45 protein-coding genes, 1 tRNA gene and 1 pseudogene are annotated in these 51,845 nt (G+C 73.2%); 26 read left to right on the top strand and 21 right to left on the bottom strand.

Annotation, left to right across the window (positions count from 1 at the left end):
- The first annotated feature begins 200 nt into the window (after positions 1–200).
- The 14 genes from ACZ60B_RS35200 (at position 201) to ACZ60B_RS35135 (ending at position 19,156) form a co-directional block, all read left to right on the top strand.
- Complete coding sequence (locus ACZ60B_RS35200) at positions 201–1,028, top strand: hypothetical protein (RefSeq protein ID WP_469394406.1); 828 nt, start codon at positions 201–203, stop codon at positions 1,026–1,028.
- Positions 1,029–1,285: 257 nt separating this feature from the next.
- A complete protein-coding gene (locus tag ACZ60B_RS35195; RefSeq protein WP_469394404.1) occupies positions 1,286–2,494 on the top strand; it encodes an ROK family transcriptional regulator in 1,209 nt (402 codons plus the stop codon).
- Between the two features lie 120 nt (positions 2,495–2,614).
- Positions 2,615–3,946, top strand: a complete 1,332-nt coding sequence (locus ACZ60B_RS35190) for an ABC transporter substrate-binding protein (RefSeq protein ID WP_469394413.1) — start codon at positions 2,615–2,617, stop codon at positions 3,944–3,946.
- A 7-nt stretch (positions 3,947–3,953) separates the two neighbouring features.
- Positions 3,954–4,895, top strand: a complete 942-nt coding sequence (locus ACZ60B_RS35185) for a carbohydrate ABC transporter permease (RefSeq protein WP_469394402.1) — start codon at positions 3,954–3,956, stop codon at positions 4,893–4,895.
- Positions 4,896–4,897: 2 nt separating this feature from the next.
- Positions 4,898–5,791: a carbohydrate ABC transporter permease gene (locus ACZ60B_RS35180; protein ID WP_469394400.1), complete on the top strand. Its 894-nt coding sequence runs from the start codon at positions 4,898–4,900 to the stop codon at positions 5,789–5,791.
- A 7-nt stretch (positions 5,792–5,798) separates the two neighbouring features.
- The gene (locus ACZ60B_RS35175) at positions 5,799–7,064 is read left to right on the top strand and encodes a 6-phospho-beta-glucosidase (RefSeq protein WP_469394399.1); all 1,266 of its coding nucleotides are present in this window, start codon (positions 5,799–5,801) and stop codon (positions 7,062–7,064) included.
- Positions 7,055–8,026 carry an N-acetylglucosamine kinase gene (locus ACZ60B_RS35170; protein WP_469394396.1) on the top strand — a complete coding sequence of 324 codons (972 nt, stop codon included), beginning with the start codon at positions 7,055–7,057 and terminating at the stop codon, positions 8,024–8,026. Before ACZ60B_RS35175 ends, ACZ60B_RS35170 begins: the two co-directional genes overlap by 10 nt.
- Before the next feature lie 348 nt (positions 8,027–8,374).
- Positions 8,375–9,817 (top strand): hypothetical protein, encoded by a 1,443-nt coding sequence (locus tag ACZ60B_RS35165; RefSeq protein ID WP_469394394.1) that lies wholly within the window; start codon positions 8,375–8,377, stop codon positions 9,815–9,817.
- A gap of 14 nt (positions 9,818–9,831) precedes the next feature.
- On the top strand, positions 9,832–10,860 hold the full coding sequence (locus ACZ60B_RS35160; RefSeq protein WP_469394410.1) for a glutamate ABC transporter substrate-binding protein: 1,029 nt from the start codon (positions 9,832–9,834) through the stop codon (positions 10,858–10,860).
- A gap of 75 nt (positions 10,861–10,935) precedes the next feature.
- The gene (locus ACZ60B_RS35155; protein ID WP_469394392.1) at positions 10,936–12,261 is read left to right on the top strand and encodes a coiled-coil domain-containing protein; all 1,326 of its coding nucleotides are present in this window, start codon (positions 10,936–10,938) and stop codon (positions 12,259–12,261) included.
- A 2-nt stretch (positions 12,262–12,263) separates the two neighbouring features.
- Positions 12,264–14,780: a serine/threonine-protein kinase gene (locus tag ACZ60B_RS35150; protein WP_469394390.1), complete on the top strand. Its 2,517-nt coding sequence runs from the start codon at positions 12,264–12,266 to the stop codon at positions 14,778–14,780.
- Between the two features lie 3 nt (positions 14,781–14,783).
- The gene (locus ACZ60B_RS35145; RefSeq protein ID WP_469394388.1) at positions 14,784–16,118 is read left to right on the top strand and encodes a PP2C family serine/threonine-protein phosphatase; all 1,335 of its coding nucleotides are present in this window, start codon (positions 14,784–14,786) and stop codon (positions 16,116–16,118) included.
- 111 nt (positions 16,119–16,229) lie between these two features.
- On the top strand, positions 16,230–17,579 hold the full coding sequence (locus ACZ60B_RS35140) for a vWA domain-containing protein (protein ID WP_469394386.1): 1,350 nt from the start codon (positions 16,230–16,232) through the stop codon (positions 17,577–17,579).
- 95 nt (positions 17,580–17,674) lie between these two features.
- A complete protein-coding gene (locus tag ACZ60B_RS35135; protein WP_469394384.1) occupies positions 17,675–19,156 on the top strand; it encodes an FHA domain-containing protein in 1,482 nt (493 codons plus the stop codon).
- 41 nt (positions 19,157–19,197) lie between these two features.
- On the opposite strand, the gene ACZ60B_RS35130 is transcribed toward ACZ60B_RS35135, so the two are convergent.
- Positions 19,198–20,184 (bottom strand): methyltransferase domain-containing protein, encoded by a 987-nt coding sequence (locus tag ACZ60B_RS35130; protein ID WP_469394382.1) that lies wholly within the window; start codon positions 20,182–20,184, stop codon positions 19,198–19,200.
- 101 nt (positions 20,185–20,285) lie between these two features.
- Here ACZ60B_RS35130 and ACZ60B_RS35125 point away from each other — a divergent pair, with 101 nt between their 5' ends.
- Positions 20,286–20,690, top strand: coding sequence for a globin (locus tag ACZ60B_RS35125; protein WP_469394380.1), 405 nt, complete (start codon positions 20,286–20,288; stop codon positions 20,688–20,690).
- A 66-nt stretch (positions 20,691–20,756) separates the two neighbouring features.
- Here the strand turns inward: ACZ60B_RS35125 and ACZ60B_RS35120 are convergent, their stop codons facing one another.
- The 7 genes from ACZ60B_RS35120 to ACZ60B_RS35090 all read right to left on the bottom strand — a co-directional run bounded on the left by ACZ60B_RS35120 (position 20,757) and on the right by ACZ60B_RS35090 (position 29,851).
- Positions 20,757–21,440, bottom strand: a complete 684-nt coding sequence (locus ACZ60B_RS35120; protein WP_469394378.1) for a DUF8010 domain-containing protein — start codon at positions 21,438–21,440, stop codon at positions 20,757–20,759.
- A complete protein-coding gene (locus tag ACZ60B_RS35115) occupies positions 21,437–21,862 on the bottom strand; it encodes an acyl-CoA thioesterase (protein ID WP_469394376.1) in 426 nt (141 codons plus the stop codon). The genes ACZ60B_RS35120 and ACZ60B_RS35115 overlap by 4 nt, the downstream gene beginning before the upstream one ends.
- 6 nt (positions 21,863–21,868) lie before the next feature.
- Positions 21,869–23,533: an energy-dependent translational throttle protein EttA gene (ettA, locus tag ACZ60B_RS35110; RefSeq protein ID WP_152890183.1), complete on the bottom strand. Its 1,665-nt coding sequence runs from the start codon at positions 23,531–23,533 to the stop codon at positions 21,869–21,871.
- A 155-nt stretch (positions 23,534–23,688) separates the two neighbouring features.
- A complete protein-coding gene (locus tag ACZ60B_RS35105) occupies positions 23,689–25,101 on the bottom strand; it encodes a Cys-Gln thioester bond-forming surface protein (protein ID WP_469394374.1) in 1,413 nt (470 codons plus the stop codon).
- A gap of 272 nt (positions 25,102–25,373) precedes the next feature.
- Entirely contained in the window at positions 25,374–25,847 is a 474-nt protein-coding gene (locus tag ACZ60B_RS35100) for a single-stranded DNA-binding protein (RefSeq protein WP_469394372.1), read from the bottom strand.
- 260 nt (positions 25,848–26,107) lie between these two features.
- Entirely contained in the window at positions 26,108–28,078 is a 1,971-nt protein-coding gene (locus ACZ60B_RS35095; protein WP_469394369.1) for a YfjP family GTPase, read from the bottom strand.
- A gap of 165 nt (positions 28,079–28,243) precedes the next feature.
- Positions 28,244–29,851: a dynamin family protein gene (locus ACZ60B_RS35090; protein WP_469394366.1), complete on the bottom strand. Its 1,608-nt coding sequence runs from the start codon at positions 29,849–29,851 to the stop codon at positions 28,244–28,246.
- Between the two features lie 321 nt (positions 29,852–30,172).
- On the opposite strand from ACZ60B_RS35090, the gene ACZ60B_RS35085 reads away from it, so the two are divergent.
- A tRNA-Arg gene (locus tag ACZ60B_RS35085) sits at positions 30,173–30,248 on the top strand.
- Between the two features lie 227 nt (positions 30,249–30,475).
- Here ACZ60B_RS35085 and ACZ60B_RS35080 read toward each other — a convergent pair.
- From ACZ60B_RS35080 to ACZ60B_RS35060, 5 genes are all read right to left on the bottom strand, one after another.
- Complete coding sequence (locus ACZ60B_RS35080) at positions 30,476–30,994, bottom strand: hypothetical protein (RefSeq protein ID WP_469394362.1); 519 nt, start codon at positions 30,992–30,994, stop codon at positions 30,476–30,478.
- A gap of 186 nt (positions 30,995–31,180) precedes the next feature.
- Positions 31,181–31,477 (bottom strand): hypothetical protein, encoded by a 297-nt coding sequence (locus ACZ60B_RS35075; protein ID WP_469394360.1) that lies wholly within the window; start codon positions 31,475–31,477, stop codon positions 31,181–31,183.
- Positions 31,474–31,854 carry a DUF3592 domain-containing protein gene (locus ACZ60B_RS35070; RefSeq protein ID WP_469394358.1) on the bottom strand — a complete coding sequence of 127 codons (381 nt, stop codon included), beginning with the start codon at positions 31,852–31,854 and terminating at the stop codon, positions 31,474–31,476. The genes ACZ60B_RS35075 and ACZ60B_RS35070 overlap by 4 nt, the downstream gene beginning before the upstream one ends.
- A 261-nt stretch (positions 31,855–32,115) precedes the next feature.
- The gene (locus tag ACZ60B_RS35065; RefSeq protein ID WP_469394356.1) at positions 32,116–33,576 is read right to left on the bottom strand and encodes a hypothetical protein; all 1,461 of its coding nucleotides are present in this window, start codon (positions 33,574–33,576) and stop codon (positions 32,116–32,118) included.
- Positions 33,573–33,920, bottom strand: a complete 348-nt coding sequence (locus ACZ60B_RS35060) for an SAV_915 family protein (protein WP_469394354.1) — start codon at positions 33,918–33,920, stop codon at positions 33,573–33,575. Before ACZ60B_RS35060 ends, ACZ60B_RS35065 begins: the two co-directional genes overlap by 4 nt.
- Before the next feature lie 243 nt (positions 33,921–34,163).
- Here ACZ60B_RS35060 and ACZ60B_RS35055 point away from each other — a divergent pair, with 243 nt between their 5' ends.
- A complete protein-coding gene (locus ACZ60B_RS35055) occupies positions 34,164–34,499 on the top strand; it encodes a chaplin (RefSeq protein ID WP_469394352.1) in 336 nt (111 codons plus the stop codon).
- Positions 34,500–34,580: 81 nt separating this feature from the next.
- On the opposite strand, the gene ACZ60B_RS35050 is transcribed toward ACZ60B_RS35055, so the two are convergent.
- The 6 genes from ACZ60B_RS35050 to ACZ60B_RS35025 all read right to left on the bottom strand — a co-directional run bounded on the left by ACZ60B_RS35050 (position 34,581) and on the right by ACZ60B_RS35025 (position 38,309).
- The gene (locus ACZ60B_RS35050; RefSeq protein ID WP_469394350.1) at positions 34,581–35,447 is read right to left on the bottom strand and encodes a tyrosinase family protein; all 867 of its coding nucleotides are present in this window, start codon (positions 35,445–35,447) and stop codon (positions 34,581–34,583) included.
- Positions 35,431–35,982, bottom strand: coding sequence for a tyrosinase cofactor (locus ACZ60B_RS35045; RefSeq protein WP_469394348.1), 552 nt, complete (start codon positions 35,980–35,982; stop codon positions 35,431–35,433). Before ACZ60B_RS35045 ends, ACZ60B_RS35050 begins: the two co-directional genes overlap by 17 nt.
- A 176-nt stretch (positions 35,983–36,158) precedes the next feature.
- Entirely contained in the window at positions 36,159–36,746 is a 588-nt protein-coding gene (locus tag ACZ60B_RS35040) for a vitamin K epoxide reductase family protein (RefSeq protein WP_469394346.1), read from the bottom strand.
- The gene (locus tag ACZ60B_RS35035) at positions 36,743–37,246 is read right to left on the bottom strand and encodes a DUF5949 family protein (RefSeq protein ID WP_469394344.1); all 504 of its coding nucleotides are present in this window, start codon (positions 37,244–37,246) and stop codon (positions 36,743–36,745) included. The genes ACZ60B_RS35040 and ACZ60B_RS35035 overlap by 4 nt, the downstream gene beginning before the upstream one ends.
- Before the next feature lie 213 nt (positions 37,247–37,459).
- On the bottom strand, positions 37,460–37,750 hold the full coding sequence (locus tag ACZ60B_RS35030) for a hypothetical protein (RefSeq protein WP_469394341.1): 291 nt from the start codon (positions 37,748–37,750) through the stop codon (positions 37,460–37,462).
- 319 nt (positions 37,751–38,069) lie between these two features.
- On the bottom strand, positions 38,070–38,309 hold the full coding sequence (locus ACZ60B_RS35025; protein ID WP_469394339.1) for a chaplin: 240 nt from the start codon (positions 38,307–38,309) through the stop codon (positions 38,070–38,072).
- Between the two features lie 568 nt (positions 38,310–38,877).
- Here ACZ60B_RS35025 and ACZ60B_RS35020 point away from each other — a divergent pair.
- Genes ACZ60B_RS35020 through ACZ60B_RS34985 form a run of 8 tightly spaced genes read left to right on the top strand, consistent with a single transcriptional unit; the run spans position 38,878 to position 48,499 of the window.
- Complete coding sequence (locus ACZ60B_RS35020) at positions 38,878–40,062, top strand: glycosyltransferase (RefSeq protein WP_469394337.1); 1,185 nt, start codon at positions 38,878–38,880, stop codon at positions 40,060–40,062.
- Positions 40,059–41,492 carry an exopolysaccharide biosynthesis polyprenyl glycosylphosphotransferase gene (locus ACZ60B_RS35015; protein ID WP_469394335.1) on the top strand — a complete coding sequence of 478 codons (1,434 nt, stop codon included), beginning with the start codon at positions 40,059–40,061 and terminating at the stop codon, positions 41,490–41,492. The genes ACZ60B_RS35020 and ACZ60B_RS35015 overlap by 4 nt, the downstream gene beginning before the upstream one ends.
- A gap of 5 nt (positions 41,493–41,497) precedes the next feature.
- Entirely contained in the window at positions 41,498–42,880 is a 1,383-nt protein-coding gene (locus ACZ60B_RS35010) for an O-antigen ligase family protein (protein WP_469394332.1), read from the top strand.
- Positions 42,877–44,733: a murein biosynthesis integral membrane protein MurJ gene (gene murJ, locus ACZ60B_RS35005; protein ID WP_469394330.1), complete on the top strand. Its 1,857-nt coding sequence runs from the start codon at positions 42,877–42,879 to the stop codon at positions 44,731–44,733. The genes ACZ60B_RS35010 and murJ overlap by 4 nt, the downstream gene beginning before the upstream one ends.
- Positions 44,717–45,511: a polysaccharide deacetylase family protein gene (locus ACZ60B_RS35000; protein ID WP_469394328.1), complete on the top strand. Its 795-nt coding sequence runs from the start codon at positions 44,717–44,719 to the stop codon at positions 45,509–45,511. The genes murJ and ACZ60B_RS35000 overlap by 17 nt, the downstream gene beginning before the upstream one ends.
- Positions 45,511–46,725, top strand: coding sequence for a glycosyltransferase (locus ACZ60B_RS34995; protein WP_469394325.1), 1,215 nt, complete (start codon positions 45,511–45,513; stop codon positions 46,723–46,725). The genes ACZ60B_RS35000 and ACZ60B_RS34995 overlap by 1 nt, the downstream gene beginning before the upstream one ends.
- Positions 46,722–47,378 (top strand): YveK family protein, encoded by a 657-nt coding sequence (locus tag ACZ60B_RS34990; RefSeq protein ID WP_469394323.1) that lies wholly within the window; start codon positions 46,722–46,724, stop codon positions 47,376–47,378. The genes ACZ60B_RS34995 and ACZ60B_RS34990 overlap by 4 nt, the downstream gene beginning before the upstream one ends.
- A complete protein-coding gene (locus ACZ60B_RS34985) occupies positions 47,375–48,499 on the top strand; it encodes a GNAT family N-acetyltransferase (protein ID WP_469394321.1) in 1,125 nt (374 codons plus the stop codon). Before ACZ60B_RS34990 ends, ACZ60B_RS34985 begins: the two co-directional genes overlap by 4 nt.
- A 31-nt stretch (positions 48,500–48,530) precedes the next feature.
- Here ACZ60B_RS34985 and ACZ60B_RS34980 read toward each other — a convergent pair whose 3' ends face one another.
- Positions 48,531–49,805, bottom strand: coding sequence for a glycoside hydrolase family 26 protein (locus ACZ60B_RS34980; RefSeq protein WP_469394408.1), 1,275 nt, complete (start codon positions 49,803–49,805; stop codon positions 48,531–48,533).
- Positions 49,806–49,996: 191 nt separating this feature from the next.
- On the opposite strand from ACZ60B_RS34980, the gene ACZ60B_RS34975 reads away from it, so the two are divergent.
- On the top strand, positions 49,997–51,355 hold the full coding sequence (locus tag ACZ60B_RS34975) for a carboxylate--amine ligase (RefSeq protein WP_469394319.1): 1,359 nt from the start codon (positions 49,997–49,999) through the stop codon (positions 51,353–51,355).
- A 91-nt stretch (positions 51,356–51,446) separates the two neighbouring features.
- Here the strand turns inward: ACZ60B_RS34975 and ACZ60B_RS34970 are convergent.
- A pseudogene (locus ACZ60B_RS34970) lies at positions 51,447–51,845 on the bottom strand (chaplin); the annotation flags it as partial.

Below are 51,845 nucleotides of genomic sequence, written 5' to 3'. Positions count from 1 at the left end.
CTCCCCCTCCCGGCCCCCTACCCCGCCCTGGACACGGCCCCCTTCCTCACCGACTGAGCGGAAGCGGACCGCAGTTCAAAGGGCCTTCACAGGGGGGCCGCACCATCTCCGCATCCGAAGATCACCTAGTGTGCCCCTCGTGGCGGGCCTTGTTCTGGAGCGCGAAGCCGCCCGGGGCCCGCTGCCGAATGTGGGGACAGATGAAGAGACTCGCCATAGGCGCCGCCCTGACCGGCGCCCTGGCCCTGACCGGCCTGGCCGCACCCGTGGCGTCCGCCGCCACGCCGAACCTGGTCTTCTCCGGCGTGACCGTCAACAAGGGGAAGGCGATCGTCGTCGGCACCACCGCGACGGTCAACGTGCCGGTGACGTACAACCTGACCCGGCCCGCCGACCTGGTCATCGACAACAAGAAGACGTTCGCCGCGGTGGTTCTCTACCGCGGCTCGCTGAAGTCCGTCGACAACGAGCTGGGCCCGGAAGTCATGCCCACGTGCACGACGACCGCCACCACGGCGACGACGGTCATCGAGCGCTGCACGGAGACGATCCCCGTCTCCCCGCGCGACTACCTCTACGAGGCCGCGGACGCGGGCACGTGGAAGGCGGCCGGCGTGTACGCGCACATGGACGGCACCGTCTCGGACGACTTCCTCAGCTCCGAGACCAACATGGCGATGTGGGGCAACCTGGCGACCGCCAAGGTGCAGCGCGCGGCCAAGCTCACCACGGACGCCACACCTGAGCCGGTGAGGAAGGGCAAGACCCTCACCGTCAAGGGCGCGCTGACCCGGGCCAACTGGGCCAACGGCAAGTACTCGGGCTACGTGGGCCAGACGGCGACCCTCCAGTTCCGGGCCAAGGGCAGCAGCACGTACAAGAACGTGAAGACGGTGAAGTCCGGTACGGCCGGCGCGCTGTCGACCACGGTCAAGGCCAACGCCGACGGCTACTACCGGTACACGTTCGCCGGTACGTCCACCACCGCCGCGGCGACCGCCGCGGGCGACTACGTCGACGTGAAGTGACGAACGCCGTGCAGTGACGGCCGTACGGGGAGACGCCACGGCGTCTCCGGGCCGCCCCGCCGCCCCCGCAGGTGACGACTCCGTCGCCTGCGGGGGCGGTTTCCGTTGCGCCTCGGGGCCGTTTCCCTTGACGCCCGCTTCTCCCCGGGCTTAGGTTCCTGCCACCGAATAGGAAACCTTCCTAACAGTGATCACCGGATGGACTTCCCCACCCGGTCGCTGAGAGGCTGGGCGGCCGAGAGGCAGGTGTCGACCCCATGGCAGGAACCACCGGTACGCCGGGCACCCCGCGCGTCCTGCGCGCCATGAACGACCGGGCCGCGCTCGACCTCCTGCTGGAGCACGGGCCGCTGTCCCGCACCCGCATCGGCAAGCTCACCGGCCTGTCCAAGCCCACCGCCTCCCAACTGCTGGCCCGGCTGGAGGCGGCGGGACTCGTCCTGGCCACCGGCATCAGCGAGGGCCGCCCCGGCCCCAGCGCGCAGCTGTACGAGGTCAATGCGGCCGCCGCGTACGCGGCCGGACTCGACGTCACCCCCGAACGCATCCGGGCCGCCGTCGCCGACATCACCGGCCGTACGGTCGGCGCGTACGAACTGCCCACCCCCGGCAGGAAGTCGGCGTCGGTCGTCCAGCAGGTCACCGACGCGCTCGACGGCGCGGTGAAGGCGGCCGGGCTCGCCCGCGACGACGTCCACCGCGTCGTCATCGGCACCCCTGGCGCCTTCGACCCCAACACCGGCCGTCTGCGCTACGCCTCCCACCTGCCCGGCTGGCACACCCCGGCCCTCCTCGACGAACTCGCCGCCGCCCTGCCGATGCCGGTCGAGTACGAGAACGACGTCAACCTCGTCGCCGTCGCCGAGCAGCGGCTGGGCGCGGCCCGCGGCCACGCGGACTTCGTCCTGCTGTGGAACGAGGGCGGCCTCGGCGCCGCGCTCGTGCTCGGCGGCCGCCTGCACCGCGGCTGGACCGGCGGCGCCGGCGAGGTCGGCTTCCTGCCGGTGCCCGGCACGCCCCTGGTCCGCCAGGTGACCAGGACGGGCAGCGGCGGCTACCAGGAGCTGGCCGGTTCGCAGGCGCTGCCCCGGCTGGCCCGGGAACTGGGCGTGACACGGATCCCGTCCGGCCCGTACACCGAGGTCGCCGCCGCCCTGGTGGCCCGCGCGGCCGCGGCGGGCGACGGCCCCGAGCGGCAGTTGCTCCAGACCTACGCGACCCGGCTGGCCACCGGTCTGGCCTCGCTCGTCTCCGTCCTCGACCCCGAACTCGTCGTCCTCAGCGGCGCCTCGCTCACCTCCGGCGGCGAGCCGTTGCGCGCGCTGGTCCAGGCCGAACTGGCCGAACTGGCCGCCGCCCGGCCCCGGCTGCTGGTCGGCGGCGTCACCGAACACCCCGTGCTGCGCGGCGCGTTGGAGAGCGCGCTGGCGGCCACCCGCGACGAGGTCTTCGACACCTCGCGCTGACCCCGGCAGCCACCACCTCCTCCCGCCTCACTCCACCATCTCCTCCTTCCGCCCCACCTCCACCGCCTCCCCTTCCTCTCACCCCGCCCGTCCCAGGGAGATTCCGTCATGCCCGAAGTCATGCCCACAGCGGTACGCAAGGCAGCGCTCGTCCTGACCGCGTCGGCGATCCTCCTCACCACCGCCTGCACCGGCCAGAGCGGCTCCGGCGCGAGCGACGACGCGTCGAAGGAGACGACCATCAACTTCTGGCACGCCTGGAGCGCGCCCTCCGAGGTCAAGGCCGTCCAGGCACTGGTCGACGGCTTCGAGAAGAAGCACCCCAACATCCACGTCGACGTCGTCGGCAACGTGACCGACGACAAGATCAACCAGGCGCTGCGGGCGGGCGGCGCCAAGGCGCCCGACGTCATCTCGTCCTTCACCACGAACAACGTGGGCAAGTTCTGCTCCTCGGGCGCCCTGACCGACCTCGACCCGTTCTTCGAGAAGTCCGGCATCGACCCCGCGACGACCTTCCCGAAGGCGATGAACGAGTACACCCGGTTCGACGGCGACCGCTGCGCGGCACCGCTGCTGGGCGACGCCTACGGCCTCTACTACAACAAGACGGCGTTCGCGAAGGCCGGCATCAAGAACCCGCCGCGCACCTGGTCCGAGTTCGAGGCCGACGCCAAGAAGCTGACGATCGCCAAGGGCGACTCGTACACGCAGCTGGGGTTCATGCCGAACTACCACGGCTGGGAGTCCACGACCGAGCACTACTTCGGGCAGTTCTCCCCGACGTACTTCGACGCCGACGGCAAGTCCAACCTCGCCAAGGACCCGGCGTTCAAGGCCGGTTTCACGCTCCAGAAGCGGCTCGTCGACGAACTCGGCGGATTCCGGCGGCTGGAGAAGTTCCGCTCCACCCTGGGCGACGAGTGGGGTCCCAAGCACCCCTTCCAGACCGGCCAGGTCGCGATGCAGCTGGACGGCGAGTGGCGCCTGGGCATGGCGACGGAGGCGAAGCCGGACTTCGAGATCGGCGTCGCCCCGCTGCCCGTGCCCGACGACCAGGCGGCCCAGTACGGCAAGGGCTACATCACCGGCACGATCGCGGGTATCGCCGCCAACAGCCGCAAGCAGAACGCGGCCTGGGAGCTGGTGAAGTACATGACCACCGACACGGACGCGGTCGTGGACTTCTCCAACGCCATCCACAACGTGCCCTCCACGCTGGCCGCCCTGAAGTCGCCGAAGCTGAAGTACGACCCGCGCTTCAAGACGTTCCTCGACATCGCCGCGAACCCGGCCTCGACCACGACGCCCGCCTCGATCAACGGCGGGGTGTACCTCGTGACGATCCAGCAGCTCGGCTACGACTACGAGAGCGGCAAGGTGAAGGACCTGGCGTCCGGCCTGGCCGCGACGGCCGCGCAGATCGACACGGACATCGCGCAGGCGAAGTAGGCCGGCCATGAGCACTGTCACCCTGGCGTCGAAGCGCCGCCGCGCGGCCCTTCGCAACCTCGCCTTCCTCTCCCCCTGGCTGATCGGCTTCGCGGTCTTCTTCGCGTACCCGCTGGTCTCGACGGTCTACTTCTCGTTCATGCACTACGACGGCTTCCGGCCGCCGACCTGGAGCGGGACGAAGAACTGGACGTACGTCTTCGAGCACTACCCCCTGTTCTGGCCCGCCCTGCGCAACACCCTGTGGCTGGTCGTGGTGACGGTCTCCCTGCGGGTCGTCTTCGGGCTCGGCGTGGGCCTGCTGATCACCAGGATCAAGACGGGTACGGGCGTCTTCCGCACGCTGTTCTACCTGCCCTACCTCGCTCCCCCGGTGGCCGCGACGATGGCGTTCGCGTTCCTGCTCAACCCCGGTACCGGGCCGGTCGATTCGATCCTGGAGAAGGCCGGGATCGACGCGCCCGGCTGGTTCAACGACCCGTCCTGGTCCAAACCGGCGCTCACCCTGCTCGCGCTGTGGGGCATCGGCGACCTGATGGTCATCTTCATGGCGGCGCTGCTGGACGTGCCGAAGGAGCAGTACGAGGCGGCCGAGCTGGACGGCGCCTCGGCGTGGCAGCGGTTCCGCTACGTCACGCTGCCGAACATCTCCCCCATCGTGATGTTCGCCGTGGTCACCGGTGTCATCCAGACCATGCAGTACTACACCCAGCCGCTGATCGCGGGGAAGGTCGCCTCGGGCGTCATCCAGGGCGCGGGCACCCAGTTCGAACCCGGCTACCCGGACAAGTCGACCCTCACCCTCCCCCAGCTCGTCTACAACCTCGGCTTCCAGCGCTTCGACTACGGCTCCGCCTGTGTGGTCGCGCTCGTGCTGTTCGCCCTGTCGACGGTGTTCACCGCGTTCCTGATGCGGCGCCGCGGCGGTCTCCTCCAGGCAGGTGACTGACCTTGACCCACGTACTCGACCAGCCCGCCGGGTCGACGGCCGCCGTCACGCCGGCCGGGCGCGCCGCCCGGCGCCGGGCGGCCCTGGAGTGGATCGCCGTGCACTCCCTCGGTCTCGCGGCCGCCCTCTTCTTCGTCCTGCCCTTCGTGTTCGTGTTCCTGACCTCGCTGATGAGCGACACCCAGGCGCTGAGCCGGGACCTGGTCCCGCACACCTGGGAATGGGCCAACTACCGTAAGGTCTTCGACACTCCCGGCTTCCTGACCTGGTGGCGCAACACCCTGCTCTACGCCGGGGCCGGCACCGTCCTGACGGTCGTGTCGTCGCTCCCGGTGGCGTACGCGCTCGCCAAGTTCCGCTTCCGCGGCCGGAATCCGGCGCTGATGCTGGTGATCTCGATGATGATGCTGCCCCCGCAGGTCGTCATCATCCCGATGTACCTCTTCTGGGCGAAACAGCTCGGGCTCTCGGGCACGCTGTGGCCGCTCGTCATCCCGATGGCGTTCGGCGACGCGTTCTCCATCTTCCTGCTGCGCCAGTTCCTGACCACGATCCCCGACGAGTACGTGGACGCGGCCAGGGTGGACGGCTGCGGCGACCTGCGCACCCTGCTGAAAGTCGTCGTCCCGATGGCGAAGCCGGGGATCGCCGCCGTGGCGCTGTTCCAGTTCTTCTACGCCTGGAACGACTACTTCGGCCCGCAGATCTACGCGTCCGAGAACCCCGGCGCCTGGACCCTGTCCTACGGCCTGGAGTCCTTCAAGGGCGCCCACCACACCGACTGGAACCTCACCATGGCCGCCACCGTGCTGGTCATGGCCCCCGTGATCCTTGTGTTCTTCTTCGCCCAGAAGGCGTTCGTCGAGGGCGTCACCCTCACCGGAGTGAAGGGCTGAACTACTCGTGAAACTCACCGTGGTCGGCGGCGGCTCGACCTACACCCCCGAACTCGTCGACGGCTTCGCCCGTCTGCGCGACACCCTGCCCGTCGAGGAGTTGGTGCTGGTCGACCCGGCGGCGGACCGGCTGGAGCCGGTCGGCGCCCTGGCCCGGCGCATCTTCGCCAGGCAGGGCCACCCGGGCCGGATCGTCACCACCTCCGACCTGGACGCCGGCGTCGACGGCGCCGACGCGGTCCTCCTCCAGCTGCGCGTCGGCGGACAGGCGGCCCGCGAGCAGGACGAGACCTGGCCGCTGGAGTGCGGCTGCGTCGGCCAGGAGACCACGGGCGCGGGCGGCCTGGCCAAGGCGCTGCGCACGGTGCCGGTGGTCCTGGACATCGCCGAACGGATCCGCAGGACCAACCCCGGCGCCTGGATCATCGACTTCACCAACCCGGTCGGCATCGTCACCAGGGCCCTGCTCCAGACCGGGCACAAGGCGATCGGTCTGTGCAACGTGGCGATCGGCCTCCAGCGGAAGTTCGCGGCGCTGCTCGGTGTCGCCCCCGCCGACCTGCACCTCGACCACGTCGGCCTCAACCACCTCACCTGGGAGACCGCCGTCCGGCGCGGCGGCCCGGACGGCGCGGACGCGCTGCCCGCGCTGCTGGCCGAGCACGGCGAGGCGATCGCCGCCGACCTGCGGCTGCCCCGCCCGCTCCTCGACCGGCTGGGCGTCGTCCCGTCGTACTACCTGCGCTACTTCTACGCGCACGACGAGGTCGTACGGGAGCTGCGGACGAAGCCGTCGCGGGCGGCCGAAGTGGCCGCGATGGAACGGGAGCTGCTGGCGATGTACGCCGATCCGGCCCTGGACGAGAAGCCCGAGCTGCTCGCGAAGCGGGGCGGCGCCTTCTACTCCGAGGCGGCGGTGGACCTCGCGGCGGCGCTGCTGGGCGGGGCGGGCAGCCCGTACCAGGTGGTCAACACCCGCAACGACGGCACGCTGCCGTTCCTCCCGGCGGACGCGGTAATCGAGGTGCAGGCCGCGGTCGGCCCGAAGGGCGCGGCCCCGCTGCCGGTCGCGCCGGTGGACCCGCTGTACGCGGGCCTGGTCGCGAACGTGACGGCGTACGAGGACCTGGCCCTGGCGGCCGCCCTGCACGGCGGCCGGGACCGGGTCTTCCGGGCCCTGCTGGCCCATCCCCTCGTCGGCCAGTACGCGTACGCCGAGACCCTCACCGACCGGCTGATCGCGCACAACCGGGAGCACCTCGCGTGGGCCTGACCGCGAGCGTCCTCGCCATCGACGCGGGCAACAGCAAGACCGACGTGGCGGTCGTGGCGGCCGACGGGACCGTCCTGGCCACCGCCCGCGGCGGCGGGTTCCGGCCGCCTGTCGTGGGCGTGACGGCGGCGGTGGACGTCCTGGCGGAGGCGGTCGGCCGAGCGTACGCGGCGGCGGGCGTCGACGAGGTGCGGCAGGTGTCGGCCTGCCTGGCCAACGCCGACCTGCCGGTGGAGGAGGAGCAGTTGGCCGCCGCGCTGCGCACGCGCGCGTGGGGCACGTCCGTGGACGTCCGCAACGACACCTTCGCGATCCTGCGGGCGGGCGTGGCCGAGCCGCGGGGCGTCGCCGTGGTGTGCGGCGCCGGCATCAACTGCGTCGGTATGCACCCCGACGGCCGCACCGCCCGCTTCCCTGCGCTCGGCCGGATCTCCGGCGACTGGGGCGGCGGCTGGCATCTGGCCGAGGAGGCCCTGTGGCACGCGGCGCGGGCCGAGGACGGGCGCGGCGTCCCCACCGCGCTGGCCCGGACCCTGCCCGCGCACTTCGGCCTCGACTCCATGTACGCGCTGATCGAGGCACTGCACCTGGAGCGGGTCGCCGCGCACCGGCGCCACGAGCTGACCCCGGTGCTGTTCGCCACGGCCGCCGGGGGCGATCCGGTGGCCCGCTCGGTCGTGGACCGGCTGGCCGAGGAGATCGTGGCCATGGCCACCGTCGCGCTGACCCGCCTCGGCCTGCTGGAGGAGGAGACTCCGGTCCTGCTGGGCGGCGGGGTCCTCGCCGCGGGCCACACCCTGCTCGACGACGCCGTACGGGATCTGCTCGCCGTCCGGGCGCCCGAGGCGGTGGCGCGGGTGGTGACGGCGCCACCGGTGCTGGGGGCGGCGCTGCTGGGGCTGGACCGGGTGGACGCGCCGGCCGGGGCGCGGGAGCGGCTGCGGGCCCACTACGCGCCGTGAGGCGGGCGGTGCCCCCCGCCGGTCCGCGGGTCGGGAGGGGTGCGCGCCCCCGCCTGAACGCGGGCCGGGAGGGGGCGTTACCCGCGCCGGTGCGCGGGCCGGGAGGGGCGGGCGCCCTCGCCGGGCCGCGTTCCGAAGGGGGCGGGTGCCCCCACCGGTCCGCGGGCCGGGAACCGAACAGATTCCCGCGGCGTATTCATGGGCAGAGGGTGCAGATGGTTCGGACGGGCCGCGACCCGCGACCCCGGCCTTGCGCTGCGATCCGATCAAGATCCAGCGAAGCCCGGTGCGGATGTCGGTCCCGGCAGTGATACTGGCGTCGACGGATGACCACGGGGGAGGTCAGCAGTGACTCAGGCACCGAAGAGCAGCGCGGCACCGCCGAGTTCGGGCGTGCCCACGATGCCGGTGATCCCGCCGCAGGCCGGAGCCCGCCCCGGGGCCGCCGACCGGTCCGCGGCCGCCGCGCCGCCGCCGCGCGCCACCGCGTTCGCGGAGGGCGCCGACCGGCTGCGCGCCGCCGCGACCACCGAACCGGGCCGGCTGCGCATCATCGGTGCCCTCCTCGCCGTCCTCGTCGTCGCGTTCGGCGCCGTCACCGCCTGGCAGATGACCGACCGCTCGGCCGCGGCCGACGACGTCCTGCACAAGAGCCAGCCGCTCACCTCCGCCGCCGCCGACATCTACCGCTCGCTCGCCGACGCCAACACCGCGGCCTCCAGCGGCTTCCTGGCCGGCGGCCAGGAGACGGCCGCCTCCCGCAAGCGGTACGAGCAGGACATCGACACCGCCGCCGCGGGACTGGTCGAGGCGGCCGGCAACTCCGACCCCGGCTCCCCCGCCGCGGCGACCATCACCAAGCTGAACATCCTGCTGCCGGAGTACAAGGGCCTGGTCGAGCGCGCCCGTACGTACAACCGGCAGGGCTTCCCGGTCGGCGGCGCCTATCTGCGGTACGCCAACGAGAAGATGCAGGGCGAGATGCTCCCGGCGGCGCAGGACCTCTACACCAAGGAGAACCGCCGCCTCGGCGACGACTACGCGCGTGCCACGCCCTACCCCTGGGCGGCGATCGCCCTCGGCGTCCTCGCGCTGGCCGCGCTCGGCTGGATCCAGCACCGCAACTACCGCCGCACCAACCGGGTGCTGAACCACGGTCTGGTGGCGGCCTCGGTCACCGCGGCGGTCGTGCTGCTCTGGCTCGTCGTCGGCCACAGCGTGGCCCGCGCGCAGCTGAACGAGTCCTACGACCACGGCGTCCGCTCGCTGAACGTGCTGCACGACGCCCGGATCGCCTCCCTCAAGGCCCGGGGCAACGAGAACCTCACCCTGGTGGCCCGCGGCGCCGAGACGATCAAGGTGGGGGACACCACGGTCGACGTCTACGACCACGACTTCACCGAGGACATGACCGCCCTCGGCAAGGGTCTGGCGCTGGCCGGGACGCTCGCCGACGACCACAAGGGCGCCGAGCCGGTCACCGCGGCCGTCGCCAACATGACGGAGTGGAAGAAGCGGCACGCCGCCGCCCGCGAGCAGGACGAGAACGGCAACTACCAGCAGGCGCTGGACCGGGTGATCGGCGACGAGGGCGCGACCGGCGAGTGCTTCGACAGTGTCGACGCCAACCTCGCCCGCGCCCTCGACCACGAGCAGAGCGAGTTCCGGCAGGCGGCGGGCGACGGCCTGGGCGCGATGACCGGACTGCCGCTGGGCGCCGCCGTACTGGCCGTGCTGGGCGCGGCGGGCGCGGTGCTCGGCATCGGGCGCAGGCTGTCGGAGTACCGGTGAGAGGGGGCGTGACGATGCATGTGCGACGGGTGCGGGCCGGCCTGAGGGGCTGGGGCGGAGTGGGCGCGATGGCGGTCGTCTGCGCCCTGGCCCTGGCCTTCGTCCTGCTGCTGCCGCTGGTCCGGCCGCACCACGACGACGACGCGGGCCTGGGCGGGCCCGGCCTCGCCACCGGCGACCAGATGCGGGCCGGGAACTGCACGGCCCCGGAGAAGCAGACGCTGCCGCCGTCGGCCGCGGACGGCGCCACCATAGAGGCCATCAAGAACCGCACCGGCGAGAAGCGCAAGCTGATCGTCGGCGTCGACCAGAACAGCTACCGCTGGGGCTACCGGGACCCGAACAACCAGGGCTCCGAACTGGAGGGCTTCGACATCGACCTGGTCCACCGGATAGCCCAGGACATCCTCGGCGACCCGGACGCGGTCCAGTTCAAGGCCATCCCCACCAACGAGCGCATACCGGCCATCAAGGACGGCCGGGTCGACATGATCGTGCGCACGATGACCATCAACTGCGACCGGCTGAAGGACGTGGCGTTCTCCGCGCCCTACTTCAAGACCGGCCAGCAGGTCCTGGCGCCCAAGTCGTCGACGATCACGGGCTACAACAGCACACTGGCGGGGAAGAGGATCTGCACGGCGGCGTCCTCCACCGCGTACACCAAGCTCGACGAGGACAGGAAGGCGGGCCGGCTCGCCTCCTCCGTCGACATCTCCACCACCGTCCCCAACCAGCTCGACTGTCTGGTCCGGCTCCAGCTCGGCGAGGTCGACGCGGTGGTCACCGACGGCGCGCTCGCCGCGAGCCAGGCCGCCCAGGACCCCACGGTCGAACTGAAGGGCGCCCCCTTCACCACCGAGTACTACGGCGTGGCGATGCGGCAGAACGCCGACGACCTGGTGCGCCGGGTCAACCGGATCCTGGTCGGCTACAGCGCCGACGGCTGGCAGGCCTCGTACGACACCTGGCTGTCGGCGACACTGGGCAAGGACGCGACGGGGTCGAGGCCGCCCGCACCGCAGTACCTGCGCACGAGCTGACCGCACGCCGACGGACACCACGAGGACCACGAAGGCAGCAGACCCGAAACCCTATTCAGCAGCGAGAGGTGATCGATGGGCGTCACGGACCCCGCCGGGCCGGTGATGGACCGGGACGAGGTGGACCGTGCGCTGGCGCGGCTCGGCGCCGAGCACGAGGCGATCGAGACCTCGCTGCTCGCCCTCCAGGACCACGCGGGCCGCAGGCTCCTCGAAGGCGCCGCGCTCACCGGGACCACCCGGGAGCGCTGGACCTCCGCGGAGGCGTCGATCACGCTGCTGTGGGCGTACTTCGACGCCTACGCCGACGCGCTGCGCTCGGCCCGGGAGATCCGCTCCCGCCGCCGCTGGTCCAGCCGCGAGGACCTGGTGGAGCTGACCGAACTGCTGCGCGGCGAGTCCGTCACGATCGCCGGCAGCGCGACGGCCACGGCGAACGCGCCCACGCTGTCCGGTCCGGGCCGGCTCAGCCAGAGCTTCTCGCTCGTCACGCTCGTGGAGCGGATGAACGACCTGTACGCGTCCTCGCTGGACATGGTCGTCGCCGCCGACGCGGTCTGGTCGGCGCTGCCCGCCCGGATCGATTTACTGGCCGCGGAGCTCCAGCGCACCCGCAAGCTCGCGCACTCCGTGGGCGTGCGCCCCGGCGAGCACCCGGCGGGCGACGACCTGGAGGGGATCACCCGCACCCTGACCGCCCTGCGCGAACAGGTGGTGTCCGACCCGCTCGCCTTCTGGCTGCCGACGCGGGGCAGTTCGGCCCCGGGCGGCGGCCGGCCCGACACGACCGTGTACGACCGGGAGGCGCGCGCGCTGGAGGACGTGCGCCGGGAGATCGACGCCGTGCTGACGGTCCGCCAGGACGCCGAGCAGCGGCTGGTCAGGGTGCGCGACGTGCTCTCCCGCGCGGACCGTACGCTGGCCGAGGCGCGCACCGCGCGCGGCGAGGTCCTCGCGAAGATCGCCGCCACCGAGGTGCCGGTGGTCGGCGGACCGCCGACCGCGCTCCAGGAGCAGCTGGCGACGGCCGCCGAGTACCGCAGGCAGGGCCAGTGGCACCGGCTGTCGCCGCTGCTGGAGTCCCTGGAGCAGCGGGCGGAGGACGAGCTGCTGCGCGCCCGTGAGTCGCTGACGGCGGTCACCGCGCCCCTGGCGGTCCGCGCGGAGCTGCGCGGCCGCCTCGACGCCTACCGGGCGAAGGTCGCCCGGCACGGCCTCGCGGAGGACCCGTTCCTGATCGAGCGGTACGACGCGGCCCGCCGCATGCTGTGGAGCGCGCCCTGCGACCTGCGCGTCGCCGAGCAGACCGTCCTGCGCTACCAGCACGCGGTCGTCGAGCTGCTCGGCGTCCAGGGCGCGGCGCAGCAGCGTGGACCGCAGGACCACAGGGGGGAGCAGTAGCCATGAGTCAGGCGGGTCAGGCGTGTCAGCGGCCGGACTGCGACGGGTCGTACGAGGACATGGGCGGCGGCGAGCTGTACTGCGGCACCTGCGGTCTCGCCCCGGTCGTCCCGGCGGCGTCCGCGTCCGGCGCGATCGGCGGCAAGGGCTCGGCGGGCAGCGGCGGTTCGGGCTCCAGCGCACGCGTCGGCCGCAGTACGCGGACGTCGTCGCAGTCGTCGAAGTCGCGGCGCTCGGTCTCCGGGCGGCTCTCGCGTTCGGTGTCGGGCCGGACCTCGGGCCGCTCGGTGTCGGTGCGCAGTTCCGGTACCGGCACCGGGAGTTCGGCGCGCAGCCGGCTCGGCGCCGGGCTGGTCTCGGTCCCGCAGGTGCCGCGGCCCGACCCGCGGGCGATGGTCCTGGAGAACCCGGAGGTGCCCGAGCGCAAGCGGTTCTGCTCGCGCTCCGACTGCGGTGCGCCGGTGGGGCGTTCGCGCGGCGACCGGGCCGGGCGCACGGAGGGCTTCTGCACCAAGTGCGGGCACCCCTACTCGTTCGTCCCGAAGCTGCACACCGGTGACATCGTGCACGGCCAGTACGAGGTCATGGGCTGTCTGGCGCACGGCGGGCTCGGCTGGGTCTATCTGGCCGTGGACCGCGCGGTGTCGGACCGGTGGGTGGTGCTGAAGGGCCTGCTGGACACCGGCGACGAGGACGCACTGGCCGCGGCGGTGGCCGAGCGGCGCTTCCTCGCCGAGATCGAGCACTCCAACATCGTGCGGATCTACAACTTCGTCGAGCACCTCGACCAGCGGACGGGATCGCTGGACGGGTACATCGTCATGGAGTACGTCGGCGGCAAGTCGCTGAAGGAGATCGCCAACGACCGGCGCACCGCCGACGGCAAGCGCGACCCGCTGCCGGTGGAGCAGGCGTGCGCGTACGGCATCGAGGCGCTGGAGGCCCTCGGCCACCTGCACAGCCGCAACCTGCTGTACTGCGACTTCAAGGTCGACAACGCGATACAGACCGAGGACCAGCTCAAGCTGATCGACATGGGCGCGGTCCGCCGGGTGGACGACGAGGAGTCGGCCATCTACGGCACGGTGGGCTACCAGGCGCCGGAGGTGGCGGACGTCGGCCCCTCGGTGGCCAGCGACCTGTACACGGTGGGCCGCACGCTCGCCGTCCTCACCTTCGACTTCCAGGGCTACACGAGCGTGTTCGCGGACTCCCTGCCCGACCCCGACAACATCGAGGTGTTCCGCCGCTACGAGTCGTTCTACCGGCTGCTGGTGCGCGCCACCGACCCGGACCCGGCGCGCCGGTTCGCGTCCGCGCAGGAGATGGCGGAGCAGCTGACGGGTGTCCTGCGGGAGGTCGTCTCCCTCCAGACGGGACAGGCCAGACCGGCCCTGTCGACCCTGTTCGGGCCCGAACTGAGGGTGACGGACACGGAGTTGTTCCCGCGACTGGACGGGGACGTGTCACGGCTGGGGGCGCGGCCGGCACCGGTGCGGCGGTCCGCCCCCGCCGGACCGACCGGATCCGTCCCCGTTCCCGGGTCCGGCGTCGGTCCGGTTCCCGTGGCCGGGCTCGTCAAGCAGGTCGCCACCCCGGCAGCCGCGCTCGCCCTGCCGGTCCCGCACGTCGACCCGACCGACCCCAACGCCGGTTTCCTGGCGGGCCTGACGACCTCGGCCCCGGCCGAGCTGATCAGCGCGCTGTCGGCCGTGCCCGCCCCGTCCGTCGAGACCCGGCTGCGGCAGATCCGGGCCCGGCTGGAGCACGACGACCCGGCGGCCGCGCTGAGTTCGCTGGGCACGCTGGAGGAGGAGCGCCCGGACGACTGGCGGGTGGTCTGGTACCGGGGCGTGGCCGCGCTGGTGACCGGCGACCACGAGGGCGCCGCGCTCTCCTTCGACGCGGTCTACGACGCCTTCCCGGGCGAGAGCGCGCCCAAGCTGGCGCTCGGCCTGTGCGCCGAGGTGCTGGGGCAGTTGGACAACGCGGCCGAGTACTACCGCCTGGTGTGGTCGACCGACCCGAGCTATGTGAGCGCCGCGTTCGGCCTGGCCCGCGTCCAGCTCGCGACCGGGGACCGCCGTGCGGCCGTACGGACGCTGGAGTCGGTGCCGGAGTCGTCCATCCACTACACGGCGGGCCGGGTGGCGGCGGTGCGCGCGCGGCTGCGGCAGCGGACGGCGACATCTTCGGACGTGTCGTTCCCGGAGGATCTCGGCGCCGCCGCGGCCCAGGTCGAGGCGCTGGACGCATACGGTCTGGATCCGACGCGGCGGGAGCAGTTGTCCACGGAAGTGCTCGGCTGCGCGCTGGACTGGATACTCTCCGGAGGGCGGCCTTCCGCCCCCGCCGCCTCCGGGGAGCGGGCGCTGCTCGGCAGCGGTTTGGACGAACGGGGCCTCAGGTTCGGCCTGGAGCGCTCGTACCGCACGCTGGCCCGGCTGGCGACCGGCGGCGAGGAGAGGATCGACCTGGTGGAACGTGCCAATCGTTACCGCCCCCGGACGTGGGTGTAGGTGATGTCCCAGATGTCCCAGCAGGCCGCCCTGGCGCGGTGCCCGGGCTGCGAGGAGCCGCTCGAACCGGGCGACCGTTTCTGCGGCGCGTGCGGATACGACCTGTCCGCCGTGCCGCCGCAGCCGGACGACCATCCGACGCTCACCATGAACAGCCCGGTCCCGCATCCGGCCCCGCACCCGGCCGCCGCGCCGGCGGAACCGGCCGCCGAGGCCCCTCGGGCCTCTTCGGCCCCCGCGGGCCCGCAGACTCCCGCGGGCCCGCCGGCCACCGCGGTCCCCCCGGCCGTCCCGGCGCCCTCGGCCCCTCCGGCCGTCCCCGCCACCGGTGTGCGCTTCGACCGGTCGCCGGAGCCCGAGGAGTACGCCCTCCAGGCGCCCGACCCGCGCGTGGCCGCCGAGCTCACCGCGCCGGCCGAGGAGGCCAAGGTGTGCGTCGCCTGCCGGGCCGGCCGGGTCGACGACGACGGCTACTGCGAGGTCTGCGGGCACGCCCAGCCGCGCGAACGCGACCACATGGAGCAGGAGTCGGGCCCGATCGCCGCCGTCAGCGACCGGGGCCTGCGCCACCACCGCAACGAGGACGCCTTCGCCGTCTGCGCGAGCGCGCTGCCCGACGGCTCCCCCGCGCTGGTCGCGATCGTCTGCGACGGCGTCTCCTCCGCGACCCGTCCCGACGAGGCCTCGCTCGCCGCCTCCCGCGCGGCGAGCGAGTCCCTGACGGCCGCCCTGCCGCGCGGCACGCACCCGCAGCAGGCGATGCACGACGCGATCGTCGCCGCCTCGCACGCGGTCGACGCGCTCGCCGAGGAACCGGAGACGGCCCGCGAGCACGCCTCGCACCAGAACGCGCCCGCCTGCACCCTGGTCGGCGCCGTGGTCACCACCGGACTGCTGGTCGTCGGCTGGGTCGGCGACAGCCGCGTCTACTGGGTTCCGGCCGACCGCGGCTCACCGCCCGCCCGGCTGACCGAGGACGACTCGTGGGCCGCGCAGATGGTCGCCGCGGGTCTGATGAACGAGGCGGAGGCCTACGCCGACGAGCGCGCCCACGCCATCACCGGCTGGCTCGGTGCCGACGCCTACGAACTGGAGCCGCACACCGCCGCCTTCAAGCCGGACCGGCCGGGTGTGCTGGTGGTGTGCACGGACGGCCTGTGGAACTACGCCGAGGCGGCCGAGGAGATGGCCGAGGTGCTCCCCCTCGACGCCGCCGCACGTCCGCTGCACGCGGCCCAGGTGCTCGTCGGCCACGCGCTGGACGGCGGGGGCCACGACAACGTAACAGTGGCCGTGCTGCCGTTCCCCGCCCCGTCACCCGGGGCAGGATCGGCCTGAGGCCGCGAACCTGGACGAAGGCACGTGGGCACCGACGGACCGGAGGGGACCGGTCCGTACCGAGACATCACCCCCGCGGACGTGGGGGCTCATAGGGGGATCTGAGCAGGTATGGCCAACTTCTCGAAGTCGAACGTGCCGCAGTTCTCGGTGGACGTCTACCAGAACGAGTACCTCCCGGAGGGCGGTCGCGAGGTCAACGCGATCGTCACGGTCACCGCGACGGGCGGCGGAACGGTCGGCAGCGCGGTCTCGGCCCCGCAGGTGTACGCACCGGGGCAGGGCCCGTCCGCGGGCGTGGTGATCATGGTCGACTGTTCGGGCTCGATGGACTACCCGGCCACGAAGATGCGCAACGCCCGCGACGCCACGGCCGCCGCGATCGACACCCTGCGCGACGGCGTGCACTTCGCGGTGATCGGCGGCACCCATGTGGCCAAGGAGGTCTACCCGGGCAGCGGCCGCCTCGCGGTGGCCTCCGCCACCACGCGCGAGCAGGCCAAGCAGGCGCTGCGCAAGCTGAGCGCCGGCGGCGGCACGGCCATCGGCACCTGGCTGCGGCTCGCCGAGCGGTTGCTGTCCTCGGCCGATGTCGCCATACGCCACGGCATCCTGCTCACCGACGGCCGCAACGAGCACGAGTCGGCGTCGGACCTCAAGGCGTCCCTCGACCACTGCGCGGGCCGGTTCACCTGTGACGCCCGCGGTGTCGGCACCGACTGGGAAGTGAAAGAAGTCACAGGGATCGCCTCCGCGCTGCTCGGCACCGCCGACATCGTCGCCGACCCGGCCGCCCTCGCCGCCGACTTCACGCGGATGATGGAGACGGCCATGGGCAAGGAGGTCGCCGACGTCGCGCTGCGGCTGTGGACCCCGGTCGGCACGTCCATCAAGTACGTAAAGCAAGTCGCCCCCACCGTCGAGGAGTTGACCGACCGCAGAGTCGAGGCCGGGCCGCGCGCCGGGGACTACCCCACCGGCTCCTGGGGCGACGAGTCCCGCGACTACCACGTGTGCGTCGAGGTCCCGTCCGCGGGCATCGGCCAGGAGATGCTGGCCGCCCGGGTCTCCCTGGTGGTCCCGCAGCCCGGGGGCGCGAGCGCCCCGAACCCGGGCGCACAGGGCCTCGTACGGGCCGTGTGGACCGACGACATGACGGCGTCGACCTCGATCAATCCGCAGGTGGCGCACTACACGGGCCAGGCGGAACTGGCCCGGGCGATCCAGCAGGGCCTCGACCTTCGCAAAGCGGGCGATTTCGACGGCGCAACGGCCAAGCTGGGCCGTGCCGTTCAGCTCGCCAGCGTCTCCGGGAACGCCGATACTGCGAAACTGCTTGCGAAGGTGGTGGACGTGGTCGACGCGACGACAGGTACTGTGCGATTGAAGGCAAAGGTCGCGGAGGCCGACGAGATGACTCTCGAAACTCGGTCCACAAAGACTGTTCGTGTAAAGAAGTGACCTAGCGGGACACCGCAAGCAGCGAGCCTGGCCCCTCTCGGGGTCGGAGTAAATCCGGTCAGAGCGGCCGGAAAAGGAGAGGGGGAAGCGCCGACATGCCGACCTGCCCGAACGGACATCAGTCGGGTTCCGACGACTGGTGCGAGGTTTGTGGTCACCGCATGGCCGGTGCCGTGCCTCCGCCCCCTCCGCCGCCGCCCCCGCCGGGCGACTACGGCTTCCCGCCGCCGCCTCCCGGTCACGGCGGCCAGCAGGGCCACGGCGGCCGTCACCTGTCCTCCGTGCCGAACGCCGAGCCGGAGCTCTGCCCCCAGTGCCGTACGCCCCGCGAGAACGGTGCGCCGTTCTGCGAGGAGTGCCGGTGGAACTTCCTCACCAACACGGCGACCTCCTACACCCCGGCCGCCCCGCGCCCGCCCGCGCCCGGCCCGGCCGTCCGCTTCCAGCAGCCGCCCGGCGGTCCCGGCGGCCCGGGGGGTCCCGGCGGTCCGGGTCCCTCCTACGGCGGCGGTGACTCCTTCGACTACCAGAGCTCCCGGCCCTCGCAGGTGAACCGGCCGGCCGAGCCGATCCCGCCGTTCGGCGGTGAGCCCTCGGCTCCGCCGTTCGGCGCGGACCCGTCGCGGCGGCCCGGACCGCCGCCCGGACAGCCCGGACAGCCCGGACAGCAGGGTCCCGGCCCGCAGGGTCCCGGTCAGCAGGGCCAGTCCGGGTTCCCCGGGTTCGGCCCGGACCCCTCGCGGCCCGCTCCGCCGCCCACCGCGGGCGGCCCCGGCGGCTTCGGACCCGGTAACCCCGGGGGTCCCGGTGGCCCCGGCGGTCCCGGTGCGCCCGGTCCCGGTGTGCCGAACGGCGCCCCGCAGATGTACCAGCAGTCCGCTCCGCAGGCCCCGCCGAGGTTCCCGCAGGAGACGGGCCGTCCGCCGCAGGGCGGTCCCCAGCAGGGCGGGCCGTCCTTCGGCGACGACGACTGGGTGCTCTCCCCGCCCTCGGGCAACGCTCCGGGCGGCCCCGGTGGCCAGGGCGGCCCCGGTGGCCAGGGCGGCCCCGGTGGCCAGGGCGGCCCCGGTGGCCAGGGCGGCCCCGGTGCGCCCGGCGGCGGTGGTTACGGCTACCCGCAGCCCGGTGCGACGCAGGGCCCGCCGCCCGGCTCCGGCTTCCCGCAGCAGCCGGCGACCTGGACGGCGACCATCGGTCCGGACCGCACGTACTTCATGGCGATGATGCAGCGCTCCGGACCTGAGGCCGCGGGTCTGAACCTGCCCGCGTACTCGCCCGAGCAGCAGCGCACGCTCACCGGCAACCAGATCACCATCGGCCGCCGCCGCCACTCCACCGGCGAGACCCCCGACGTGGACCTCTCGGTGCCGCCGGAGGACCCGGGCGTCTCGCACCAGCACGCCGTGCTGGTGCAGCAGCCCGACGGCAGCTGGGCGGTCGTCGACCAGAACTCGACGAACGGCACGACGGTCAACGGCTCCGAGGAACCGATTCAGCCCTTCGTTCCGGTACCGCTCCAGGACGGCGACCAGGTGCACGTGGGCGCCTGGACGACGATCACGATCCGGCGGGGCTGAGCCGAGCCCGCCGGTGCGCGGACCGGCCGCCGGCCCGGCGGTCAGCCCGGCAGGGGCCATACGTACGGCCCCTCCGGGTCGTCCAGCCACGCCCACGCCGAGCCGTCGCCGACCGTGACGCCGTACCGCTCGCGCTGCGGCGCCTGCTCGCGGTCCCACAGCGCGTAGGCCTCCTGCGGATCGAGGCTGCCGCGGGTGAGCGTGAGCAGGAACCGGAGCAGTTCGTGGTCCCGGGCGACCCGCGGCACCCCGCTCGGCGAGGCCGCCGGATCCGGCTGCGGGCGGCCCTCACCGCGCAGCGGCACGAAGTAGGCGGGCGTGTGCAGGAAGTGCCCCTCGGCGCGCTCGGCGTCCCGCACGGTCAGGGTGATCAGGCCGGTGGCCAGCGGCGCCAGGATCCGGGCGCCCGCAGTGCACTGGGCGAGCCAGGCGTACGGGATCGAGGTCAGCGTGCAGGTGGCGATGATCCGGTCGAACGGGGCACGCTCGGGCACCCCGCGCGCGCCGTCGCCGGTGACGACGGCGGGGTGGTATCCGGCGGCCGCGAGGTGCTGGCGGGCCGACTCGGTGATCTCCGGATACAGGTCGACGGTGGTGACCCGGTCCTCGCCGAGGCGGTACGACAGCAGCGCCGCGTTGTATCCGGTGCCCGCGCCGATCTCCAGGACCCGGCTGTCGTCCGCCACCCGCAGTTCGGCCAGCATCTGCGCCATGAGGGACGGCTGGCTGCTGGAGGAGACCAGCTCGCCGTCGCGCATCCGGGTGGCGAGCGGGGCGTCGGCGTAGGCGCCGCGCATCCAGCGCTCCCGGGCGCGCGGGTCGGGGCTCTCGCCCCAGCACCGTTCGTAACCGCCCAGGGCGCCGATGTAGTAGTACGGCACGAACAGGTGCCGCGGGACCGCCGCGAACGCCTCCCGCCAGGCCGGATCCGTGTCGAAGGCGCCGCTGATCCCGATCTCGCGCACCAACGCGGCCCGCGCCGAGGCGGCGAGGTCGTCCAGGTCCTTGTCGAGCGCCCGCGTGCTCATAGCTCCACTGTCCTGCGCGACGGCGCCCGAGGCGAACCGGCTCCCGGAGGCCGGGTCCTACGTCTTGAGTCCTCCGCCACCCCGTCTGAGACCATGGGGTCGTGAGAGAGATTCGGCGCGGCACGCTTCAGGAGAAGACCTTCTACGAGCAGGTCGGCGGGGAGGAGACCTTCCGTCGGCTCGTCCACCGTTTCTACGAGGGAGTGGCCGAGGACCCGCTGCTGCGGCCCATGTACCCGGAGGAGGACCTGGGCCCGGCCGAGGAGCGGCTCGTGCTGTTCCTCATGCAGTACTGGGGCGGCCCCACGACGTACAGCGAGAACCGCGGTCACCCCCGGCTGCGCATGCGCCACGCCCCGTTCACCGTCGACCGGGCCGCGCACGACGCCTGGCTCAGGCACATGCGGGACGCCGTCGACCACCTCGGCCTGTCCGAGGAGCACGAGACGACGCTGTGGAACTACCTGACGTACGCGGCGGCCTCGATGGTGAACACGCCGGAGTGAGGCCCGCGAGGCGACGGCCCGGCCCCCTGCCGGGGTCCGGGCCGTGCGCGCGGTCCCGCGCGGGGGTCAGCGGACGCTGACGCCCAGCGTCCCGAGTCCCGCCGTCCGTACGGCGATCGACCCGTACGGTGTGCGCAGCCGCAGCCACGCGCCCGACGAGAACATCCCCAGCTCCGACTCGGCGGACGTCTTCACCGCCCGCAGGAAGCCCAGTGACTGGGCCGCGTGCACGACCCGCACCGGCAGCCGGGTCTCGCCCACCGTCCGGGACCAGATCTCCCGCCCGATCCGGTCGAGTTCGGTGCGGGTACGCCGGCCGTCCGGCAGCTCGTCCGTACGGGACCGGAACTCGGTGACGGCCGCGGCGACCAGGGTGCGCAGGTCGTCCGGCGCCGGCAGCCCCGGCTCGGCCCGCCAGCCGCCCCGCGGCGGCAGCACCCCGGCCCACGGCGGCCCGGTCACGGCGGCCGGGACGGCGGCCGTGGCCGCCTTCTCCTCCACCGACTCCAGCAGCTCACCGGCGGACACGGTCACGTCCAGCGTGACGTCCAGCCCGTTCTCGTACGGCTTGGCCAGCCGCACCGCGCGGATGGCCAGTACCTCGAAGGACGGCGGCCGGCCGAACACCGCGAGTGCGGTGCCGGCCGCCTGGAGACGCACCGCGGCTCCACGGTCGTAGTGGAGCAGTCGGGAGAGGAAGGCCGCGAGGTCCGCCGCCTCCCCCTCGTCGGCGAGATGGAGCACCGTCATGCGGCGACGGCCTCGCCCTCGTCGGCGCTCTCGTGGTCGTCCATGTACTCCTGGAGGAACTCGCGCTCCTCCGCGGTGATCCGCCGGGGCCGCTGCTGGGCGAAGTCGAACGGCACTATCACCGTCGAGGCCCGGACGTAGACCTGGTCCGGGTCCTTGACCTCGTAGGTGATCGTGAAGGACGCCGCCCTGACCTGGGTGACCCACAGCTCGATGTCCACCGGCGTGTGCCGGTGGACGAGCTGGCGCTTGTAGTCGATCTCGTGGCGCGCCACCACCGACCCCTGCTGGAAGTCCTTGTCCGGACGGAAGAGGAAGTCGATACGGGCTTCCTCCAGGTAACGGAGGAACACCACGTTGTTGATGTGCCCGTACGCGTCCATGTCCGCCCAGCGCAGCGGGCAGCGGTAGATGTGCCGCAAGATCGATCAGCCCCGGGTCAGCTTCTTGTAGGTGGCACGGTGCGGACGGGCGGCGTCCGCACCGAGGCGCTCGACCTTGTTCTTCTCGTACGACTCGAAGTTGCCCTCGAACCAGAACCACTTGGACTCGCCCTCGTAGGCGAGGATGTGGGTGGCGACCCGGTCCAGGAACCAGCGGTCGTGGGAGACCACGACGGCGCAGCCGGGGAACTCCAGCAGCGCGTTCTCCAGGCTGGAGAGGGTCTCGACGTCGAGGTCGTTGGTCGGCTCGTCGAGGAGCAGCAGGTTGCCGCCCTGCTTGAGGGTGAGCGCGAGGTTGAGGCGGTTGCGCTCACCGCCGGACAGGACGCCGGCCGGCTTCTGCTGGTCCGGGCCCTTGAAGCCGAAGGCGGAGACGTAAGCCCGCGAGGGCATCTCGACCTGGCCGACGTTGATGTAGTCGAGCTCGTCCGAGACCACGGCCCACAGGGTCTTCTTGGGGTCGATGTTCTCGCGGCTCTGGTCGACGTAGGAGATCTTGACGGTCTCGCCGATCTTGATCGAACCGGAGTCCGGCTCCTCCAGGCCCTGGATCATCTTGAAGAGCGTGGTCTTGCCGGCGCCGTTCGGGCCGATGACACCGACGATGCCGTTGCGCGGCAGGGTGAAGCTCAGGTCGTCGATGAGGACCTTCTCACCGAAGGCCTTGTTGAGGTTGTTGACCTCGACGACCACGCTGCCCAGACGCGGGCCCGGCGGGATCTGGATCTCCTCGAAGTCCAGCTTCCGCATCTTGTCGGCCTCGGCGGCCATCTCCTCGTAGCGGGCGAGACGGGCCTTGGACTTGGCCTGGCGCCCCTTGGCGTTGGAGCGCACCCACTCGAGCTCTTCCTTGAGGCGCTTCTGCCGCTTGGCGTCCTTCGCCCCCTCGACCTTGAGACGGGTCGCCTTGGTCTCCAGGTACGTGGAGTAGTTGCCCTCGTACGGGAAGGCGCGACCGCGGTCGAGCTCGAGGATCCACTCGGCGACGTTGTCCAGGAAGTACCGGTCGTGGGTGATGGCCACGACGGTGCCCGCGTACTTGGCGAGGTGCTGCTCCAGCCAGTTCACGGACTCGGCGTCCAGGTGGTTGGTGGGCTCGTCGAGGAGCAGCAGGTCGGGCGCCTCGAGCAGCAGCTTGCACAGCGCGACGCGGCGCTTCTCACCACCGGAGAGGTTGTTGACCGGCCAGTCGCCGGGCGGGCAGCCCAGGGCGTCCATGGCCTGCTCCAGCTGGGCGTCGAGGTCCCAGGCGTTGGCGTGGTCCAGGTCCTCCTGGAGCTTGCCCATCTCCTCCAGCAGCGCGTCCGAGTAGTCGGTCGCCATCTGCTCGGCGATCTCGTTGAACCGGTCGAGCTTGCCCTTGACCTCGGCGACGCCCTCCTGGACGTTCGCCAGGACCGTCTTCTCCTCGTTCAGCTTGGGCTCCTGCATCAGGATGCCGACGCTGTAGCCGGGCGAGAGGAACGCGTCACCGTTGGACGGGTGCTCGAGGCCGGCCATGATCTTCAGCACGGTGGACTTACCGGCTCCGTTGGGGCCGACCACGCCGATCTTCGCGCCGGGCAGGAAGCTCAGCGTCACGTCGTCAAGGATGACCTTGTCGCCGTGTGCCTTGCGCGTCTTGCGCATGGTGTAGATGTACTCAGCCAAGAGAAACCGTCCGGCGCTTGAAATCTGGCAATGGGCAGAGGGCAGATACACCCCATCTTGCCTGACGGCTAGCCCTCGGGGGAAACGCGTTCCCCCGGGCACCTCTGACCTGGTGCTTCTTCGGCCATCACGGTGCCTCGACCGGCCTGCCCCGGTCAGCCGCGGGTGGGGTCCTGCTTCCTGCCGACGAGGATCAGCGCCGCGCCGCCGATGACGACCAGGCCGATGGCCACACCGGCGATCAGCGGGGTCGCGCCGGAACCGCCGGTCTCGGCGAGGTTCGGGCCGGTGGAGGTGCCGCCGACCGTGGCCGGGCTGGGCTCGCTGAGCGTCCGTACGTCGTTCCCGCCGACGGCGCCCTGGGTCTTGCAGTCGAGGACGCCGGTGAACCGCTTCTGGAAGCCGGCCTGGCCGTCGATCGTGAAGCCGTAGGCCTGGTCCTCCTGGAGCGGGATCGTCACGGTCCGCGAGACCCCCGCCGGGATGCTGTACTCGGTGCCCATCAGCTCGAAGGTGAACACCTCGTCGCCCTTGTTGGCCACGGTGACGTCCACTCCGCCCTTGGCGCAGTTCTTCGCCGCCGACAGGGCGGGTATCGGGCCCAGCGCCGCCCAGGCCGCGCTCGCCGTCGCCGAGACCGTCGACTCGCTGGAGCCGGCCAGGATCTGCGTCTGGCTCCTGGACTCGGAGGTGAAGGCCCGGCCGACCGGGACGGTGGTCGAGGCCTGCACGGTCAGGTCGGCCGACCCGTCCGCGGCGCCCTCGGGCACGTCGAAGAAGAGCCGGCTGCCGTCCTGCGCGGACGTGACGGCCTTGCCGTCCTTGCCGACGATCCGCACCCCGCTCACGGCCGGGTCCGAGGCCGGGGTCACCGTCACGCTGTCCGCGTCGGTGTGCACCGTGACCGGGCCGAGCAGGCTCCCGGGGTGACCGGAGACCGCGGGCGGGTCGAGGGTCAGCGACGCTGCGGGCTCGGCGACGGTGCGGGCGGCCTTCTGGAGGTGGTCGGCGAGCTTCTCGGCCTGCGGGTCGACGGCGTCCACGTCGGCGGCGTCCGAGTAGCGCCAGATGGCCACCTGGGTCCCGGCCGCCGCGTCCTGCTCGGTGAGGCCGGAGCCGATGCCCGCCGCCTCGGCGAGCGCGGCCAGGTCGTTGACCTGCGGGTAGGAGTTCCGAAGGATCCAGCTGATCCGGCCGGCGTTCTTGTTGGCGCCCAGCGACGTGCCGCTCCACGGCGTCTCGTGGTAGCTGGCGTCCCGCTGGGTGGGGTTGTGGAGGTCGACGCAGTACGTCTGGAGGGTGCCGCCGCCCTCGACGGACATCTCGAACAGCCCCGCCGACACCTGCTGGTCCCCGTTGTCGCCGTGGACCACCGCGCCGCCGTACGTCTTCAGACCGCCCATCGTGGCGATCGCTCCGCCCTGGCTCTGCGCCGTCTCCGCCGCGACGGCCGGACCGGCGACGGCCACCGCACCGGCGGCGACGAGACCGGACACGAGCACCGCGGCGGCGGACCGGACCACCCCTCGCCGCCGACGCAGAGACGACGCGGAGAGCGAAGAAAACACAGAATTCTCCTTCGAGCAGGACCCGTTGACGTGGGGGGTACCGGTCCCACCAGCAGAATCAGCAGCCTTGACAGCTCTGCCCGGCATCCTAAGGAAGAGCCACTCCGCCTTCTCTCGTCATATCGTCAGACAACGGATCCGACTCGGAATCGTTATCGCCGAGATCACCCCAGAGCAGGGCTTATCGACAAATCAACCGGGCCGTTCGGGGCGAGCACCGGATGAATTCTCTGATAAGCCGCAGTTCTGCCGAGTCGGGGCATCGGCTGACATCACGGCACCGCGGCCGGTTCCGCAGACCGGTGCACCGCTTCCGGGCCACCGCCCTCGGCCGGGGTCTCCCAATCGGGCTCCGGCCGGTCCGAAGGGCCGACCGTGCCGGCCTCCGGCCGGCCCGTACGCCGGAACGCGCAGGTGCCCCGGGCCAGATCGTGGCCGATGGCCACCGCGTCGATGTCCGTCGACGTCCGGCTCTGCCCGTCGCGCACCTCGGTACGCACCTTCAGCCTGCCCTGCACGATCACGGGCTCGCCCACCGACAGGGACGCCGCCGCGTTCGTGGCGAGCTGGCGATTGGCCCACACCGTGAAGAAGTTGGTGTGTCCGTCGGTCCAGGCGCTCTTCTCGCGGTCCCAGTAACGCGAGGTCACCGCCAGCCGGAAGCGCGCCGACGGCCCCGAGGCCAGCTCCCGGTACACCGGCTGCGTGGCCACGTTCCCCACCGTGCACACGATCGTCTCGTTCATCGCGAACCCCTCCCTCACCCGGGCGCCCGGCCCGGTCCGGCACACGTACGGGCCCGTCCCGTACGACTGAGTCCGGCGCGCCGGCCACGCTCACTCGCGTACCGCCGCCGCCCCGGCGACCGCGTCCGTCGCGATCGCCGTGGCACCAGACTGCCTGCGCCGGGACGAGCCCGCCGAGCCCTGTGGATCACCGCCCGCCTGTGGAGAACTCCCTCACCCTGACGGGTGATCCGATCCGCGCCCGGCCCCCGGCACCGTCCTCACCGCGCCCCGGCACCCGCGCCCGCGACCCGTCCGTACTGCTCCCGGACCTCCCGGTAGCGCAGCAGTTCCGCGGCCACCGGATCCAGGACCCTGGCCCGCCCGCAGCCCGCGGCCGCCTCTCTCAGCCGCCGCTCGGCCTCCAGCCCGTACCGTTTCGCCGGTCCGCGCGCCGCCATCCGGCAGCTCCACTCGATCAGCGGACCGCCGACGATTCCGGCCAGCATCAACAGCACGGGCACCCCCAGATTCGGCGCCATCACCCCGGCGATCTGTCCCACCAGCCACGCTCCGCCCACGATCTGAAGCAGCGTCATGGCCGCCTGGGTCAGCACGGCCGCCGGCCACCAGCCCGGCCGCGGCGGCCGCCCGGGAGGCAGTCCGGCCCGCGCCGCCAGCTCGTCCAGCGCCTCGGGCAGCCCCTGGGACCCCCGCACGGCGGCCTCGCGCACCGCCTGAGCCCACGGCGTGGGCAGCCCGGCCGACGCCCGCTCGGACACCCGGCGCACCGCCTGCTCCACCCGCTGCCTGGCCGTGGCCTCCTCGTCGGCCTGGGTCCGCTGCCCGAGGTGACCCGTGGGGACCTGCTCCCCCCGGCCCTGGAACCAGCGCCACAACCGCAGCCAGGGCGTCCCGCAGGCACGGTTGGCGTTGCGCAGCCAAGCGCGCTCGGCCGCCTCTCCCGCCGCCGCGGCCCCCACCGCGTCCGCCAGCCGGGCGGTGAACTCGTCCCGCGCCTCCTCGCTGAGCCCGCTGCGCCGCCCGGCCGCGTACACCGGTCGCAGCCGGACCGCGGCGGCGTCGACGTCGGCCGAGATCCGGCGGGCCGCCGCCCCGCGCTCCGCCAGGAACTGGCTCAGCGCGTCCCGCAGTTCACCGAGCCCGTCGCCGGTCAGCGCGGAGAGGGCGAGCACGGTCGCGCCCGGTTCGTCGTACTCGCCGAGAGCGATCCCGTCCTCGTCGAGCAGCCGCCGCAGATCGTCGAGGACCAGGTCGGCCGCCTCCTCGGGCAGCCGGTCGATCTGGTTGAGGACGACGAACATGACCTCCGCGTGCCCCGCCATGGGCCGCAGATAGCGCTCGTGCAGGACGGCGTCGGCGTACTTCTCGGGATCGACGACCCAGATAACCGCGTCGACGAGCGCCAGCACCCGGTCCACCTGCTCACGGTGCTGCACGGCCGCCGAGTCGTGGTCGGGCAGGTCGACCAGGATCAGCCCGTGCAGCTGCGCCTCGGCCTCCGCGCTCTGCACCGGACGCCGCCGCAGCCGTCCCGGGATGCCGAGCCGGTCGATGAGACCGGACGCGCCGTCGCTCCAACTGCACGCGATGGGGGCGGCGGTGGTCGGCCGCCGTACGCCCGTCTCCGAGATCGTCGCCCCGGCGAGCACATTGAACAGCTGCGACTTGCCGCTGCCGGTGGCGCCCGCGATGGCGACGACCGTGTGCTGCCCGGAGAGCCTGCGCCGCGCCGCCGACTCGTCCAGCACCCGGCCCGCCTCGGCGAGCGTCCTGTTGTCGAGCCGGGCCCGGGAGAGCCCCACGAGCTCCCGCAGCGCGTCCAGCCGCGAGCGCAGCGGGCCGTCGTAGGCGAGCGGAGCGGGGATCTGCCCCGACTGCGCCCGCTTCTCGACGGCGCCGACGGCAGCCGTGGCAGCCTCGGCGGCGGTCTCCTCGGTCACCCGGCGCGCGATCAGCCCGTCGTCCCAGGCGCCGGAGGAATCCCCACGGTCCGCGCGATCGGGGCGATCAGTGCGCTCCTCGTCGTCCGCCCGGTCGATCCGGCCCGCAGGATCCCCCCGACCCGCACGGTCCCGACGCTCCTCGGACCCCTCGAACCCCTCGTTGCCCTTGGGATCCTTGGGGCCCTGGCGGTCTCCGCGGTCCCCATCGCCCCCCTGCCCGGCCCGCACCACGTGATCCACGTGATCCACGTGATCCACATGGACCACGTCGATCAAGTGATCCATGCGGTTGAAAGGGTCCGGACGGTCTGCGCGACCTGCGCGATCCGTGTGACCCGTATGACCCGCCTGCTCCTCGCGCGCGGGCGGTCCCGACGGCTGTCCGGGGCCCTGCCCCCCGCCGTGATCGGCATGTTCCGTGTGGTCCTGGTCGGCGACGGCGGTCACCGGTCACCTCTCCTTCTGCAGTACGGACAGCGCGGCGATGAGTTCGGCCTGGGGCTCCACGTGGATGTCGAGCCCGTCGAGGGGCGCGAGGCGGCGTTCGCGTTCGGCCTGGAGCACCCGGTCCACGTATCCGGTGAGCAGCCGCCCGCCCCGGTCGCGCAGCCGCAGGGCGCCGTGCGCGCCGATCCGCTCCGCGAGCCGCTCGCCCGCGTTGCGCGCCCTGCGGCCGCCCAGCAGGACGGTGGCGACCAGCGCGGAGACCGCCTCCGGATCGACGGCGGCGCCACGGTCGAGATCGCGCAGCTCCTCCTCGGCGCACTCCTCCAGCTCCCGCCGCCAGCGCCGTACGGCCACCCCGATCCGGTGCTCGGCGCTCTCCGGCGCCGGGTCGTGTCCCGCCAGCCCGGGGGCGCCCGCCGCGGGCTCGCGCCGCCAGGCCTCGTCGATACGTTCGTCGGCGGCGGTGACGGCGCACAGCAGGAGCGAGCCGAGACTCTCGACGAGGGCGTCGAAGAGTTCACCCGCCGTGCAGTCCAGCGGGAAGGCCCGCCACCGCTTCAGGGCGCCACCGGCCAGTACGGCGCCGCTCTGGAGCCGTCCCCGTACGCGGGTGTACTCGCTGTCGTAGGCCCCCTCGACGGCGGCGGTGAGGCGCAGCGCCGCCGCGTGCTGGGCCGCGGCGGCGCCGGCGAGCTCGGGCATCCGCGACTTGAGGGAGTCCAGGACGCCGTGCGCCGTGCGGGCCACGACGTCCTGCCGGGCGACGGGGTCCTGGGCGTGCTGGACCAGCCAGGTCCGCAGGGCGGCCACCGCGGTGGCCGGGAGCAGGCCCCCGCCCCAGGCCGACTCGGGCAGCTCGGGCACGGTGAAGCGCGGCACATGGCCCAGCCCGGCCTTGGTGAGCAGGGCACCGTACTGCCGCGACACCTCCGACACCACCTGGTGCGGCACTCGGTCGAGCACGGTCACCAGGGTGGCGCGGTACTCCTTGGCGGTACGCAGCAGATGCCACGGCACGGCGTCGGCGTAGCGGGCGGCCGTCGTGACCATGACCCAGATGTCGGCCGCGCAGATGAGCTCGGCGGCGAGGACCCGGCTCTCCGCCACCAGGGAGTCGATGTCGGGTGCGTCGAGGAGCGCGAGGCCGCGCGGGAGGGTCTCGGCGGTCTCGATGCGCAGGATGCGCTTGCCGTCCTCCCCGGGCATGAGCAGTTCCTCGCCGGAGTCCTGGTGGGGCACCCACACGCGTGTGAGGTCGGGCAGGACGCGCATGCCGCTGAACCAGTGATGGTCCTCCGGATGGCACACCAGAACGGGAGTCCGTGTCGTCGGCCGCAGCACGCCCGCCTCGCTGACCCGGCGCCCCACGAGCGAGTTGACGAGGGTCGACTTCCCGGCGCCGGTGGAACCCCCGATGACGGCCAGCAAGGGCGCATGGGGCTCTCTCAACCGGGGCACCAAGTAGTCGTCGAGCTGGGCGAGCAGTTCGTCGCGGTTGGCACGCGCGCGCGGGGCCCCCGCCAGGGGCAGCGGAAAGCGTGCGGCGGCGACACGGTCGCGCAAGGCGGAGAGTGCGTCGAGCAGCTGAGGCCGTACGTCCAAGGTCACCACATGCGAAGAATGCCCAATTTTGGGGGATTTCTGAAGCACATAGGCATGCCTGCGCGCCGATCGAACACAAGGGACGGAAGGTACGACTGGGACAAGGGCACAGCCCAGGCATAACGAGTGCACAACACCCGTAGCGCGAGACCCCAAAAGCGATGCACGATTCGTACCTGCCTGCGATTATCAGGACCGCTTCACCGAACCTCCACATCGAGCCACGGAGGCGAAGCAACAGGGAGAAGGATCCGGGAGCCCTATCCTTGTCCCCGGCATCGTCGCGGATCAGCCCGCACCCGGGCACCACGCACGAGGCCACCACACCAGGCCCCCGTAGCTCAGTGGATAGAGCAGGCGCCTTCTAAGCGCTTGGCCGCAGGTTCGAGTCCTGCCGGGGGCGCCAGTCTCCGCCCTCCCCTTGGGGAGGGCTTTTTGCTGGTCGGAGCGGGTCCCGGTCAACACGGCGAGGCCCCGGCCGCTCCCCCGACGATCAAGGGAAGCTTCCGGGGCCGTCCGGCTGTCACCGGGTTTTCGCCCTCCGGAACAACGGGTCTCCCGGCATGAGCCGCTCGTGCCCGATGCGCTGCCGCAGCATGCGCATCGGCGCGGGATGCCCCGGTGCCCGCCCCGTCAGCTGCCGACTGCCGTCAGGTGGTACGTGGTGTCCACCCAGAAGCCTCCCGTGGTGGCCGCCTTGATTTCGAGCACGTACTGCCCTGCCGTGAGGGGTTCGAGTCCGCACCACAGCCCCCAGGCGACCGTTCGGTACAGACCCATGCGAAATGGCTTCGACGTGAACTCTTGCAGCGGAAGCGGTCGGCCGTTCAAGAACGCTTCCGCCTTCGCGACGTCGACGAGCATGGGGGCAGGAGCGACAAGGCCTCCACGCTGCGTGTTGAAGACAGGGAAGAAAACACGCCGCTGCGCGGGTATTCGGCACCGCCGCACCACGCGCCCCCCGTAGGTGCCGGCGAGGAACCACAGATCCTCCGGTTGCCTCCAGTCGGCGAACTCACCGGTCGTATCCATGACCGGGCTCCGATCGTCCGGTGCCGACAGCGCCCACTTCCACCATCGGGCGGCCAACTCTCCGCCCTCCTGCGGCCCCAGTTTCCAGATGCTGCCGTCGCCGAGCGCGTTCTCGCTCACGTTTCCGTCCCTTGACTTGCGCGTTGCCGTCCCATTGGAATGGCGAGACCTTACCTGCGGGAACGGCAGGCCGACGTCGGTGAGCGTCCTATCTGTCCGACTGCTCAGTCGAGTCCGTGACCTGCAAGAACAGCCCGGACAACCCAAAACGGCGCTGATCGGGTCACGCCGGGCGCGGGCGGGCGGTCAGTACCCCCGCCGATAGGCGCGGGCGTCGGCCGGGGACACCTGGTCGGCCTCGGCACGGATCGCCGCGTCGAGCAGGGGGAGCAGCTTGTCCACCTCGATGCCCAGTTTCTTGTCGCGGCCGGCGAGGCCGGTGTGCCAGGTGCGGGCGTTCCTGCCGACCCAGACCTTGTCACCGCCCAGGTCCTCGGTGGGGCGCCGCAGGGCCGTCCGGAGGCGTTCGACCTCCTTGGCCAGATCGCCGCGCAGCCTGAGCAGATCGGCCTTGCGCGGGTTGTCCACCTTCGGCTCCGTCACGGGCGCTCCTTCCGCGTTCCGGCTGGTGGCGTCGTCCGCTCCCGCGGCTGCCGGTCGCGCAGTCCGCGGTGGCGCAGTACGGCCAGCAGGACCGTGCCGGCCAGGAAGAACGGGGAGAGCACCAGCCCCCAGAGCATCGGCGCCGTCACGGCCGGCGGGTGCTGCACCCAGGCGGTGGTGAGCACCCGGTGGGGGTCCTGCCGGTCGTAGGTCACCGGGACCGTACCGCCCGGCTCCAGGCCGTCCGGGCGCTCGCCGCCCCAGTCGCTGAGCGCGGTCTCGACCGTGCGGCCGGAGACGGTGAACCGGACCTCGACGTTCCCGGCGCTGCCGAACTTGTCCCTGGGGGACGAGGTGACCTGGGCCCAGGTGGCCACCCCCCCGGGTGCGCAGATCGTGCACCAGGGTGTGCGAGGGCAGCCAGAGCAGGAAGAGCGTTCCGCAGGCGGTGGCCACGAACAGGGCGGCCAGCGTGGCGATCAGACGTCGTTGCGGCACCGGCCGTCGCACCCCGGCCGTCGCCCTGCGCACCTCGTCCAGCCGGGCCTTCTGCTCGGAGGGGGGCGGCGGGGGTGCCCCGTGCGGGCGCGTCCGCTTCATGCGTGTCTTCTTCGTCATCGATCCGGTTCCCGTGTGTCTCAGAGGCCCAGCCAGCCGCCGAGCTTCTCGGCGGCGCCGCCGATGTCCTTCCCGACGTCCTCGACCGCGTGGGTGACCGCGTGCACGGCCTTCTTGCCGGTGTCGGTGTTGAGGGCGTAGTAGGCGGCGTAGCCGAGACCGGCGCCGACCAGGATGCCCGCGCCCACGGCCCAGCCCACGGGTCCGCCGACGGCGGCGACGACGGCGGCCTCGGTCGCCCAGGTGCCGACCATGCCCGCGCCGAGGGAGGCGACGTTGGAGACGACGGCCACATCGGTGTCGGAGTGGTTGACCTCGATGTCGTAGGCGATGCCGCCGAGGGTGAGCACGGTGCCGACCAGGGGCAGCCGGTCGCCGGTGCGGAACGCCTTGCCGAGCCAGCCGGCCTCCGCGCTCGCCGACACCGCGCCGACCGGGATCCGGGTGGCGATCCAGCGGCCGGAGTCGCCGACCGAGGCCTCCATGAACCGGGACAGCGGGCCCAGTCCGAACCTGCCGTAGATCTGCTCGGCCTCGCGGGAGGCGCCCTTCACGGCCTTGGCCGCGGCCCTGGTCTGTTTGCGGAACAGGGCCCGTTGCGCGGGGGTGAGGGCGTCGACCCGGCGTTCGTAGGCGGCCCTGGCCTCCTGGGAGAACCTGTCCGCCTCGTCCCACAGGCTCTCCGCCCGGTGGGACTGGAACCCGACGACACCCGCGACGAGTCCGGCGTGCACGGTCCAGGTCGCCCTGGGGTCGCCGAGGTCGGTGGTCGCCTTCTCCAGATGCTTCCAGGCGGTGTCCCACAGATCGGGGTCGTCGCCCTGCATCAGGGCCCGGTCGAAGACGGCCGCGGGCTCGTTCTCGGGGACGTCGCCGTGGAACAGGTCCAGCACCCGGTCGAAGCCGGGGGCGGGGGCGTCGGCGTCGATCGCGGCGGTGAAGGCCGTGCCGAAGATCTTGGCGTCCTCCCGGGCGGTGGGCGCGTTCGCGGTGGCGATGACCGAGGGGAGGTTCTTGACCAGGCCGGGGTCGGCCTGGGCGTAGAAGGCGGAGGCGAAGTCGCCGTCGCCGCGGTGGGCGGCCGGCTCCTCCGCGATGCGGTGCAGCGCGGGCCCGGCCCGGTCGGGATCCATGGCACCCAACGCGTCGGCCTGCTCGGCCAGTTCGGCGCCCTGCTGTCGCGCCTGCCGGACGGTTTGGACGGGTTCGGGCACCTGCACCATGGTGGGCCGGGGACCGACGCCCCGGAACTCCATGGCGGCGGCCAGCGCGTGTCGGCGGCGCAGCATGGGGAGTTCGCCGTCGACCCAGGAGGCTATCCTCCCGATCTCGGTGAGACTGCCGGTGTCCAGGCCGAACTTCCGGAAGCGGGCGGCGTAGGCGTTCCCGGCCTGCCGCAGGGTCGTACTGCCGTCGGCCAGGTCGCCGATGGTCTTCGCCAGGTTGTCGGGGTTGATGCCGGAGAAGTCCGGGTCGGTCACGCACCGACCTCCCCGCCGCGCCGGCCGGCCGGGGGTCCGGCAGGTCCCGGCCGGGGGTCCAGCAGGACGGCCTCGGCGCCCGATCCGCTCAGGGCGTCCGTCAGGTCCGTGCCCGCGACGGCGACCCAGGGCTGCTCCTCGCCCATCGCCTCCACCAGACCGGCGACGGTGGAGAAGGCCAGTGCCGTCAGCCGGTCCCGACCGGGCCGCGCCGACAGGGGCAGCAGCATCAGGTCCACGGTCTCGTCCAGCAGGGGTACGCCGTCCGCGTCCCGGGGCACGTCCGTCACGGTGGGCAGCACGAGGACGTCCGGGACGGGCGGTGTGCGGGGCGCCGTCTCCATCCGCACAGCCTAGGAGCGGTCACTTCGGGGAGAGGTATGGAGATTCCCAAGCTTGTCGCAAGCCTCGCGTCCGGGGCCCGCGCCCGTCATCGCGGGCGGTCCACGCGTCCGTACCTGTCAGCCCTCGTCGAAATAAAAATGATGTGCGTCGTACGCCGTGTCCCGGCCCGTATCGCCGCGTTGAACGGGACGTGCGGCGCGAGTCCTGCCGCCGCACTCGCCCAAGTAAAAGAAGGAGAACGCATGTCTCGCATCGCGAAGGCGGCTGTGGTCGCTCTCGGTACGGGTGCCGTGGCGCTCGGCGGAGCCGGTCTGGCCATGGCTGACGCGGGTGCCCAGGGCGCGGCCGTCGGTTCGCCCGGCGTGCTGTCCGGCAACGTCGTCCAGGTCCCGGTCAACGTGCCGGTCAACGTGTGCGGGAACACCATCGACGTGGTCGGGCTGCTGAACCCGGCCTTCGGCACCACCTGCGCCGACACCGGCCGCCTCCGCGGGGTCCCCCAGCAGGGCGGCCAGCACACCGGGCACCACAGCAGCCACCACAGCAGCCACCAGTCGGATCACGGCTACGGCCGCTGACCCGGACGTACTCGCCGCTGACACGGTCGTACTCGGAAAGAGCCCCGGCACCTCGAGCGCCGGGGCTCTTTCCGTGGCCGCTCACGCGTACCGGTACACCCCTCGGTGGTCCTCCAGACTGTCCGGTGTCACGTCCCACGGCGGCAGCATCTGGTTCCGGGCGACGACCCGGCCGTGCTGCGCGGTGCCGGGACCGGGCGGCTTGGCGGGCAGGTAGCGGTGCTCGCGGTGCCGGTCCTGCCACTGGGACCACAGCAGGTCGACGAAGGCGTGGTGGAGCCAGAAGACGGGGTCGTTGACGGACGCCCCGCCGAGCATGGCCCCGCCGACCCAGCGGTGCACCCGGTTGTGGTTGCGCCAGGAGGCGCTGCCGCTCCCGCGCCCCCACCCCTCCAGCCTGTTGCGGAAGCCCTTCGTGGTGGTCGAGTCCCAGGGTGATACGTCGTAGACCGGGTCGGACATCGCCCACTCCACGTCGTTCCTCGTGGGCAGGGAGATCGGGGCCCGGGCGCGTCCGAGGTCCCGGGCGAGGTACTCCCCGTCGGTCACCCCCACCCGGATCGTCCAGTTGCCCGCCGCGTACGCGAAGGGGCCCGTGGTCACCTGGTGGTCGGAGCGCCGCCCGTTGCCGCCGAGGAGGTCCCCGGTCCACGGCGTCGACGTCGTGGACCGGTCGCGGGTCCAGTCCCAGTACGGCACCGTCACGGAGGAGTCCACCCGGCGCAGCGCCTGCTCCAGCTCCAGCAGGAACCGGCGGTGCCAGGGCAGGAAGGACGGCGCCATGTGGGCCGTGCGCAGGCCGGTCTCGCCGTCGGCGACGTAGTGGTCGATGTGCGTCTGTACGAACTCGTCGTACTCGCCGCGCCGTTTGACCTCCAGCATCGCGTTCACGAACCGCCGCTTCTCGGCGGCCGTCAGCGTGGCGGCGTCCTTACGTGTGTAGACCATGCCGTCCCCCCGTGTGTTTGCTCTGGTCCTGCTGTTCCGCGCTCCGCCCCGGTCCGTGGGCCGGGGCTGCTTCCGCGCGCAGTCGCTCGCCCGGCCCCAGCTCGTCGACCGCCGCGCGCGCCGCTTCCAGCGGGGTGCCGTACGAGCTGTAGTGGTCGACCATGCTCAGCCAGGTGCCGTCGGCCCGGCGCATCAGGTGCAGGGGCCGTCCGTCCACGGTGACCTGCCAGGCGACCGCGCCGATCGTGGCCGTGCGGCGCCCGGCGGAGAGCGCCACGCCTTGGATACGGCGGCCCCGGTAGGTCTCGTCGAAGGCGGCGCCGCCGGGGCCGCCGGTGGTCCGCGGGGGCCGGGAGGCCGCGACGAGGGGAGCGAGCACGAGGGCGGCCGCGGGGGCCAGCAGCCCGCGCAGCAGGTCCCGTCGTGTTCCCGCCCGTCCCCCTCGTCCCCGTCGTGCTTCCTGTCCGGGTCTCCCCGGGTTCGCCGGTCCGCACCCGGCGCTCACCACCGTTGCGCCGTCCACGCTGACGACCATGTCGTGCTCCTCGGTCCGGTTCGGTTGTCCCCAGAAGTAACCGTCCGGCGGCCCGCCTGGTCACCCGTGGCTGCCGAACCGGGCTCCACATGGCCGTACCGCGCGCCCTCGCGGCCCGGTCCCCGCTCCGGCTCCGGCTCCGGCTCCGGCTCCGGCTCCGGCTCCGGCTCCGGCGATCATCCGGTCCAGAACTCCCACCACCGGGTGAGGACCAGCATGCCGACGACGCCGACGTGCAGCAGTGGCAGCACCCAGGTGAACTCCGCGAGGAACCTCCGCACCGGCTCCGGTGCGGGCAGGAACCTCTTCCGTACGACGAACGACGTCACGTACCAGAACACGATGATCGTGGCGACCCAGGCCAGGCAGCACCACAGGCACAGCGCGTTGATCCGGTACAGCGACTGGAACTGGAGCCAGGACACGAACCCGACGCCGAACAGGCAGCCGGCGTCGAAGGTCAGCCAGTACCAGCCCGGGAACACGGCGTCGGCCAGCAGGCTCATGCCGACACAGACGACGATGCCGTAGGCCACCAGTCCCAGCATCGGGTTGGGGAACCCGAACGCCGAGGCCTGGGCGCTCTTCATGACGCTGCCGCAGGAGACGACCGGGTTCAGGCTGCATCCCGGGACGAAGTCCGGGTCCTCCAGCAGTTTGAACTTGTCGAGGGTGATGACCCAGGAGGCCAGCAGTCCGGCCGCGCCGGTGAGGACCAGCAGCAGGGCGAAACCGCGGCCCGCGCCCGCCGTCCTGACCGTCAAGCGCGCAGGCTGCGGGCCGGAAGGACGATGTGCGCCGCCGCGGCGAGGGTCTCGTCCGCGCCGGCGAACGCCGCCAGCGCCTCCGGGGTGACGGGCAGGCCGGGCGCGGCCTGCGGCCAGGGGCGGGTGGTGAACACGAAGTAGGCGTAGCCGCGGGTGGCGACCGCCTCCAGCCACTCCGGCGGCGGGGTGCACTGGGCGTTGAGGTACGGCGGCATCGAGACGACGGCCTGACCGGCCTCGACGAGCAGGCTGACCGGGAGGCTCGGCTTGGCGTTGCCGTCGACCAGGTCTCCGCCGACGGGCAGGCGGTTGCCGTTCAGCAGCTGTGCGACGGCGGCCGCCGAGGCCTCGGGGCCGGCCGGCGCGTCCCCGAGCGAGTAGGCGAGGAGGTAGGGCATGTCGCCACCGTCGGAGGTCTCGCCGCTCCAGGGGAGCACGACGAGGGTGCCGAGGTCGGCGACGCGAAGGGGGCGGGTTTCGCTTGAGGTTGAGGTCACCGCGCGACCCTACCGACGCTCCGGAGGGCCGCCGGGGCCGTTCTCACCCGACCGGGCGACGCTCCGGAGGTGCTCCACACGAACGAGGGACGCAGTGCGGCAACGCGTCTCGAACAGCGCCGGACGTCCGGATCCGTTCGGCGCGGCACCGCCGGCGTCCCTTCGCCGACGCCCGTTCGTCGGCACCCCTGCGCCGGCCCCGGCCGTGGCGCGTCAGCTCTGCAGCGGGAGGCCGCCGAGGAGCCGGTTGTGGGTGTTGAGCGCGGTGGCCGCGCCCTTCACCGTGTGCAGTACGGAGTCCTTGTTCTCGGTGTTGAGCGCGTCCGACTGGTGCTGGAACGGCATCACGTCGTGCAGCTCCAGGGGGTGCCTGGCGAGCGTGTCGACAGCGCCGTTGAGGCTGGAGGGCGTGAGGTCGGCGGAGCTGTGGGCGAACGCGGGCGCGGCGGCACCGGCCATGACAAGGGACCCGGCGACGACAGCGGCGGCCTTCAGCGACTTCATCGTGTTCCTCTCTTCGGCAACTCACGTCGCCTCGTTGATGTCTGACGTCGTGCCTAACGACTCCTGACCGGGGCGGAAACCCCGCGCGCGCAGACTTTCTGCGCCCCGCGCGAAGTCTCCCCGCGCCCGGTGCGAAGCTGCCGCCGCGCGGCGGGCCGCCGCTTCGAACCCGGTCCCCCGTTCGGAGTAACGCCCCCGGAGGGCACCGGGCGGGGACAGGCCTCCCGCACTTCAGGACGGTCACGCTCCGTGTCCGAAAACGCGGAACCGGCCGCCCTCCGTCCCGGAGAGCGGCCGGTCGCGATGGATGCGCCCGACGTCAGTCGTTGAAGCAGAAGCCGCCGAAGGCCGGGTTCAGCAGGCCGACGACGTCGATGGTGTCGCCGCAGAGGTTGACCGGGATGTGCACCGGAACCTCGAGGGCGTTGCCCGACAGCACACCCGGGGAGTTGGCGGCGGCGGCGTGCGCGTCGCTGTCGGCGGCGGCGATGCCGGCGGTCCCGGCGATGGCCGCGACGGCAACGGTGGTCAGGGCCAGGCCCTTCGCGATACGCGACATGGAGAGGTGCTCCTTGGGAGTTGACACAAACGGCCGGACGGGGGTGTCCGGCGCTGTGTCAACGCGCCGGGCGCACACGAGTTGTGCCGCCATTGGGGTGATCCCCAGGGGCGAGGATTCACGATTCCGACACAACTGTCTGCTTTCTACCGATTAGCACGTATAGCAGCTAGAGTTGCGGACCTCTCCGCACTCTTACGGCAGGCGTCCGATTCCGCTGACCCCCCGGTCGACGAACCTCCTCGAAAGGGCAACGCCGGTCATGCGCCATTCCCTGGGTCCGCCGCCGCGCCGCGCGACGGATGCGCGTACTGCTCCGCCCCGCGCACCGAACCCCGATCCGCGCACCCGGCGCGGGCCCGGGTGCGCGAACACGCTCGGTCACGACCGCCGCATGTTCGATCCGGCCCAGGCCGTGCTGCGGGGTGGTGACCAGCTGACTGCCCGGCTCGTTCCCCAGCGGGACGCGGCGTGGACCGGCGCACTCTCGGTCGCCGTCGACGCACAGCGGTGAGACGGCGCGTTCCCGCACGAACCGAGCGCCATCGTGAGCGAGGAAAACCGCGCAATGCACCTGCCAGCAACGGACCCTCGGCCACGGGTCCTCCACCTCACCCAACCCGTGGACGGCGGGGTCGCCCGAGTGGTGTCCGACCTCGTGCGGGCCCAGCTCACGGCCGGTCTGCACCTCACGGTCGCCTGCCCGGACGGCGAACTACCGAGCGCGCTGCGCGCGTCGGGCGCCGATGTACGGCACTGGCGGGCGACCAGGTCGCCCGGTCCGGCCCTCGTGCGCGAGGTGCGGCAGCTCGCCCGGCTGCTCGACGAGGTCCGGCCCGACCTGGTGCACGCGCACAGCGCGAAGGCCGGGCTCGCCGGGCGGATCGCCGTACGGGGGCGGATCCCGACCGTGTTCCAGCCGCACGCCTGGTCGTTCGAGGCGGTCGGCGGTACCGCGGCGGCGCTCGCGCTGAAGTGGGAGCGGTGGGCCGCGCGTTGGGCCTCCCGGGTGGTGTGCGTGAGCGAGGCGGAACGCGTCACCGGCGTGCGCGCCGGTATCGCCGGACGGTGGTCGGTGATCCCCAACGGGATCGACCCGGAGCGCTTCAGCCCGGCCGCGGCGGATCACGGGCGAGCCGTGCCGGAAGCGGCCGTCGGTCCTGGGTCTCCGCTGGTCGTCTGTGTGGGGCGGCTGTGCCGGCAGAAGGGCCAGGACATCCTGCTGGACGCCTGGGACGCCGTCCTGCGGCGGGTGCCGGGCGCCCGGCTGGTGCTGGTCGGCGACGGCCCGGACGGGGACCGGCTGCGCGCCCGCGCACCGCGGTCCGCGCTGTTCGCGGGGGCCGTCGCCGACGCCGTGCCCTGGTACCGGGCCGCCGACCTGGTGGTCCTGCCCTCGCGCTGGGAGGGGATGGCACTGGCCCCGCTGGAGGCGATGGGCTGCGGCCGGCCGGTGGTGGTGACGGACGTGGACGGCGCCCGCGAGAGCCTGCCGCCCGCCCTGGCCGGGCGCTGTCTCGTCCCGCCCGGGGACCCGGAGGCGCTGGCCGCCACCGTGGCCGGGCTGCTGCTCGACCCGCCGCTGCGGGCGTCGCTCGGCCGGCAGGGGCGTCGGCACGTCCTGTCCGCGCACGACGTACGGCGCACGGCCGAGGCCGTCGCGGCCGTCTACGACGACCTGCTCGGCGGCGGTCGGAACCAGGCAACAGGGCGCGTGGTGCCCTCCGAGTGCAGGGAGTCCATCCACTCGTGACTGCGGAAAGTACCGTCCCCTCCCCCGGCGCGCAGCCACGGGACCACGGACCCTCGCCCGTCTCCGTCATGCCCGCGCGCGAGCGCGGCACCGGCTTCCGGTTCCCCGCCCGGCGGCCCCCGGCACGGCCCGCCTCCTCGTTTCCGCTGCTGCTCGCGGACCTCGCCGCGGCCTTCGTCGCCGCTTCGGTGCTCGGCGAGGCCCAGCGCACACCGCTGGTGGTGGCCCTGCTGGTGGGCGCCACCATACTGCTGCGCGCCAGACGCACCGGGCCCGTGCGGGGCGTGCTGGACGAACTGCCCGCCGTCTGCGGGCGGATCGCGGTGGGCTGGCTGGCGCTGGCGGCGCTCGTGGCGGCGTACACGCCGGAGCACGTGCTGTCCGTGCGCACACTCGTCCTCGGCGTCCTGGTCCAGTCGGCGACGGCCTGTCTGGGGCGCGGGATCGCGCACGGCCGGCGGCGCGCCGCGCTGCTGCGGCGCCCGCGCGCCGCTCTGGTCATCGGACCCGCGGCGACCGCGCAGCGGGTGGCCGCGGCCGTGCTGCGCCATCCGCGGTGCGGGGTGCGGCCGGTGGGGATCGTCGCCGAGCGGACCGGGAGGCCCCAGGGGCACCAGGGCCTGCCGGTGCTGACGACCGGTCAGGAGGTGCAGCGGGCGCTGATCCAGAACGGGGTGCGCGAGGTGCTCGCCGTCCATCCCTCGGTGCGCACCGCGCAGGGCCCTCTGCTGCGGGCGCTCGCCGAGTCCGGCTGCACGGTGCGGGAGGTCGACCCGGACTCCCCGTCGTACACGACCCGCGACCAGCTCGCGGGGTACTCCTGCCGGCGGCTGGACATGGGCGGCCGGCGCCGGGGCAGCCTGGGCAAGCGGGCTGTCGACGTGCTGCTGTCCGGGGCCGCGTTGCTGCTGGTCGGCCCGCTGCTGCTGGTGTGCGCGGCGGTCCTGCGGATCACCGAGGGGCCCGGGGTGGTGTTCCGGCAGGAGCGCATCGGCAAGGACGGGCGCCCCTTCACGCTGCTGAAGTTCCGCACCCACCGTCCCGTCGACGAGCACGAGGCGGCCACCCGCTGGAGCGTGGCGGGCGAACCGGAGATGAGCCGGTTCTGCCGCTTCCTGCGCCAGACCTCGCTGGACGAGCTGCCCCAGCTGTTCAACGTGCTGTCCGGCGACATGAGCCTGGTCGGCCCGCGGCCCGAACGCCCTTACTTCGTGGCCCAGTTCAGCCAGCACCACCCCGGCTACGCGGCCCGCCACCGGATGCCGACCGGTATCACCGGACTGGCCCAGGTCAACGGGCTGCGCGGCGACACCTCGATCGAGGACCGGGCCCGCTTCGACAACGCGTACATCGACAACTGGTCGCTGTGGCAGGACATCTGCATCCTGCTGCGCACCGCGGCCGCGCTCGTGCGTCCGACCGGGAGCTGACGACGATGAGCCTCGCCCCGACCCCGGTCCGCTCCCCGCGGCTGTCCCTGTCCCCCGGGACCCTCGGGAAGCTCGCCCCGAAGGTCTCCCCGGTGCTGCCCGTGGTGGCCGTGCTCGCCCTGCTCGCCCTGCCCGTCTCCCCCGGCGGGGAGAGCGGCGCGGGTCCGGCCGACGCGCTGTCCGCGCTGGTGGTCGTGTTCTGCGTGGTGCGTCTCGTACGGCAGCGGAGGCGCCCGCTGTCGCCGGTCGCCGCGGTGGTGCTGGGGCTGCCGGTCGTCGGGCTGGCGGCCGCCGCGCTGGGCGCGTCCTCACCGGGGGCCGCGGTCACCGGCCTGGGCCGCTACCTCCAGGTCTTCGTGCTGGTCCCGGCGGCCGTCGTGCTGCTGATCCGGGGCCGGTCCGACTTCCGGCTGCTGGCCTGGTCGTTCGTGGCGCTCGCCGGGTGGCAGGGGGCGGTCGGCGTGCACCAGTACGTCACCGGGACCGGCGCCTCGTACCAGGGCGAGGAGATCCGCGCGGTCGGCACCTTCGGGCCGCAGGACGTGATGGGCATGGCGACCGTCGTCTCCTTCGGTCTCGTGTGCGCGCTGGGTCTGGCGCTCGGGCGGACGCCACTGCGGCACCGGGTGATCGCCGCGGTCTGCGCGCTGGCGCTGCTGGTGCCGCTCGCGCTGTCCTTCAGCCGCGGGGCGTGGATCGCCACGGCGCTGACCTGCGTCGTACAGCTGCTCCTGGCCGGACTGCGGCGCGCGCTGCGGGTGGGCGCCGCGGTGGCCGCCGCGGCCGTGATCCTGGTGGGCGGCTTCGGGGTCGGCACGGCGATGCTCCAGGAGCGGATCAGCAGCATCACCCGGGTCGCGGACGCGCCCGACCAGTCGGTCACCGACCGGTACGCCCTGTGGGCGGCGGCCACCGGCATGTGGCGGGAGCATCCGCTGACCGGCGTGGGGCTGAAGGGCTTCCCCGACCACCGGGACGCGCACGCCTCGCTGGCACTGTCGTCGGGCAGCGACACGGAGGGCGCGGGCGCCGCGTTCCGCAGGCAGCCGCTGCTGTCCCCGCACAACATGTACCTGCTGGTGCTGGCCGAGCAGGGGCTGATCGGGCTGCTGGCGCTCGCCGGGAGCTGGCTGGCGCTGCTGGTGTGCGGGCTGCGGGGGCGCGCGGCCGGTCCGGGCGCGGACTGCGCGCTGGTCGCCTGCGGGCTGCTGGTGTGGCAGCTCGTCGACTTCCTGTACGCCGACATCGGCGGCCCCTCCACCGTGCTGACCGCGGTCTGCTTCGGGCTGGTGGCCTGGTGGGCGCTGGCCGGGAACGAGCGCGAGCGGCGCCCGGCGCACCCGCCGGTGCTCGCGGGCCGGCCGGCCGAGGAGGCCGGGGCGCGATGACGGTGACACCTTCCAGGCCGCGCCGGGCCGACCGGTCGCGCTGGACCGACCGGTCGACCCGAGCAGGCCGCTCGCGCCGCGGCGACACCGAGGACAGGGACGCCACCGAAGACAGGGGTGCCACAGAGGGCAGGGACGACACCGAGGGCAGGGACGACACCCAGGACAGGGACGACACCGAGGGCAGGGGGGACACGGAGGGCAGGGTGTCCGTACCGGCCGCCCGGTCCGCGCCCGCCGTCCCGCACCGGAGCGACAACGCCTCCGTCACCCGGCGGTTCCTCGCCAGGGCCGCGCTCGTCACGGCGGCGCTGTCCATCGCCGGGTCGCTGCTCGGACTGGTGCGCGACCAGGCGCTGGCCCGGCTGTTCGGGGCGGGCAGCGAGACGGACGCCTTCCTGGTCGCCTGGACCGTGCCGGAGTTCGCGGCCACGCTGCTCATCGAGGACGGGCTGGCGATCGCGCTGATCCCGGCGTTCAGCCTGGCGCTGGCCCGGCGGGCGCAGGGCACACCGGGCGACCCGGTGCGGGCGCTGGTCGCCACCACCCTGCCCCGGCTGGCGCTCGGTTTCGCCGCGGTCTCCGGCCTGCTGATCGCCGCCGCCCCCCGGCTCGTCGAGGCCCTGGCGCCCGGCCTGCCCGATCCCGCGCTCGCCGTCGACTGCACCCGGCTCACCGCGACCTGCGTCCTGAGCTTCGGACTCGCCGGGTACGCCAGCGCGGCGCTGCGGGCGCACCGCCGCTTCCTGGCACCGGCGGCGATCTACGTCGCCTACAACACCGGCATCATCACCGGGATGTTCGTCCTCGGCGGGCGCTGGGGGGTGCGTTCGGCGGCGGCGGGGGTCGCGGTCGGCGGATTCCTGATGGTGCTGACACAACTGCCTTCGCTGATGGGGCAGTTGCGACGCAAGGGCCGAGGCGGGGGTGAGGGGGAAGGGGAGGACGGGGGTGAGGCTCTTCCGGGGCCGGGCGACCGGCCGATGGGCTCCGCCCTGCTCGCCAGCGTCCTGCTCTTCGCCCTGTGCCGTCAGTCGCAGGTCCTCGTCGAGCGCTTTCTCGCCTCCGGTCTCCCGGCCGGTGCCATCTCGCACCTGAACTACGCCCAGAAGGTGGCGCAGATCCCGATGACGCTGTCGCTGATGCTGTGCACGGTCACCTTCCCGGTGGTCGCGCGGGCCCTGGCCGACGGCGACACCGAGCGGGCCCGCGACCGGGTCGAGCGGGACCTGGTGCTGGCCGCGTGCGTGGTGCTGCTGGGCACCGCCACCGTCGTGGCGTGCGCTCCGCAGTTGATCGAACTGCTCTTCCAGCGGGGTGCGTTCACCGCGCCTGACACCTCGGCGACGGCGGCCGTGCTGCGGGTGTACGCGCTCGGGCTGCTCGGCCAGACCCTGGTGGGCGCGCTGGTGCGCTCGTACTTCTCGGCGGGGCGGACCAGTTGGTATCCGCTCGGCGCGATGGCAGCGGGGCTGGCCGCGACCGCCTGGGCCGGCGCGTGGGCGGTGGGCCGCTGGGGGGTCACCGGGATCGCCGCCGCCAACGCGTTCGGCATCACCGTCACGGCCGGGCTGCTGCTGGCCGGCCTGGGTCCGCGCAGTGTCCCGGTGCGCACCCGGCGGGTGCTGTGCGAGCTGGCCAAGCCGGTGCGCGCCGCGGCGGTCGCCACGGCGGCCGGCGTGTTCGCGGCGAGCCGCCCGGCCTCCGCGTCGGCCGGTCTCGCGGCCGGCACGGTGACGGTGGTCTGCGTGTTCGTCCTGGTCGGGCTGGCCCTGGGTGCCCAGGGTTTCGCCCCCGCACTGAGATCCGTATCCTCCGCGACCCGAAGGCTTGCGCATGGCCTCTTCCGTTGACTCCGCCGGCCCGATCGAACCCACCGTCTCCGCCCGGCCCGCCCGGGATGCCGGGCGGACCGGTGCCGCCCCCGTCCCGTTCGTCGCGATGTACCACTCCGTGGGCGACTGCTCCGACGACCCCTACCGCGTCACCGTCACCCCGGACCGGCTGGAGCGGCAGCTGGAGTGGCTCGGCAGGCGTGGCCTGACGGGCGTGTCCATGGCCGCGCTGCTCGCCGCCCGGGGTCGCGGGCAGGGCCGGGGCCTGGTCGGGCTCACCTTCGACGACGGGTACGCCGACTTCGTCGAGCACGCCCTGCCCCGGCTGCGCCGCCGGGGTTTCGGCGCCACCCTCTTCGTACTGCCGGGCCGGCTCGGCGGCGACAACGCCTGGGACCCGCTCGGCCCGCGCAAGCCGCTGCTGACCGCGGACGGCATCGGGCACGCCGCCGCCGAGGGCGTCGAGATCGGCTCGCACGGGCTGACCCACGTCGACCTGACCACGGCGGACGACCTCACCCTGAAGCGCGAGACCGTCGAGAGCAGAGCAGCGCTCACGGAACTGACCGGTGCTCCGGTCGGCGGCTTCTGCTACCCGTACGGCACGGTCGACCGGCGGGCCGTCGACGCCGTACGGGACGCCGGATACGACTACGCCTGCGCGATCGACCCCGGCCCGCTGGGCGGCCGCCTGGCCCTGCCCCGCGTCCACATCGGCCAGAACGACGGCGCCGTACGCCTGTTCCTGAAGCACCGGCTGCACCGGCTGCGCCGCCGACCCGTCGAGGGGCTGTGATGAAGGCCCTGCACATCATCACCGGACTCGGCGTGGGCGGCGCCGAGCAGCAACTGCGGCTGCTGCTGCGCCATCTGCCCGTCGACTGCGACGTCGTGACGCTCACCGACCCCGGCGCGGTCGCCGACGGACTGGTCGCCGACGGGGTGCGCGTCGTCCACCTCGGCATGAGCGGCAACCGCGACCTGGCGGCCGTGCCGCGCCTGGTCCGGCTCGTCCGCAGGGGCCGCTACGACCTCGTCCACACCCACCTCTACCGCGCCTGCCTCTACGGTCGTCTGGCCGCCCGGCTCGCGGGCGTCCGCGCGATCGTCGCCACCGAGCACTCGCTCGGCGACTCCCGGATCGAGGGCCGCAGGCTGACCCCCGGGGTGCGCGCCCTCTACCTCGCCGGGGAGCGGCTGGGCACCACGACCGTCGCCGTCTCCCCCACGGTCGCCGACCGGCTGAAGCACTGGGGCGTGCCCGCCCCGCGCATCGAGGTCGTCCCCAACGGCATCGACCTGGCCCGCTTCCGCTTCGACCCGATCCAGCGGCAGCGCGCCCGGCGGCGCCTCGGCCTGCCCGAAGGCGCCTACGTCGTCGGCGGCATCGGCCGGCTCGTCGCCGGCAAGCGCTTCGACGTCCTGGTCCGGGCGCTCGCCGCGCTCCCCGACGACTGCTGGCTGCTGCTGGTCGGCGGCGGCCCCGAGGAGAGCGTGCTGCGCCGCATCGCGTACGAGGCCCGGGTCGCGGACCGCGTGCTGTTCACCGGCGAACGCCCCTGTGTGCCCGACGGCTCCCCCGGACCCGACCTGCCCTCGCTCACCGCCGCGATGGACCTGCTGGCCTCACCGTCCCCCGAGGAGACCTTCGGACTGGCGGTCGTCGAGGCCCTGGCCTGCGGGCTGCCCGTGCGTTACGCCTCCTGCCCGGCGATCGAGGACCTGCCGCCGCACACCGCGCCCGGCGCCGTGCGTGTGACGGGCGGCCCCGAGGCCTTCGCCGGGGCGATCGTCGAGGCCCGCGCCCGGGGCCCGTACCCGCGCGCCGCCCCCGAAGCCGTCCGCCACTACGGCATCGAGCGCAGTGCCGCCCGGCTGATGGGCGTCTACACGGCGGCCCTCTCCGGCAGGGCCACCGCGCTCCCCCCTCCGCCTCCTCCGCCTCCTCCGCCTTCTCCGTCACCTCAGTCTCCGCAGTCCCCGTCGCCTCAGGAAGCCAGCACCTCATGACCGAGAATCCGACCGGACCACACCGCCCGGCCTCCGCCCACTCCCGCCCCCGGACCCTGGCCGCCTGGACCCTGCTCGCGTCCGGCGTCCTGGCCGGCGGCCTGCTCGGCGGCGCGTACGGCGTCGTCGAACCGCCGTCGTACACGGCCACGGCCTACGTCGTCGCCGTACCGACGGAGAAGTCCGACCCGGCGGCCGCGCTCGGCTTCGCGCAGGCGTACGGACGGGTCGCCACACAGCTCGCGGTGCTCGGGGACGCGCAGGTCAGGGCGGGCGTCTCGGCGAAGGTGCTGCAGGCGAGCGTGCAGACGGCGACCTCGCCGGACGCCCCGATGGTCGCCGTCACGGCCACCTCGTCGCGTCCGGCCCAGGCCGCCGACATGGCCAACGCCGTCGCCTTCGCCCTGACCCGGCACGCCGACGACAGCAAGGACGCCACCCATGTCGAGCTCCAGCAGTTCGCCAAGGCGGTCCGGCCGGGTTCGCCGTCCTCGGCGTCACCCGCGGTGACCGGCCTGGTGGGCGCGAGCGCGGGCGGACTGCTCGGCGGACTGCTGCTGCTGGTGCGCCCCCGGCGGGCCCCCCAGGAACCGCCCCGGTCCGCTTCCGTACCCGGCCCGGCCCTGGCCGCCGACCTGCACGGAAAGCTGTGACCGCACGGACGTGGGTGAAACCCGCGTACACCACCGACCTGGTCACCGACGAGGGCACCTTCGCCGCGCTGGCCCCCGCCTGGGACCGGCTGTACGCGCGGTCCCGGACGGCGACCCCGTTCCAGAGCCATGCCTGGCTGTACTCGTGGTGGCTGTCCTACGGCCGGCCGGGCCGGCTGCGGCTGCTGGTGGTGCGCGACGGCGCCGAACTGGTCGCCGCCGCCCCGCTGACGGCCGTACGCCGTCCGGTGTCCGCGCTGGTGCCGCTCGGCGGGGCGATCTCCGACTACGGGGACGTCCTCGTCGACGACGAGCGCGGGGAGGCGGCCGTGGCCGCGCTCACCGCCGGTCTCACGGCCGCCGCCCGGACCGCGCTGATCGACTTCCGCGAGGTCCGCCCCGGCGGCGCGGTCGAACGGGTCTACGACCGCTGGACCGGGCCCCGCCGCCGGGTGAGCGACTCGCTGTGCCTGGAGCTGCCCGCCGTGCCGATGGAGGAACTGGTGGCCCGGCTGCCGCCGGCGAAGGCCCAGCGGGTGCGGGCCAAGCTGCGCAAGCTGACCGCGCTGGGCGTGCAGCGCCACCTCGTCCGACCGGACGAGGTCGACCCCGCGCTGCGCCGGCTGCTCGAACTGCACCGGCTCCAGTGGCAGGGACGGAAGGTGACGTCCGAACACCTCCAGACGCGCTTCTGCGAGCACCTGGTGCGGTCGGTGGGGCCGATGGTGCGCTCCGGGGACGCGGTGGTCACCGAGTTCCGGCTCGACGACGACGTGGTCGCCGTCGATCTGACCCTGCTGTCGCAACGGCTGGCGGGCGGCTACCTCTACGGCGCCCATCCCCGGCTGCGCGAACGCAAGGCGGACGTGGCGGTGATGCTGCTCGACGCGTGCGCCGAGCACACCCGCGCGGGCGGGCGCGGCACGCTGAGCCTGCTGCGCGGCAACGAACCGTACAAGCACCACTGGCGGCCGGAACCGGTCGTCAACCAGCGGCTGCTGCTGGCCCGGCGGCGTACCGCCCCGTTGCTGTCGGCGGTGGTGTGCGACGTCGCCGCGCGGCGGCGGGGCAAGGAACTGCTGACCCGGCTGAGGGAGCGCGACGGTGACGACAGGTCCTGACCGGGCCTGCCGCCACCCGCGGATACCCGCCCTAGGTGCGCGGCAGCCCGCCGATCCGGGTGCAGATCTTCCCGCCGATCCAGTACTCGATCCAGTCGCCGAGCTCCAGCGGCAGGCAGCCGGCCCCGGGTTCCGGGGCCGGTGGCTCGGCCGCCGGGGCCGTCGGGACGGCCGGCTCCGTGGGAGCGGTCGGGGTGGTCGGAGTCGTCGGCCCGGTCGGGGTGGTCGGGGTGGTCTGTCCGGTGGACGACGCGAGGAGGGCGCGGTAGGTCGCGGACGAGGCGGGGTTGCCCGAGCACTGCCACACGCCGTGCGGGCAGTAGTCGGTCAGCGTGTTGTACACCGGCCGGTGCTCGTCCATCCAGGCGAGCATGCCCCGCACGTACGCGGTGTCGTCCCCGTTGCGGAAGAGACCCCATTCCGGATAGGAGACGGGCTTTCCGTGCGCCTTGGCGAAGTCGACGTGCGCCTGAAGGCCGTAGGGCTCCTTCACCTGCTCCTCGAACGACAGCCCGGACGGCTGGTCGTAGGAGTCCATGCCGACGATGTCGACGGTGTCGTCCCCCGGGTAGCACTGCGTCCAGGGGACGGCGTCCCGGCCCCGGCTCGGCGTGAAGTCGAACCGGAACCTCTGGCCCGGCACCGACCGCATGGTGGTGACGATCCTGTTCCAGTACCGCTTCCAGGCCTCCGGGTCCGGACCGCAGCGATGGGTGTACGTGGTGCCGTTCATCTCCCAGCCGAGCACGATCACCGTGTCCGGCACCTTCAGCGCCACCAGCCGTTCGGCGAGGGCGCGGAAGTGCTGGTCGAACTGTCCGGCGGCGCCCTCGCGCAGCAGCCGCCGCACCTGCTCGTCGGAGACGCCGGCCTCGTTGTGCTCCAGCATGGGGACGTTGAGTACGAAGATCCGGTCGCTCTTCTGTCTGCGCCAGTCGGCCCACGCGCCGAGGTAGCCGACGTCGCCCTCGATGTTGCTCCACCTGTCGCCCGGCAGATAGGTGTGTCCGACCCGCACCTCCGCGCCGCCCAGCCAGTTGCTGAAGTCCGCGATCCGGGCCACGCCGCCGGCCCCGTAGTCCAGGTAGGCGCCGAAGGCGGGGACGTCCTTCCCGGACTTTCGGGCGGCGGACTCCGGCGCCGCGGACTTCGGGGTCGCGGGCTTCGCCGGGGCGGCCGCCGTGGACGGGTGGACCGGATCGGACGCGGCGAACCCCGGACCGGAGGCCAGGGCTGCCGACGCGGCGACCGCGGCCACGACGGCGGCCAGCCGTCGAGACCGGGCGTGCGACTGCTGTGGGGCCATGCCTGCTCCGTTCTTCATGCGCGCACCGACTCCTGACGCTTCCTCTGAAGGCTCCGGTGAGGGCTCCGACGGGGGCTCCGACACTTCAGACAATGACAATCAGACATATGCAGATGAATCCAGCCAGCGCGACAGGGCCTTCGGGTGATCCGCTCCGCCGCGCAGGTGAACCGACCTGAGGGAAGAAGCCCGTGTCACTGCTCGACATCCGCGTCCCCGCCGTGCTGCTGCGGGTCGACCGGAACCCCTTCCACCACGGCACGCTCGGCGCCGTGCGCTCGCTCGGGAGGGCCGGCGTGGAGGTGCACGTGGTCGCCGACTTAGCCGGCAGCCCGGTCCGTAGGTCCCGCTATGTGACCCGGCTGCACCTGCCGCCCCCGCCCCGCGCGTCCACGGCCGAGATCGCCGCGACCCTGCGCCGGGTGGCCGCCCGGATCGCGCGCCCCGCAGTGCTGATCCCGATGGACGACGCGAGCGCCGTCGCGGTGGGACGGCTGCGCGAGGAACTGGCTCCCTCGTACCTGCTGCCGCAGCAGCCCGGCGCGCTGGCCGAACGGGTGGCGGACAAGGCGGAGCTGGCCGCCGTGTGCGCCGCCGTGGACGTGCCGCATCCCGTCACCGTGATCCCGGACAGCGCGGCGCAGGCCGCCGGGGCCGCCTGGCAGCTCGGTCTGCCGGTGGTGGCGAAGTGGAGCCGGCCCTGGCTGCTGCCCGCCGGCCGTGGGCTGCGCAGCACGGTGGTGGTGCGCTCCATGCGGGAGGCCCGCGAACTGTACGCACGCGCCGAGGAGGCGGGCAGCCGTCTGCTCCTCCAGGAGTTCCTGCCGCCGGGCCCGGACCGCGACTGGTTCTTCCACGGGTACGCCGACCGCACCGGTGCCGTCCGGGGCGGCGGCCCCGGCCGCAAACTGCACGCCTGGCCGCGCGGCGCGGGTCTGACGGCGGTCGGCCGGTGGACCCCCGACGCCCAGGTGCGGGCGCTCGCCGAACGGCTCACCGGTGAGCTCGGCTACCGCGGCATCCTCGACCTGGACTTCCGCCGCTGCGGCACGACGGGCCGCTACCACCTGCTCGACTTCAATCCGCGCCCCGGCGCCCAGTTCCGGCTCTTCTGCGACACCGCCGGGCTGGACGTCGTACGCGCCCTGCACCTGGATCTGACCCATCGCCCGCTGCCGGCCGGGGCGCCGCTGCACGGACGGGAGTTCGTGGTGGAGAACTACGCACCGCTGACCGTGCTGCGGCCCGTCCGGGTCCGCCGGGAACTGGCCTGGCACGCCTCGGACGACCGCGGCCCCGGGCGGGCGATGTGGGGACTGTGGTGCCGTCATGTCTCGCACCGGCTGCTGGACCGGCTGCGCGGCGGGCAGGCGCGGCGGGACCCGGAGGTCCGGCCGCGCGTGGTACGCCAGGCGCCCCCGCCCACCGTCCCGTCCCCGGCCGTCCTGCCCGCCCCGCCCTCGACGAACGAGGTGGCCGGGGCGGCCGAAGCAGCCGGTGCGGCCGACGTGGTCGGGCCGGCGGACGACAGGAGGGCGGGCAGCCGCTGAGGCACGAACTGCCGTGCCGCGGCCGGGGCCTGGCGGGTACGGCGCCGACGGGCAAGGGTGCCGGGCGGGAGAGCGACCGGCACCCGGCACGTCACCGCCGGAACCCGGCCCTGCCCCGCCGGAACAGGAAGGCCCCGGCCGCGATCAGCACGGCGCTGATGCCCGAGGCGGCGAGCATCTTCTCGTTACCGGTGTTCGCCATGCTGGGCGGGCCCTCGTGATGGCCGCCGTAGGGCGGGGTCTCCTCACCGCCGTAGGGCGGCGGGGTGGTCTCGTCCCCTCCGTAGGGCGGAGGCGTGGTGTGGTCGCCGTGCGGCGGCGGGGTGGTCTCGTCGCCTCCGTAGGGCGGAGGCGTGGTGTGGTCGCCGTGCGGCGGCGGGGTGGTCTCGTCGCCACCGTAGGGCGGAGGCGTGGTGTGGTCGCCGTGCGGCGGCGGGGTGGTCTCGTCGCCACCGTAGGGCGGAGGCGTGGTGTGGTCGCCGTGCGGCGG

The organism is Streptomyces sp. NPDC104096 (assembly GCF_055584385.1).
The sequence above is the reverse complement of the archived record's forward strand: the minus strand, read 5'-3'. Positions and strand labels throughout refer to the sequence as shown.

Bases quoted from the DNA above. Each gene is read 5' to 3' on its own strand.
- ACZ60B_RS35025 (WP_469394339.1), bottom strand. From the start codon at position 38,309: ATGTCGCGTATCGCGAAGGGCCTGGCCCTGACCACCGTTGCCGTCGCG.
- ACZ60B_RS35095 (WP_469394369.1), bottom strand. From the start codon at position 28,078: ATGGATCACTTGATCGACGTGGTCCATGTGGATCACGTGGATCACGTG.
- ACZ60B_RS35200 (WP_469394406.1), top strand. From the start codon at position 201: ATGAAGAGACTCGCCATAGGCGCCGCCCTGACCGGCGCCCTGGCCCTG.
- ACZ60B_RS35060 (WP_469394354.1), bottom strand. From the start codon at position 33,920: ATGGAGACGGCGCCCCGCACACCGCCCGTCCCGGACGTCCTCGTGCTG.
- ACZ60B_RS35140 (WP_469394386.1), top strand. From the start codon at position 16,230: ATGGCCAACTTCTCGAAGTCGAACGTGCCGCAGTTCTCGGTGGACGTC.
- ACZ60B_RS35030 (WP_469394341.1), bottom strand. From the start codon at position 37,750: ATGAAGTCGCTGAAGGCCGCCGCTGTCGTCGCCGGGTCCCTTGTCATG.
- ACZ60B_RS35000 (WP_469394328.1), top strand. From the start codon at position 44,717: ATGGCCTCTTCCGTTGACTCCGCCGGCCCGATCGAACCCACCGTCTCC.
- ACZ60B_RS35020 (WP_469394337.1), top strand. From the start codon at position 38,878: ATGCACCTGCCAGCAACGGACCCTCGGCCACGGGTCCTCCACCTCACC.
- ACZ60B_RS35045 (WP_469394348.1), bottom strand. From the start codon at position 35,982: ATGGTCGTCAGCGTGGACGGCGCAACGGTGGTGAGCGCCGGGTGCGGA.
- ACZ60B_RS35120 (WP_469394378.1), bottom strand. From the start codon at position 21,440: ATGACGGTGCTCCATCTCGCCGACGAGGGGGAGGCGGCGGACCTCGCG.
- ACZ60B_RS35160 (WP_469394410.1), top strand. From the start codon at position 9,832: ATGCATGTGCGACGGGTGCGGGCCGGCCTGAGGGGCTGGGGCGGAGTG.
- ACZ60B_RS35185 (WP_469394402.1), top strand. From the start codon at position 3,954: ATGAGCACTGTCACCCTGGCGTCGAAGCGCCGCCGCGCGGCCCTTCGC.
- ACZ60B_RS35055 (WP_469394352.1), top strand. From the start codon at position 34,164: ATGTCTCGCATCGCGAAGGCGGCTGTGGTCGCTCTCGGTACGGGTGCC.
- ACZ60B_RS35100 (WP_469394372.1), bottom strand. From the start codon at position 25,847: ATGAACGAGACGATCGTGTGCACGGTGGGGAACGTGGCCACGCAGCCG.
- ACZ60B_RS35190 (WP_469394413.1), top strand. From the start codon at position 2,615: ATGCCCACAGCGGTACGCAAGGCAGCGCTCGTCCTGACCGCGTCGGCG.
- ACZ60B_RS35130 (WP_469394382.1), bottom strand. From the start codon at position 20,184: ATGAGCACGCGGGCGCTCGACAAGGACCTGGACGACCTCGCCGCCTCG.
- ACZ60B_RS35135 (WP_469394384.1), top strand. From the start codon at position 17,675: ATGCCGACCTGCCCGAACGGACATCAGTCGGGTTCCGACGACTGGTGC.
- ACZ60B_RS35010 (WP_469394332.1), top strand. From the start codon at position 41,498: ATGAGCCTCGCCCCGACCCCGGTCCGCTCCCCGCGGCTGTCCCTGTCC.
- ACZ60B_RS35145 (WP_469394388.1), top strand. From the start codon at position 14,784: ATGTCCCAGATGTCCCAGCAGGCCGCCCTGGCGCGGTGCCCGGGCTGC.
- ACZ60B_RS34980 (WP_469394408.1), bottom strand. From the start codon at position 49,805: ATGGCCCCACAGCAGTCGCACGCCCGGTCTCGACGGCTGGCCGCCGTC.
- murJ (WP_469394330.1), top strand. From the start codon at position 42,877: ATGACGGTGACACCTTCCAGGCCGCGCCGGGCCGACCGGTCGCGCTGG.
- ACZ60B_RS34990 (WP_469394323.1), top strand. From the start codon at position 46,722: ATGACCGAGAATCCGACCGGACCACACCGCCCGGCCTCCGCCCACTCC.
- ACZ60B_RS35050 (WP_469394350.1), bottom strand. From the start codon at position 35,447: ATGGTCTACACACGTAAGGACGCCGCCACGCTGACGGCCGCCGAGAAG.
- ACZ60B_RS34995 (WP_469394325.1), top strand. From the start codon at position 45,511: ATGAAGGCCCTGCACATCATCACCGGACTCGGCGTGGGCGGCGCCGAG.
- ACZ60B_RS35195 (WP_469394404.1), top strand. From the start codon at position 1,286: ATGGCAGGAACCACCGGTACGCCGGGCACCCCGCGCGTCCTGCGCGCC.
- ACZ60B_RS35155 (WP_469394392.1), top strand. From the start codon at position 10,936: ATGGGCGTCACGGACCCCGCCGGGCCGGTGATGGACCGGGACGAGGTG.
- ACZ60B_RS35150 (WP_469394390.1), top strand. From the start codon at position 12,264: ATGAGTCAGGCGGGTCAGGCGTGTCAGCGGCCGGACTGCGACGGGTCG.